The following is a 56,802-nucleotide window of genomic DNA, read 5'->3' on the forward strand; positions in this document are numbered from 1 at the left end:
AATCTGACGGACTTCATTTTATCAGCGATTCCTTTAATTCAAACCTATTTACCCCCCTGCATCATTGCCCATGCTCCTCCATCCAGTCGGCAAGCGCATCCATCGCCATCTCTTTTGAGATGATGCCGTGCGCGTTCCAGATCATCGCATCCACCACATCCATACGCCCCGTGCGCACTGCCGGCACGCTCTGCCAGAGCGGATCGCGCTGCATCGTCTCGAACCGCTTGCGTGCGATGGCACTGTTCTGCCGGCTGCTCGGTCCAAACCCCGCATTGATGAGCAGATAGTCCGTGTCGAGTTTGGGCAGCAGTTCAAGCGAGATCGCGTTGTTCGCATCGTTCCCGTCGATGTCCACCACCATCTGCGGCGGACGTAGGTTCAGCAGCTCGTACATGAATCGGTTGATGTCGTTCGTCGCGTAGGGATAGAGGCGCACCTCCTTATTCATGATGCGCAGGAGGGCAACCGTCGCATCCCCTATTTTTCCCTTGATCCGCATGCGGTCGCGCTTTGCCGTATCATAGAACTGCTGCAGACGCGCCTCCCCATCCGCAGGACGCCGGAGAACCATTGAGAGCGCGAGGAGCGACCGCTCGTAGTCGCGGAGGTCAAAGGCAGCGACGGGTGCGATCTTCGCGAGATCCTGATAAACGCCCTTGCCGAAGCTGTCGCGCATGACGATGAGGTCGGGCTTTGCCGCCTGCACCTGCTCCAGGTTGATCGTCTTGTTCTCGTCGTTGATGCTGATGCGCATGATGCCGCGTGCCGCAAGCCGATCATGCAGGTAGTACTGCGGAAAATCGTACGCTGCAACCATCGGTGCATCGAGTGCGAGCATGGGATCCTCCATGCGAATACAGACAATACGCACGGGCGCATCGGGCAATTCCGTCTCGCCGAACTTATGCTTCAGAATGCGCTTTCCATCTTCCTCGCGATAGAGCTTCTCCGCCGCCTTGCGCTTGTCCGCAAGACGCGCGGCAAACTCCGCATCGATTGCCTCGGGCGTATCGGCACGCAATACGGCAGGGTCGAATCGCCGTGCCTTTGCCACTGCCTCCTGTGCTTTTTCGGACTTCGGCGCACGAATGTCCGTTTGTTGTCCGCAGCCGACAGCACCGACAAGCACAGACAGAGCAAGCAGGACGGCGATCCCCTTCCCGCCCCTCATGCCGAGTGCTCCGATTCGTTCACGCAGTACGGAATACACATGGGCTTTCCTGTGCGTGGATCGCTCATCAGCTCCGCATCGATGTGGAACACGCGGTGCAGCATCTCCTTATGAAAGACCTCCTCGGGCGTGCCGCAGTAGAGCAGCTGTCCGCGGCACATTCCTACAAGACAGTGCGAGAATCGCGCTGCCTGATTCAGCTCGTGGAGCACCATGATGATCGTCTTGCCGTACGCCTCGTTGAGATGCTGTACGAGACGCAGTACCTCCATTTGATGTGCCACATCAAGAAAGCTCGTGGGCTCATCGAGAAAGAGGATTTCGGTATCCTGCGCAATCGCCATCGCAATCCACGCACGCTGGCGCTGTCCGCCGGACATCGCACCGATCGGACGGTGCTGGAACTCCATCATGTTCGTCTCCGTGAGTGCCCAGTCGATCATCTCGCGATCCTTCGCCGTCGTGCGCGAGAAAAACGAGGTCTTGTATGGTGCGCGTCCGTACGATACGAGTTCGCGCACGGTCAGCCCCTCGGGTGCCGTCGGGTTCTGCGGCAGAATGGCAATCGACTTCGCAAGCGCGCGCGGGTCTGCCTCGTGCACATCCGCGCCATCGAGGAGCACGCGCCCGCCGAGGCGCGGCTGGATGCGACATATGGTCTTGAGCAGGGTGGACTTGCCGCAGCCGTTCGCACCGATGAGGGCCGTGATCTTCCCCTCGGGGATCGCAAGGCTCAGGTCGTCGATGATGACGACACTATCGTAGCCTGCCTTCAGATGTTCTATCGTTAATTTCATAGCTGTTTCACCTCCGAGGATCACGCCTTTGCACGCGCGAGTACAAACAGGAAATACGGCGCACCGATGAGCGCGATGACGATGCCGAGCAGCATCTCATCGGGTGCGATGATAACGCGCCCCACCCAGTCCGCCGACACAACGAGCAGCGCACCAATGAGCACAGTCAGAGGGATGCTGCGAGCATGCTGCACACCGACGAGGCGCCGCGCGATGTGCGGACAGAGCAGCCCCACGAATCCGATGCTCCCACCAATGGCAACGCAGGATGCCGCAAGTGCGACCGCCGCCATCAGATAGAGGAAGCGCGCGCGGTTCAGCGGCACGCCGAGCCCGATTGCCGTCTCATCCGAGAGCGCGAGCACGTCCAGATCCGTCTGCCGCAGATAGAAGAACGCGGCGAGGAGAAGGATGATCGGAAGCAGCAGAGCGACGTGCTCCCACGTTCCGCCGAAGATGCTGCCGATAATCCACGTATTGACCTGACTGAACTTCTCTTGACTGAGCCGCACAATCAGCATCATCTCGATTGCATGGATGCCCGCGGTGAGCGAGATGCCCATCAGGACGAGCGTATAGGTCGAGAGGTTCTTCCCCTTCTCGTAGCTCATGCGGTAGATGAAGACCGCCGCCAGAGCCGCTCCGGTTGTCGCGACGAGCGGCTGCAGCCAGAGCGATGTGTTTGCCGTATCCGAGAAGTAGATGAGCAGCAGAACGCCAAAGCCCGCCCCCGCATTTACGCCGAGAAGGCCGGGACTCGCAAGCTCATTGCGTGAGATCGTTTGAAAGATAAGACCCGCCAGAGCCAGTCCCGCACCGATGAGCAGGGCAAGCACGGAGCGCACCATGCGGAAGTCAAACACGGTCATGTTTTCCTCTGCCGTTCCGCCGCCAAGCAGGATGCGCGCAAGATCCACATAGGAAAGATCTGCAAAGCCCGTCCCGAGATGCAGGACGAACATGACGGCAATCAATACGATAAATACCGCGCTGTATAGGTAGAAACGCTTTTGCAGAACATTCATCGCACACCTCTCTTTCGGCGGATCAGCCAGAGGAAGAACGGCACGCCGACGAGCGCCGTCACTGCGCCAAGCGGTGTTTCATACGGCGGATGAATCGTGCGCGAGACGATGTCCGCGACGACCACGAGGAGTGCTCCGAGAATCGCCGAGAGCGGGATGACCTTGCGGTAGTCGATGCCGACGATCCTGCGTGCGATATGCGGTGTCACAAGACCGACAAAGCCGACAGGACCCGCGACCGCAACCGCCGAGCCGCCAAGGATCAGCACCGTGATCCCCGCGAGGATGCGGATGCGCTGAATCTTGCTCCCAAGCCCAATGGCGACCTCCTCGCCGAACGCGAGCAGCGTCACAGAGCGCGCAATCCCCATCGCCATGAGAAGCCCCAGAATCGTCCACGGCAGGATAAAGAGCGACTGTTCCATGCGTACGCCGCTGATGCCGCCCGCCGTCCAGTAGGACATATCCTGCGCCACCTCGAAATAGACGGTCATCGCCTGTGTCACAGCACCGAACACCGCTCCGATCGCCGTACCCGCGAGCGCGAGGAACACCGCGCCGCGTCCCGCACCCTTCGTCTGCGCGAGCAGAAAGATGGCAAGCGTCGCAATCGCCGCACCTGCGAATGAAAAGACAAGCGACAGTCCGAGACTGCCCTGCGGGAATAAAATCATTGCAACGGCAAGCCCGAACCCCGCTCCGGCGTTGATGCCCAGAATTGAAGGGCTTGCCATCGGGTTGTTCGTCACCCCCTGCATGATCGCCCCCGCAACGGCAAAGCTCGCCCCGCAGGTGAGCGCTGCCAGAAGGCGCGGAAAGCGCAGCGTCTGCACAATCATCTCCTGCACGTTCGCCGCATTGTAGGACGTGAACGACTGCATAATCGTCGCGATGCTGATGTCCTGCGCCCCGACCCAGAGGGAGAGCAGACACGCCCCCGCGAGCGTGATGCAGAGGACAAGAGAGAGTGCTGCCTGCGGCAGGACAGAGCGCGGCTCCGCCGCAGCAGCAGTATTTCCTTCCATAGTACCCCCCTTACGAAAAAACGGCTCACGCCGCCAAAGCGCGAGCCGGTAGAAACAAACAATATCTTAGAAATCTGCGGTTACGGAGAGCATAAAGGTGCGCTCCTTACCAAGGAATACGCCGTTATTGATGAGCGCACGCCAGTAGTTGCGGTTCGTCACATTGTAGACATCCATACGCACCGTCATTGAAGTGCTGCCCGCATTAAATTTATAGCGTGCCCCGAGATCCCATGTTGTCCACGGCTTGACACTGAAATCATTTGCCTCGTTGATATAGGCACTGCTATTGTAGGTCAAACGCGTGGTAAAGGTCAGCCCCGGCACGGACTTCAGATCATGCTCCAGACCGAGCACTCCACTCCAGCGCGAGGTGGCAGGGACACGATTGCCGTCATAAGCTCCGCCCTCGGATTTCGTATACTTCGCATCGAGGAGCATCAGACCGCCAAGGAGGCGCGTCCCTTTCACGGGTTCGCCGAAGAAGTTCCACTCAAGTCCGCGGTGACGCACTTCACCACTCGGAGAGTAGATTTTCGTCGCCGCATCTTCGATCAGAGTTGGCGATTCGATATTAAAGAACGAAAGAGTCGTTGCCCAACGCCCGAAATCATACTTCACGCCAAATTCATACTGCTTCGTCTTGAACGGAGCAAATGCCGTCCCATAGTTCGCTGCATCCGTATCCGTAACGACAGCATCGCCCGCATCAAGTCCCTGCATATAGTTCGCGTAAACCGACATATTCGTCTTCGGTTTGTAGACAAGTGCAAAGGCGGGAGTAAAGACGGATTCGTCATAACTCTGCTTCACACGTCCTGTCGCAATGTTGTAGTTGTCGATCTTTACCTGCTGCTGACGACCGCCTACGACGAACTGCCAGCGCTCATCCTGCGTGGAGATGATGTCCGCCACAGAGAAGCCCGTCAGTGTGTTCTCATCACTCTTCGGCTGTGACCAGCTGTATGGATTATTCGGTATTTGCAGATTGATATTCCAGAAGTTTGTCGTTCCGGTACCAAGCTTGCGGTTGTGCATATAGCGCGTATAGTGGATGCGGTTTGCCGCAAATGTCAGCTCATGCTTGAGTGATCCCGTCTGTACTTTGCCGCGCACGCCAAACTCGACAGAGTCCGCCTTATTCAGCTGATTTTTATAGTTATATGTTACACCCGTTCTTCCGTCTGCTCGGTTCACTAGAAAGTTGTTGTCAATCGACTCCATCTTCGTCGTACGCATACCGAACTTCAAAAAGCCCATCCAGTTCTTTGAAAAGTCATATTCACCCGAAACCATACCGTAATGCTCATGGAGCGTGCGATAGCCACCGTACGCACCGAACTTGGTATCATGCGAAACGCGCGGCATGGAGCCCCATGCCGTGCGCAGTGCCGCTCCTGCTGGTTTATTATTGCCAACCGTCACCTGATACTGTTGATCCTCAACCTTGTTGTAGACTAGACCGTAGTCAAAGCCGATACGATAGCGATCTCCCTGATAGTCCGCGCCGATGGCAAGCGAATTCGTGCGGTTGTGCTCATCAAAGGACGAATCGCCGTTGCGGTTGAGTACAGTGACGCGCACCCCCGCCTTGCCATCCGTCGTACGACGCCCGATGTCAATCTGCTGCGTGAAGATACCGCCGTCACCATAGGACAATGCGAGGCGATTCAACGGCTCTTTGCCCGCACGCTTCGTCGTATAGTTCACCACACCGCCGAGCGATCCGTTCGGCGCAATGCCCGAAAGCAGGACAGCGGGTCCCTTGAGCACATCAACGCGCTCAAGCGACTCCGTACCGCCGTAAAACCGCGGTGCAATGCCGTAGAGGCCATTGAGCTGGACATCCTGATGCTGTGCCTTGAAACCGCGCACATTCCACGCACTCGACACGCCCGAGAGAGTCTGATTGCTGACCGACGGATCATTTGCAAGAAGGTCAGCAAGCAAAGATACCTGTGTATTCTTGATCTGCTCCTCGGTATAACCAACGATGTTGAACGGCACATCGAGAGCCTTCTTCTCTCCGAGTGCACCGAGCGTCACCGTATTGGACACCTGACCGCCCGCATAGACGTTCGGCGTTTCCTCCGCAGGTTCTTCCACCGTCTCCACGGGCTGCGAGACGGGACGCTGCCCTACGACCTCGACGGTGTCGAGATCGTAGGAGTCCATCGCCGCATCCTCCGCCGCAAATGCCGTCATCGGCAGTGCTGTGACAGCCGCAGCTGTGAGAGCGATCCCGATACGGCTCTTCAACTTCTTCGATTCGTACTTCACTTAAAAACCTCCATGTAGTTCCACATCCAAAATCCTTTGTGTTCTCTTATGAGAACGAGAACGAACGGTTTACGCGGCACGCGACCGGCTCATCGTAGATGTTGCGTGCCGGTTCAAAGCTGTAGGTATACGCCGCCGTAATCGCCGCCTGATCGAGCTCTGCGTGCCCCGAGGAGCTTGTAACATCAACGCTCTGTACACCGCCGTTTGCCCCGACCACGATGGCAAGCCCGACCGTCCCCGTGATACCCTTGCGCTCGAGCTCCTTCGGATAGGCGGGCGCAGCGCCCGAGAGGAGCTTCGGCGGGACGCTCGGTCGCTGCGCTGCCGTTGCGTCACGTCCCGTTCCCTCACCGGAGCCGGCACCGGTATTCTCCGAGGGTGCAGCACCCTGTTTCTCACTCTTTCCCTCAGAGGTACTCGGTGCAGTGCTCGAATTCGTCGCTGCAGTCTTCGGCGTATCCTTCGGCTGCTCCTGCTGCTCTTGCGGCTGCTCCTTCTTCGGCGGCTCAAGCGGGATATCGTCGATGCTCGGCATCGGCGCAGCTGCCTCTGCCGCAGGCTCGGGTGCACTCTCCGGCGCAGACGCATCGTAGATCTCAACGTCAATCGGGCGCTTCTCCGGCTCCGTCGCCATCGAGAAAAGCCCCATTGCTGCTGCCACCGCGATGATACAGAAATGAATCCCGAACGACGCCCCCCACGACAGGTACTTTTCCCTCATTGTTACATCCAATTTTTCACCCCCATAAGCATAGGCTCCCCATAATGATAACACATATCATTTTATAACTTGCACATAATACCATAAAGACGGCGTTTTTACCAGAGGGAAAAAGAAAAATGGTGGGCTGCTGCACGAGATTCAAAATTGAAACCGTGCAGCAACTCCACCATTGCTTTTTGTTTCAGCGTATAATTGTCAGTTCAGTACGATCTTGCTGTAGTCTGCCGTCTCAAGCAGGTAGTTGTCAATCGCCTTAAGGAGACGCAGACGGTTCAACTTGATGCGCTCATCCTTGTCCATGACCATGACCGCATCGAAGAACGCATCGATTGCCTTTGCAAGCGACTGCTCGGCCGCCATCGTATCCGTACCATCGTCGCGCGCTGCGACTGCGTTCTCATATGCCGAGAGAAGCGCTCCCTCCTCGTCTGCTGCAAAGAGTGCCGCATCGACCACGCCCGTCTCTGTCATGCGCGCGATATTGCCGACGCGGACAAAGGACTGCACGAGCGCGTCCGCACCGTCCGATGCAAGCAGACGCTCCACATAGGCTGCGCGCACGGGCACGTCCGCGACAAAGTCCACGTCTGCAAGCACCGCCTCCTGCACATCGTAGCGTACGCCGCGCTCTGTGAGCACATTCTTGAGGCGGAGACGGATAAAGTCTGCGACATAGACCTGCATTTTCTGACACAGAGATGCATCGAGATCGTAGAGATCAGATGCCTCATCGACGAGATCGGAGAGCAAGAGGCTGCTCTCGTGCTCAATGAGCATGAGCACAAGCCCAAGCGCCTGACGGCGCAGGGCAAAGGGATCCTGCGAGCCCGTCGGAATCTTGCCGCGGCTGAACGTACCGACAATGTTGTCGATCTTGTCGGCTACACTGAGCGCAAAGCCGAGTGCCGACTGCGGGAGTTCGTCGCCCGCAAAGCGCGGCATATACTGCTCGTCGATGGCACGCGCAACCTCCGGCTTCTCGCCGTCAAGTAGTGCGTACTCACGCCCCATAATGCCCTGCAGCTCCGTGAACTCCGTCACCATGCCCGTCACGAGATCTGCCTTCGACAGCTCTGCCGCACGGCGTGCGTCTTCCGCCATCGTCTCGTATGCCGCATCATCCGGTGCAAGATCCTCGACAATCGCCGTGACCAACCCCATCAGACGCTCCGTCTTTTCGTACATCGAGCCGAGCCCCTGCTGGAACACCACGGTTTTGAGCTTCTCACGGTGCTCTGCAAGCGGCTTCTTGCGATCCTCGTCAAAGAAGAACTGTGCATCCGCAAGGCGTGCCCGCAGGACGCGCTCGGTTCCGTGCGCGACGACATCCAGATGCTCTCTGCCACCATTCCGCACCGTGATGAATACAGGCAGGAGGCTGCCGTCCGCCGCCTTGACAGGGAAATAGCGCTGATGGTCACGCATGGGCGTGATGACGGTCTCTGCAGGCAGTGCGAGGTATTTCTCCTCGAACGCGCCGCTGAGCGCTGTCGGGTACTCGACGAGGTAGAGTACCTCCTCGAGGAGATCGGGTGTGATCTCTGCCGTACCGCCGCACGCCTTTGCCGTCTCCGCAATCTGCTCACAGATCATCGCGCGGCGACGCTCGGGATCAACGATGATGTACGCCTTCTCACATGCCGCCTCATAGTCGGCGGGCGAAGCGATCACAAAGTCCGCAGGTGCAAGCGTGCGGTGTCCGCGCGACTTGTTCCCGCTCGTCACATTTGCGAGTGTAAAGGGCACGACCTCTGTCCCGTAGAGCGCGACAATCCAACGAATCGGGCGGATAAAGCGGAAGTCCAGATCGCCCCAACGCATACTGTTCGGCAGAGGGATCGCACGGATGAGCTCAGGCAGAAGTTCCGCGAGCAGCTGCGCCGTCTCCGCCCCCTTTTCGTACACAGAGGCATAGACATAGCCATCCCGCTGAATGAGTGCCGACGGCTCGATCCCCTGCCCGCGCGCAAAGCCCGCGCCCGCCTTCGTCGGATTCCCCTCCGCATCAAAGGCAATGGCGACCGAGGGGCCGCGCGTCTCCGTACTGACATCCTCCTGACGCTCTGCAAGCCCCGTCACGAGGAGCGCGCTGCGACGCGGCGTGCCGATCGTCCGCAGGCTCTCATAGGCAAGACGATGCTCTGCGAGAAGGTCGCCCGCGAGCCGTTTCAGATCGGTGAGAAGGTTGGGCATGACATGTGCCGGGACTTCCTCCGTCCCGATCTCGAGCAGCAGATCCTTACTCATACCGTCCCCTCCTTCTTCAGCATCGGATAGCCGAGCGCCTCACGCTGGGCGAGATACGCCTCCGCACAGAGCCGCGCGAGCTTGCGGACGCGCCCGATGAACGCCGTCCGCTGCGAGACGCTGATCGCTCCGCGCGCATCGAGCAGATTGAACGTATGCGAGCATTTCAGCACATAGTCGTGCGCGGGATGCACGTGCCCCGCACCGATGACGCGCACCGCCTCCGCCTCGTATTTGTCAAAGAGATCAAAGAGCAGCGCCTCATCCGAGAGGTCAAACGCATAGGTGGACTGCTCAAACTCATTCTGATGGAAGACATCGCCATAGGTCACATCGTCCGTCCACGCAATGTCATAGACGTTCTCCACGCCCTGAATATACATGGCAAGACGCTCGAGGCCATAGGTGATCTCAACGGAGACGGGCTTCACGTCGTGACTGCCGACCTGCTGGAAGTACGTGAACTGCGTGATCTCCATGCCGTCGAGCCAGACCTCCCAGCCGAGTCCCCACGCACCGAGCGTCGGCGACTCCCAGTTGTCCTCGACGAAGCGGATATCGTGCTCCTCCGCGCGGATGCCGAGGCGCGCAAGGCTCTCGAGATAGAGCTCCTGAATGTTGTCCGGCGAGGGCTTCATGATGACCTGAAACTGATGGTGCTGATAGAGACGGTTCGGATTGTCGCCATAGCGACCGTCTGCAGGTCTGCGCGACGGCTCCACATAGGCGACGTTCCACGGCTCGGGACCGAGGACGCGCAGGAACGTCCACGGGCTCATCGTACCCGCGCCCTTCTCCACGTCGTAAGGCTGTGCGAGGATGCAGCCCTGTCCCGACCAGAACTCCTGCAATGCGAGGATGACCTCCTGGAATTTCATGCAAACAACTCCTCCAATAAAAAACCGCGTTCCTACTATAGAATACGCGGTTTTTAGAAAATAGCAAGCACCTACTTAAAATTATCCTGCAAACTCTGCATAATGCGCAACTGGCGCGAGTTCACATCCTTGTTCCACTTACCGTCATAGTTTGCCGCATCATCACTGGGCATAAGCGCACACAGAATGATGAGAATGATGAAGAAAACAAGCGCTGTCCCGATGATCTTACGCTGATAGGAGGCGCGCTTTTTCCGCACGCGTTCAAGCCCCCGTTCCATCTCCCTTTTTTTACGTTCCCGTATCGATTCTGCCGGACTCGGGTTCGTATTTCCATAGGAACTCTTTGGCATAATAGCGTCTCCTCCTCTCCTTGTTCTGTGTTAAAACAAACTCTGTTCCTCATATACCGGCTCTTTCATCTTCCGGTAGCAATAGAGTGTCGCAAGCGTATCGGCAAGCGCACCATGCGCCTCTGTTGTCCCCCAGTCATAGCGGTAGTAGTCCGCACACTCCGTCAGCTTCCACCAGCGGTAGCCGCCGCGCCGTGCATCCGGCACCTTGCGGAACTCCGAAAACGCAAGCATGACATCGTGTCGGTTCGGATTTGTAATGCGAATCCCTGACTGCGCCAAAAGTCGGATGTCGAACTCGATGTTGTATCCGACAAGCAGCGTCTCAGGATCGTTGAACATCTGCTCAAGCACTGCCTGCTGCGAAAGGATTGGCGTGCAGTCCGCCACCATTGCGGGTGAGATCCGATTGATCTTCTCTGCGTCCGGCCATGCACTCTTGCGTGCGGGCGCATACATCCCGTCCACCACAGTCATCCCATTGCCGTTTACCACAGCAAGCGTCAATACTTCATCGGCACTGCGAAAACCTGTCGTCTCGGTGTCAAAGACCAGAATTTTTTCTAGCATGAAGGTCCTTCCTTTTCTAGTCGTTTTCTCCCAGTTTTTGTGCGGCTTTCGTCATAAATATTATACCGTATGCAAAATCATCTGTCAAGAAAGCCCCCATATTCCGCCCGCTTTGCGCGGAAAAATACGCTGAAATTCCTGTTGCAAAAGATTTGGAATTAGGCTAGAATACTTCTATAAATATAATTCTTATTTATAAGAAGAAACTATAAGTTGTATAAATGATTTATCACCGAAAGGAGCCATTCATGAACGCCATCAAAATCCGGGATGACATCTACTGGGTCGGAGCGATCGACTGGTCGATGCGCAGCTTTCACGGCTACGACACGCAGCGCGGCTCGACCTACAACGCCTATCTCATCATTGACGATAAGATCACGCTGATCGACACCGTCAAGCATGGCTTCGAGGAAGAGATGCTCTCACGCATTTCCTCCGTCATCGATCCCTCGCAGATCGACTACATCATCTCGAACCACGTCGAGCCGGATCACTCGTACGGCGTGCCGCTCGTCTCACGCCTCGCACCGAATGCGAAGGTCGTCACGAGTGCACCGAACGGACTGAAGGGGCTGCGCGCCTACTACGGGGAGATGCCCTATGAGACCGTGAAGGCGGGCGACACGCTCTCGATCGGCAAGCGTGCACTCGCATTCGTCCCGACACCGATGCTCCACTGGCCGGACAGCATGGTGACGTACTGCCCCGAGGAAAAGATCCTCTTCTCGAATGATGCGTTCGGTCAGCATCTCGCCTCTGGCAAACGCTATGACGATGACAACGATCTCTCGATTGTCATCGAAGAGGCAAAGAAATACTACGCAAACATTCTCTTCCTGTATGCGAAGCAGGCACAGACGGCCCTCAAGGCAGTCCACGGTCTCGATATCGAGATGATTGCGACGGGTCACGGCGTCATATGGCGTTCCCACATCCCCGAGATCATCGACCTCTATAACAAGTGGTCGCTTGGCGAGACCGAGGATCGCGCCGTCATCGTCTATGACACGATGTGGCACTCCACCGAAATGATGGCGCATACCATTGCTGAGGCATTCATTGACAAGGGCTTCTCTGTCGGCTACTACGACATCCAAAAGAACACACACGCCGACATCATGACGGATGTGCTCACGAGCAAGTATCTCGCCGTCGGTTCTCCGACGCTCAACAATGAGATGCTGCCCACCATTGCCGGCTTCCTCTGCTACATGAAGGGTCTTGCTCCAAAGGGACGCAAAGCGTTTGCATTTGGCTCGTACGGCTGGGGCGGGCAGAGCATCCAGCAGATCGAGGATGAACTCAAGGCGGGCGGCTGCGAGATCGTCATGGACAAGGTGCGTATGCTCTACGTTCCCTCTGCCGAACAGCTGGCAGGACTGCGCGACCAGATTTTGGCACTCTAAACAGCATAGAAAACCCGAAGGATTCAAAAGTCCTTCGGGTTTTTCATGTAAAAAGCTCTTATTCCTCTATAAAGTACTTCATCGATGTTTTCTTCCACTCTTTCTTGGTGTAGAGCATACGGCGGTCGTCGATGCCCGTGGCGTCGGCAAGCTCTGCGGCGATCGCCTCACATTCCTCACGGCTGTAGCCGTGGATCATCGTGTAGAGGTTATACTGCCAGTCTGCTTCGCGGTTGCGGTCATAGCAATGCGAGACACGCGGATGCTCCGCCATGCGCCGCGCAACCTCATCCACGCGTTCATCGGGCACATTCCAGACGCAGAGGCAGTTCGCGGTAAAGCCCACCTCGCGATGGCGCAGGACAGCCCCTATCTTGCGGATCTTCTTCTCCTCGCGCATGGCGGCAATGCGGGCAAGAAGCTGTTCCTCGGTAATGCCGATCTCTGCAGCGAGCACCTTGTACGGCTCTGCAACAAGCGGGAACTCCCCTTGCAGGAGACGGACGATCTTGCGATCGAGTTCGCTGAGCTCTATTTCTTCTATCATAGATTGACCTTCCCTATCCGCTCAGTTCAGCTTGAACTGTACGTTGATCTTATAGCGTTTATTCGACTTGAGACTCATCAGACGCTCCACACCCGGCAGGGCGGTGACATCGGCGAGTATCTTCTCCTCCGCATGACGCGACGGTGTCAGGAGGGTAAACCAGAGGTTGTATTTCCCCTCACGCTCATAGTTGTGCGTCGCCCCCACATAGCGATTGATCGCTGCCGCGACATCGGCGATGTGCTCCTCCGCAACGCGCAGGGCAATCAGCGTGCCGTGATAGCCAAGCTGCTCGGAGTTGAAAAACGTGCCAATGCGGCGCAGATACCCCTCGCGTTTCAGATCATCCAGACGGCTGAGCACATGCTCCTCCGTCGTCTCAAGCATTTCACCCAAACGCGCAAACGGCCGCGAACACACGGGCAGGTTTCCCTGCACGAGGTTCAGCAGCCGTTTGTCAAAATCCGTAAGCGCAGTCATCACAAACAACCCCCATAATACACAGCGCGGAACACTTCTGCACCCGCAGATTTCCGCCTTGCTCAGGGGCTTGGCACGCACGCAGCAAGCGTCCGTGCTTGGGGCACAAAATATGAACCGAATTCATTTCTTTCTGTGCCTATTCTACCAGATATTCCGCCATCACGTCAAGTAAATCTGAACGCCCTTCATTTTTTGGCGAGGCATAGGGGAGAATGGTCAGCTCGGGCACGCCGAGTTTTTTTTGAATCGCTGCAATCTGTGCATTGCGTGCATTCTTCCCAATCTTGTCCGCCTTTGTTGCAATGACGAGCACGGGGATGTCATGCTCCACAAGCCACGAAAACATACGGCAGTCGGACTCCATCGGCGTGTGCCGGATGTCGAGCAGGAGGCAGACAAAGCGCAGCTCCTCGGCATGAAGGAAATACTCCTCGATGAACTTCGCCCATGTCTTGCGGCTCTCGCGCCCAACCTTTGCATAGCCATAGCCCGGTAGATCGACGAGGTGAACGGGGTGCCGCTCCTCTCCCCCATCGATCCGCAAAAGCAGCTCATAGAAGTTGATGGTCTGCGTCTTACCCGGCTTCGAGGAAACGCGCGCGAGCTGACGGATGCGTGTCAGCGAGTTGATGAGGGAGGATTTCCCGACGTTAGAGCGTCCAATAAAAGCAACGGCGGGACGGCGCTCCTCAGGGTACTGATCGCACCGCACGGCGGAGGCGAGGTAGGTCGCCTTCGTAATCACAACATGTTCGGTCAAAACACACCTCCACGTTAATTATAGAGGGCGACCCGCAGCACCTCGTCCATATGCGCCACGGGAACGAACTCGAGGGAGGAGCGTACGGCATCGGGGATGTCCTCGATGTCGCACTCGTTCTCCTGCGGCAGGACGATGGTCTTGACTCCCTCGCGATACGCAGCGAGGGTCTTTTCCTTCAGTCCGCCGATGGGCAGGACGTTCCCGCGCAGTGTGATCTCCCCCGTCATGGCGACATCAGAGCGCACCTTGCGCCCCGTGAGTGCCGAGATCATCGCCGTCGCCATCGTGATGCCGGCGGACGGACCGTCCTTCGGGATCGCGCCCTCGGGCAGGTGGATGTGGATGTCGTCCTTCTCATAGAAGTCCTCGGCGAGATGGAGCGCATCCGCACGGCTGCGCACATAGGAGAGTGCTGCCTGCGCCGATTCCTGCATGACATCGCCGAGCTGTCCCGTGAGGATGAGCTTGCCCTTGCCGCGCAGGATGTTGACCTCCGTGCGCAGGACATCGCCGCCGACCTCCGTCCATGCAAGTCCCGTCACAACGCCGACCAGCGGCTTCTTCTCCTGCTTTGCGGCATGGTACTTCGGACGCTCGAGGAAGTCCGTGAGATTCGCCTTCGTCACGGCGATCGGCGGCTTCTCATCGGCGACAATCCTGCGCGCCGCCTTGCGGCAGATCTGCCCGATGACGCGCTCGAGCTCACGCACGCCCGCCTCCCGTGTATAGGAGCGGATGATCTCCGCCCAGATACCCGCGCTGATGCGGATATCCTTCGCCTTGAGTCCGTTCTGTGTACGCTGACGCGGCAGGAGGTGACGCCGCGCAATCTCGATCTTTTCGAGTTCAGTATAGCTCGAGAGATTGAGAATCTCCATGCGGTCGCGCAGGGGCGCGGGAATCTTGGAGGGATTGTTCGCCGTCACAATCCAGAAGACGCGCGAGAGGTCAAACGGCAGCTCGACAAAGTGGTCGCTGAATGTGCAGTTTTGTGCGGGATCGAGCACCTCGAGGAGCGCCGCCGAGGGATCACCGTGGAAGTCCATCGCAATCTTGTCAACCTCATCCAGAAGAAAGACGGGGTTGCGCGTACCCGCGCGGCGAATGCCATCAAGGATGCGCCCCGGCATTGCACCGACGTAGGTGCGCCTGTGTCCGCGAATCTCCGCCTCGTCGCGAATGCCGCCGAGCGAGATGCGGATGAATTTGCGCCCCATCGCGCGCGCAATCGACGCACCAAGCGAGGTCTTGCCGACGCCGGGCGCACCGACGAGGCAGAGGATCGGTGCATTCTGCTCGGGCGCAAGCCGCCGAACGGCGAGGTAGTCGAGGATGCGCTCCTTGATCTTTTCGAGTCCGTAGTGATCGTGCTCCAAGATCTCCGCAGCCTCCGTCATGTCGACGTGCTCCTCGGTCATCTCCGACCACGGCAACTCTACAAGCACATCCAGATAGTTGCGGATAACGCCCACCTCGGCGCTCATCGACGGGCTCATGTCGAGGCGGTGAATCTCGCGCTCGATTGCCTCACGCACAGCATCGGGAAACTCCTTCGACGCAAGTGCCTCGCGATAGCGATCCACCTCAGCCGCTTTGTCCTCATCGTCGCCAAGCTCCTTGCGGATCGCCTTGATCTGCTCACGCAGGTAGAAGTCGCGCTGCACCTTGTCCATCTGCTTGCGCACGCGGCGGTTGATCTCGCTCTCGATGCCCATGATGTCAAGCTCGTGCATGAGTGCCTGATAGAGGCGTTCAAGGCGCGCACGTACGTCAATCGCGGCAAGGATTTCCTGCCGCACATCGTGCTTTAGGCTCAGATGACTTGCAATGATGTCCGCAAGCCGCCCCATATCCTCCATGATGGAAATCGAGACGAGTGCCTCGGGCGGAATCTTGTGCGAGAGCTTCACCCACTCCTCGAACTTGCTCGTGACACCGTGGACGAGAGCCTCCATATCCTTCGTCTGCTCCCCATCCTCCGGCTCGTCGATCACGCGCACGTCTGCCTCTGCATAGGTCTCGCCCTCGCGGATGGCAAGAATCTCGGCGCGCTTCTGCCCATCGACGAGGATGCGCAGGATGCCCTCGGGCATGCGCAGGAACTGTCGGATCTCGGCAACAGCCCCGACCTCATAGAGGTCAGATGCGGTCGGATCATCGCACTCCGGATCGCGCTGCGAGACGACAAGGATGCGGCTGTCGCCCGCAATCGCCGATTCAATCGCTGCGACCGAGCGATCGCGCCCGACATCGAGGTTGACCATCATATGCGGATAGAGGACAAGACCGCGCAGCGGGAGCAGCGGAAGTGTTTCTTTCTCGGACATCGTATTTCCTTCCATCTATATAATGAAAAAAGGAGCGCCGCAGTGCAGGCTCCTTTCGTGTAAAGTCGTGTTAATTGGCGGCTGCCATCTTCGCCGTCCCGGCACCGTCGATCGTCAGGATGGGATCACTGTGGTTGGCAATGACCTCCTTCGTGACCTGACATGCCGTCACGCCCTGGATCGAAGGCACCTCGTACATGACATTGCGCATGATGCCCTCAATGATTGAGCGCAGCCCGCGCGCGCCCGTCTTGTGCGTGAGCGCTTCCTTTGCAATGAGATGCAGCGCATCGTCCTCGAATGTGAGACGCACGCCGTCGAGCTCCAAGAGCTTCTGGAACTGCTTGACGAGCGCATTCTTTGGCTCAGTCAGGATGCGTACAAGCGCGTCTTCGTCGAGCGAGTTCAGCGTCACAACAACGGGCAGACGACCAATGAACTCGGGGATCAGACCGTTCTTCATCAGATCCTCGGGAATGACCTTGCTGAGGGATTCGCCGACGGAGATGCGCTTCTTCGAGCGCACCTCCGCGCCAAAGCCCATCTGCTTCTTGCCGAGACGCGATTCAATGATCTCCTCGATCCCGTCGAATGCGCCCCCGCAGATGAAGAGAATATTCGTCGTATCAATCTGCAGCAGCTCCTGCTGCGGATGCTTGCGCCCGCCCTGCGGCGGCACGGATGCCGTCGTTCCCTCAAGGATCTTGAGCAGCGCCTGCTGGACGCCTTCGCCCGAGACATCACGCGTGATGGAGGGGTTCTCCGACTTGCGCGCAATCTTGTCGATCTCGTCGATGTAGATGATGCCGCGCTGCGCCTTTTCGATGTCGTAGTCTGCCGCCTGAATCAGTTTCAGCAGGATGTTCTCGACATCTTCGCCGACGTAGCCCGCCTCTGTGAGCGAGGTTGCGTCCGCAATTGCGAACGGGACGTTCAGGATGCGCGCGAGTGTCTGGGCGAGCAGGGTCTTGCCGCTGCCCGTGGGGCCGAGCATGAGGATGTTGGACTTGCGCAGTTCGACATCCTCGCTTTTCCCCTGCCCGACATTGATGCGTTTGTAGTGGTTGTAGACCGCAACGGACAGGGACTTCTTCGCCTCGTCCTGCCCGATGACGTATTGATCGAGAATGTGGCGGATTTCCTTCGGTTTCGGAACATCCTTGAGTCCGACCTCAGCGTCTTCGCTGAACTCTTCTGCAATGATCTCATTGCAGAGCTCGATACATTCATCGCAGATATAGACACCGGGACCTGCTACGAGCTTGCGCACCTGCTCCTGCGTCTTGCCACAGAACGAGCATTTGAGCTGCCCCTTGTCTTCCTCTCCAAATTTCATCGCGTCACACCCCCTCAGCCTTTATTCTCTGCGGGTGCCGCCTTCGGACGTGTAACTACCTCGTCAATCAGGCCGTATGCCTTGGCTTCCTCCGCCGACATGAAGTTGTCACGCTCCGTATCGACATTAATCTTCTCCGGATCCTGCCCCGTGTGCCGTGCAAGGATGTTGTTGCCAACCTCACGCAGGCGCAGAATCTCCTTTGCCTGAATCTGAATATCGGTCGACTGTCCCTGCGCTCCGCCGAGCGGCTGATGGATCATGATGCGCGCGTGCGGCAGCGCGTAGCGTTTCCCCGCAGCGCCCGCCGTCAGCAGGATGGAGCCCATGCTCGCCGCCTGTCCAATGCAGATTGTAGAGACATCGGGCTTGATGTACTGCATCGTGTCGTAGATAGCAAGACCTGCCGTCACAACGCCGCCCGGGCTGTTGATGTAGAGGTGGATGTCCTTGTCGGGATCCTCGGACTCGAGGAAGAGCAGCTGCGCCACAACGACGTTTGCCACACTGTCGTCAATCGGTCCACCAAGAAAGATGATGCGTTCCTTGAGTAGCCGGGAGTAAATATCATAGGCTCGCTCTCCGCGGCTCGAGTTCTCCACCACCATTGGTACATAATAACTCATACGTTCCTCCCCACGGGGGATCCCTTATGCCGTGATATTGTCCACGATGAACTGCGCCGTCTTCTTGCGCAGCACGGTCGCAGCAAGGTCACTGACACGCCCCTGCTCCTTGATGATCTTCTGAACCTGCTTGGGCGTTGCACCGTAGGACAGCGCCATCGCATAGACCTCCTGATCGAGATCCCTTCCCTCGACCTGGATCCCCTCAGCCTTTGCGACCTCCTCCAACATGAGGTCCGTGCGGACGTTCTTCTCCGCCGTCTCGCGATACTCGTCGCGGATGCGCGCCATATCGAGGCCCGCGTACTGGAGATACTGCTCGAGGCTCATTCCCTGCTGCTCGAGACGCATCGCCATCTCCTGAATCATCGCTGTGATGCGGTTCTCGACCATGACGGGTGGGATCTCCATCGTGCAGTTGTCCGTCGCCATGTCGATTGCCTTTGTGCGGCGCTCTGTCTCTGCCTGACGCTCTGCGCCCGCCTGGAGGTTCTTGCGGATGTCCTCACGCAGTTCTGCAAGCGTCTCAAACTTGCTCGCCTTCTTCGCGAACTCATCGTTCAGCTCCGGCAGCTCACGCGACTTGATGCTGCGGATTGTGCACTTGAACATCGCAGGCTTGCCCTTGAGGTTCTCTGCGTGATACTCCTCGGGGAATGTGACGTTCACCTCACGCTCCTCGCCAATCTTCGCGCCGATGAGCTGATCCTCAAAGCCCGGGATGAAGCTGCCCGAGCCGATTTGCAACGGGTAGTCCTCGCCCTTGCCGCCCTCGAACGCCTCGCCGTCGACGAAGCCCTCGAAGTCGAGCGTCACAAAGTCATCCTTCTTGACCTCGGCGTCTGCCGGTGCATCCACGAGTGTGCCCTGATGCTGGCGCATGCCCTCGATCTGACGGTCGATGTCCTCGTCGGACACGGTGACTTCCGGCTTCTCCACCGTCAGCCCCTTGTAGTCACCGAGCGTGACCTCGGGACGCTGCGTGAACTTCGCCGTAAAGACGACATTCTTGCCCTCCTCGAGGGTCACGATGTCGATCTCGGGACGCGTCACAGGCTCCATGTCCTGCTCCGTCAGTGCATCCTCAAACGCCTGCTGTGCAACGCCCTCGAATGCCTCCTGCAGGATTGCATCCTTGCCGACAAAATTCTCGACGATCTTGCGCGGTGCCTTGCCCTTGCGGAATCCGGGGATGTTAATGCGCCCCGAGATGCGCTTTGCCGCGCCGTCCGTCGCCTTCTCCAGCTTCGCTTGCTCAACTTCAATCGTCAGAGTGACCTCGCGGTTCTCACCATGCTCTGCCGTAACCTTCATTGTATGAAACAACCTCCTGCTTTTTTCCTATGGAAACGCCGCATTTCTCGGTGCTTCCCGATATGCGGACACGCAAAGAGCGCAACGTCCGCGATTCTATCTGTATGGTATCACAAAAACGCCAAAATGACAAGATAACTTATTTCAATAGCTCCGTCATGCGCGGGAGAGGCTCAGAGAGATCCATATGCCCCGAGAGCGTCTCCACGGGCGCCCCGTCGATGAGGATCTGAACCTTCTGCACCTCGGGGAAATCCGTGAGCGTGTTCACAATCGAGCCGATGAGCATCTCTTCTCCTGTCGAGCCACCGCTGAAGTTCGCCTGCATCTCCTTGGAGAAGTCCACCGCAGCAACGCCGTCCTTCACCGTGACGCTGCGCAGCTTTGCCTTCTTCGGGATGACGTTGGTCTGCCCCTTCTCCTTTGTGCCCGTGAGGAGTGACTTCAGCGCCGCTGTGTACTTGTCATCCTTCTCCGTGTTCACCGTACGGCTGACAGCAACCAGACCCGTCCCGTCACTGCGCGCATAGTAGACGTTCACCTTGACTTCCTTTGGCACCGCTGCCGCAGGTGTCTCCTTATCTTTCGTCTGCTCCGTCTGCGCAGGGCTGTCGTTCTGCGCCTTCTGCTCATCCGCGCATCCCGCCCCGAGGGCGATCAAGGCTGCACAGGCAAGCGAAGCGAGTGTGTATGTCATCGTTTTGCATCGCATCAACATCACTTTTCTTCTCCTCTCTCATTAAAATATCGTGCAATGGCATGAAAGAGCGCCTGCGCCATCTTCTCCTGATAGTTCCCATCCGCGAGCTGTTCCTCCTCATCCGGGTTGGAGAGAAAGCCGAGCTCTACGAGAGATGCTGGAATCTCGGTATGCCGCAGCACGTAGAATTTCGCGTATTTAACGCCGCGGTTGTAGAGTCCGCCCGCCGCCGCAAGCTCCTCGTTGAGCAGCCCCGCGAGACGTTCATCTGCATCCGTCTTCGGATAGTAGTAGGTCTCCATGCCGTGTGCATCGGGATTTGTAAACGAGTTGCAATGCACGGAGAGAAAGAGTTCTGCGGACGGATGCGCGAGACTCACATCTACGCGTGCCTGCAGTTCCCGTGATGCCGAGCTGCCTGCATGGGCAACGTCCACATCCTCCGTGCGCGTCATGATGACCTCGGCTCCTGCACCGCGCAGAAGCTGCTCCGTGCGCAGTGAAACGGCAAGTGTCACATCCTTTTCACGCAGCCCCGAGTAACCGATCGCCCCCGAGTCACTGCCTCCGTGTCCCGGGTCGAGGACGAGGGTATGCCCGTGCAGATCAATTTGCTCCTGCACAATCCCGCCATCGGAAAAGATGTCGATGACGAGATATTCCTTCGTCTTTCCGTGCGCGTCGCCCGGCAGGGTATAGATGCGGTAGGCATCCTCATGGAGGAGGGATACGCCCGCCTTGATGCGAAGGGCGGCATGGCGCTTGCCCTCCGGCGTGACCGAAATCTGCTCCGCAATCGCGCCTGTAGGCGCGTATTCCTGCGGGAATTTCTTATCGAGCTTCACATCCTCAAGCTCGAGGACGAGTTCGTGATCATTATGAGGGCTCGACGAGAGTGCATAGGAGAGATCTGTGCGGTTCACGCCGATCTGAACGCGCATAGCTGCGCGCCCGTCGATCTCCATCTCCTGCGTCTCCATGCTCATGAGACGGTGCATCTTGCCCTTTGCCTCGCCCGTCCCCGTGAAAATGCTGCAAAAACAGACAAAAAGCGCTGCCACTATGAGCAGCGTCCTTACAGGTACATTCCACCGTATCAATGCCAATAACACCTCCAATTCACTCTTTCATCAGTTCCAGCGCCTCAGCCTCAGCCGCCTCCGTGGCGGCCGCATCGCGCTCCATCGCAATCGTCAGATAATCTCCCTCGGAGATGTCCGCAGGAAGAAAATTTTTGGGGAAATTCACTTTTTCCATCGGATCGCCGAGCAGCAGCACGGCGTACTTCCCCTCAAAGCGATCAAGATAGGCGGAAATCATTGTTTCTCCCCCTTTTCCACGGAAATATCATAGGTCTTTCCGTCGCTGCGCACCGTGATCGTCCCATTCTCAGCTGTCACATAGATGGGAATGTCCAGCGCGTGATATTTTTTCATCGTCTCCTTGTGCGGATGCCCGTAGTCGTTGTTCACGCCGCAGGAGATGAGCGCGGCCTCGGGCTTGACGGCGCGCAGAAAGTCCGCCGAGGAGGAGGTCTTGCTGCCGTGATGCCCCGATTTCAGGATCGTGCTCTGCACGGGGCTGCCTGCGGAAAGGATCGCCTGCTCCTCCTTCTTCTCCGCATCGCCCGTCAGCATCATGGAAAAATTGGCGTAGACGAGCCGTCCGACCACGGACTCATTGTTCGGATCGTGCTTGTAGCCCTTGACACTCCCTTCCTTCACGAGCTCCGCTGAGGGTCCTAGCACCTCGAATACGGCACCGCCCCCGAGATCGACGCGGTCACCCGCGACCAGCCCCTTGCGCTCAATATTCTTTTCCTTGAGCTTTTTGACATAGCCGAGGAAGAGCTTCGATGTCGAAGGCATACCGTTGTCATAGACCATGCCGACGGGGTACTCATCAAGCAGGACATCCATGCCGCCGATATGGTCGGCGTGCGGATGCGTCAGGATGATCGTGTCGATCTTCTTCACATCCGCCTTTTTCAGCTCGGCGCGCAGCTTGTCGCGCTCGTCCACATCGCTCGTATCCACGAGGACAGTCTTTTCAGATGTCTGTATGAGGATGGAGTCCCCCTGACCGATGTTCAGCACCTTGACCGTGATCATGCCATCGGAGGCGTGATGCGCAGCCGTGTCGGAGTCGAACGATACCGTGCAGCCGCCAAGAAGCGGCGCACAGAAGAATACGAGTACGGCAAGGGCGGATGTCGCCCACTGTCTGATATTCACGGCAGCTTCTTCCTCCCGAAATTACGAGCGCAGCGCAAGATTGATGAGGAACGCGATGGAGACCAGATACATGATCCAGCTGACCTTCTTATACTGCCCTGCGAAGAGCTTCATGATTGTGTAGCTGATGAAACCGAATGCAAAGCCGTTTGCAATACTCGAGGTGAGTGGCATCATGATGATTGTGAGGAATGCCGGCAGGGCATTCGTAAAGTCGCTGAAATCGATCTTGCCAACCTCGGACATGAGCAGCGCACCGACAAGGATGAGCGCGGGTGCCGTTGCAAAGGCGGGCACGAGTCCGATCAGTGGCGTGAAAAGCAGCGCCGCGAGGAAGAGCACGCCCGCAGCGAGCGCCGTGAGTCCCGTGCGTCCGCCGGCGGCAATACCCGCCGCACTCTCGATGTAGGACGTGACCGTCGAGGTACCAAAGACCGCAGATACCATCGTGCCGACCGCATCCGTCGTCAGCGCCTTGTCGATGTTCTCGATATGACCGTCAGATTTGACCATCTTCGCCTTCGTCGTGAGTCCGATGAGTGTCCCCATATTATCGAAGAGTTCCACAACCGTAAATGTGAAGATAATGGAGACAAGACCGTAGTTCCACGCGCCCGCAAGATCGAGCTGACCGAAGGTCTCCCCCATGTGCGGGAGCGAGGTGCTGATGATATCGCCGATCCCCTGTGGCGCGGGCGTCATGCCGAGCACCATCGCGAGGATCGTGGTGACGAAAATGCCGATCAGGATCGAGCCGTGTACGTCCCGCGCCATCAACGCCGCCGTAAAGAGCAGCCCGAAGAGTGAGAGCAAGGTCGTCGGGGATGTCACATGACCGAGCGAAACGTAGGTCGCCGAGTTCTCGACGATGAGCCCCGTGCCCTTAAGTCCGATGAATGCAATAAATAGTCCGATGCCCACGCTGATTGCAAGTTTCAGATCACGCGGTACGGCGTTGATGATCGCCTGTCGGATACCGCCGACCGTCAGGATGAGGAAGAGCACGCCCGAAAAGAAGACCGCGCCGAGCGCGACCGTCCAGTGCAGCCCGAGAACGCCACAGACATAATAGGCAAAGAACGCGTTGAGTCCCATGCCGGGGGCGAGCGCGACGGGATAGTTCGCGAATACGCCCATCGCTATCGAGGCGAGCGCCGCAATCCAGATCGTCGAAGCGATCGCCGCATCCTTTGGAATCCCCGCATCCGCAAGGATGTTAGGATTGACGAAGAGGATGTACGCCATCGCAATAAAGGTCGTCATGCCCGCGAGCAGCTCCGTGCGTACGGTCGAGCCCTTTTCACGTATCTTAAAGTACCGCTCGATAAAGCACGGCGGCGTCCCTTGCATCTCCATTTGAACATCTCCTTAAAACAAAAAAAGCCCGATAAAGGCTTAGAATAAAAATGGCGGAGTGGGAGAGATTCGAACTCTCGCAGCGGTTACCCACTCTAACGATTTAGCAAACCGTCCTCTTCAGCCTCTTGAGTACCACTCCATATTCACTTCTCGCTTCATCTGCGACATGAGATATATTAACAGAACATATAATTCTTGTCAAGATAAAAATTGTATATCAAAACCTATCAGAGCCTTTGGCTTGAGATATGTATAAAAGTAATAGAAAATATGAAAAATCTATATGATTTTTTCCTTTTTCTTCATTGAATATGCGCATCTCCAAAGATATAATAGATATACAAGAAAGGAATAACTGAATGGAACTAGCACAATTAAAATATTTTCAGGTGATGGCAAACATCCGCCACTTTACACGCGCCGCGCGCATGCTCGATGTGACGCAGCCCGCGCTCAGCAGATCGATGGCAAAGCTCGAAAAGGATCTCGAGGTTCCCCTGTTCAAGCGCAATGAGGGCGAGATCGAACTGACGGCAGAGGGAGAGCGTCTCCTGCGCCGCGTCGATCGTATCCTGCGCGAGGTGGACAGTGCACGCGAGGAAGCTGGCAGTGCAAATGCTGAGGTCTCAAAGGAGTTCCGCCTCTCGTTCATCCACTCGCTCGGCAGCTATGTCCTGCCGCATATCCTGCAGGACTTTCGCGCGCTCTATCCCGACATCCGCATCCAGCTGAACCAGCAGGACTCGGCAACGCTCGCTCAGCAGGTCGCCGCCGGAGAGACGGATCTCTGCCTCTGCTCCACCATCCCGACGACAGAGTACAGCGCATGGGTCTACCTCTGGTCGGAGGAGCTTTTTGTCACCGTTCCGCTCGGGCACCCGTTTGCCGAGCGAAAGAAAATCAATCTGAATGAACTGGTGGACGAGCCTCTGATCGCAATGAAGAGCAGCTACAGCCTACGCATCCTCGTCGACCAATTCTTTGACCTGGCGGGCATTCACCCCGAAATCACGTTCGAGGGGGACGATGTGTCAACGATGTCAGGACTGGTCGCAGCGGGACTTGGCGTAAGCCTCCTGCCAAAACTCGCGGGTGTCGAGCATCCGGAGCTGCGCTACATCCCCGTATCGTTCCCGATCTGCAAGCGTGCCGTCGGTGTCGCATGGAACACGCAGCGACAACTGCCCCCTGCGGCGATCTGCTTCCAACAATTCCTGATCCGTCGGTTTAACGACGAATCAAAGGGCATTTCGGACGAGTAAAGCACATAAAGATAGGGCATCGAATCGCTCCGTTAGAGAATTCGATGCCCTATTTTTATGCATTACGCTGCGATGTCTACGTTCTTTCCGAGATTCTGCACCGGATGGCTGGTTGCATAGGCCTGCTTGACCTGCTGCATAAGCTCGTGCGTCACCTGCCCACCAATCTGCTGTGCCTCGCGGTTCGTCCGCTGGAACTTGCTCGACCCAAGACGCCTCGGATCCATATTCTCCATGGACTGCTGTGCGGCACGGGATGCGCTCTGCGTTCCGTTCTGAACAACTCGATCCTGCGTCTGATGGAACTCTCCCTTGCCCAGCTTCGTGCCCGAGCCGAAGTTGGAGCCACCGATAACGGATGCGACCTCCTGCATCTTCGCATGTGTCACCTGTCCGCCGATGCGTTGCGCCTCACGGTTTGCCCGCTGGAAAAGGCTTGATCCAAAACCACCGCTTCTAATTGCCGGTATTGCCATAATGGGTCCCTCCATTTCATCTCCATCCCATTTTCCCTTGGGATGTTATGACCACATTATAATAGATGAAGATACTTTATGCAAGCGTAAAATACCGCCGAAATCATTCTTCGGCGGTATCTCATTATGATTTGTTTCCTTAGGATCCTGCCTTGAGACGACCGACGCGCACAATCTCGGATACCTGGACCTGATGTGTCTTGCCGTTCACATCGGCAATGACGCTCGGCTGACCGTCGGTGATGCTGACACCGATGATCTTGCCCTCGTAGCTCTGCGTCTTCACCGTTCCATCGCTGTTCTTGAGCGGTTTTTTATCATCGCCCATGACCACGCTGTTCCACTGAACAGGCTGTCCGATCATGGAACTGAGCTGTCCGATGAGAACGGAGGAGTTGATGTTGTCGACGATCTTCGACACATTCTCAAGGCCCTTGGAGACGTTCGTCATCTGCTCGAGCGCGGAGAACTGCGCCAGCTGTGAGAGATACTCACTGTTGTCCTGCGGGTCAAGCGGATCCTGATACTTCATCTGCGTAACGAGCAGTTGCAGGAAAGCATCCTTTCCAAGAGCGTCGTTCTTCTTGTCCTTCGCTTTCGCCTGATTCTGTGCTGCCTCGTAGTCCGACAGCTTCTGCACAACGCCGCCGACGTTGATTGTATTCAGTGGGTTTGAACTTGCCACGATATTTCCTCCTCAACGTTATACGCGATAGTCTACACCATCGGTTCCAACCGAGCCGTCAATGTTTGCCTGTGCCGCGGCGGGCGAAAGCCCCTCGGCCTCATCCAGATAGTCGTCGGCATCGCCGCGCGTGTAAATCTGCGTCTCACCGCGATGACTGCTGCTCTGCTGCCATGCCTCCTGCCCCTGCGGCATCTGACCATCTGCAAGACCGGCATAGACACCGACGCGGTCAACCTTGAGCCCCTGGTTGTTCAGTTCCTGTCGGAGCTGGACGAGGGAGTTCTCAATCACATTGCGCACATGTGCGTTGTCGCTGTGGAACGATGCCTGTACGGCACCATCCGCACCAACCGCCACACGAAGCGTAAGCTCGCCGAGATGTTCGGGGCGCAGACGGATGACCATCTGCGTATCCGTGAGTGTGCGCATAAGTCGCGCCTGCTCCACAATCTGACGTGGAATCTCATAGTCTGGCTGCGGACGCTGTGCCTCTTGTGCGGGTGCAGGAGAGGCAACCTCCTGTATCGGCGTTGTGCCTGTATTCGCCTGCACTGCAATGGGCTGTGCGGGCTGCGGTGCCGTCTCCGTGGTGCGCGTCTGAACCTCAAAGGGCATCGTGGTCGTCATACGGGCAGACTGCTGCTCACCCTGTGCTGACTGCTGCTGTGTACCCTGTTCCGATGCATCACCCTGCGAGGCATCGTGACGCATCGTACGCTGCGCGAGTATGGTGAGCGGATTGACAGTGCCATCCTCTGTCGCGAGATTTTCCCCGACAAGTTCTGTCACCGCGCGGCTCGCAGGCTGTGTCTGCTCAGACTGTGCTCTGAGCATCGGAGCAACAATCGTCTCCGTTGCCGGCTGCAAATTCTCTGCCTGCCCCTCAACAAGGGTGGCGATATTTGCAGCATTGCGCGAAGCATTCGCCTCTGCTGCAAACGTCACTGCTGTCGGGACGGTCTCAGCCGTAAGTACAGGTGCATTCTCGACCGTCGGTGCGGGCTCTGTATTGAGCACGGCTCGCAACTGCGCGGGCAGTACGGTCTCAAGCGCCGCCAGACGCAGAACCTGCTCCGCGTTGGCGTTCTTCCCCGCCTCGCCCCCCTCAACTGCCGCGCCGAGTTCTGCCAGTGCATTCTCCTGCACGAGCGGCTGTCCCTCGAGTGCGCGGAGGAGGTTGCGGCTCTGTGCGGCCTCCGGCATCTGCTGCAGGAGATTCTGTACGGCTGTCTGCAGCTTCGTATCACCGAGCTGCTCCGCCGTCAGTTCATAGCGCTCCAAGATCTCTGTGAGCGCGGCATCAAGCCCCTCGTTCACATCGCTGTCCGCAAGTGGCATATCCGTGTTCACGAGAGCCGCAAGTACCGCTACGGCAGCGGTTGGGATTGCTGCCTCATCTACCGACGCTGTTTTTTCTGTGCCGGGCTCCGCTTGTTTCTGACCGGCGGCTTTCGGCATTTGTGCCGTCACATCCTGTGTGTCCTGCGACGGCGCAACACTTTCCGTCTGCGGCGTTTTCGTCTGTGCCACATCGACGGAAGTCACACGCGTCTCTGATTTCGCCGCCTCTGCATCCATTCCCTTTTGCAGTGCGCCAAACGTATCGCTGAACGAATTCTTCCCTGAGGTTGCCTGCGCACGATTCCCCGCAGATCCGCTGCGCCCCTTTGGCGCACCTGCCCCCGCGGAGATCCCATCAGCCGGTGTTACAGCCATGAGATTGCTTGCATTCATCTACACATCACCTCTTCTATTTTTTTATCGGAAGAAATTCATATTCCCTTAAATATTTTTTGGCATGGCACATTTCAGCGCGTCACCGATGTTCTCCGCACCAAAGAGCTGCATATCCTCGAACTTCCCTTGCAGCTGCCGATAGTTCTTCATCGGCAGGAGTGCCGCGTGAAACCCCAGCCGCCGCGCCTCAGCAACGCGGAGCTCCGCCTGTGAGACGGCGCGCACCTCGCCCGAGAGGCCGACCTCACCGCAGACGACCATATGCGGACGCGGCAGACGGTTCGCAAAGCTCGATGCCATTGCAACGCAGAGTGCGAGATCGGCGGCGGGCTCATCGAGGCGGATGCCGCCCGCGACCTTGACGTAGACATCCGCCGCGCCGATGGGAAGTTTGACGCGCTTTTCGAGCACGGCAAGGAGCAGTTGGATGCGCTTCACGTCGACAGAGTCCGCCGTTCTGCGCGGCGGCTGGTACGGCGTCGGCGCAACAAGTGCCTGCACCTCGACGAGAAGCGGGCGCGTCCCCTCCACCGTTGGCACGATGATCGAGCCGCTCTCCATTGCGCGCTCGGAGAGAAAGAGCTTCGATGCGTCCGGCACATCGACAAGCCCGACGTCGCGCATCTCGAACAGACCAAGCTCGTTCGTGCTGCCGAAGCGATTTTTCACGGCGCGCAGCACGCGATACTCGGCGTTGCGCTCCCCCTCGAAGTAGAGCACGGTGTCCACGATGTGCTCGAGGACGCGCGGCCCTGCGAGGCTGCCCTCCTTCGTCACATGACCAATGACGAAGACCGCAATGCCAGCCGTCTTTGCAACGCGCATGAGCTCCATCGCGCACTCGCGCACCTGAGAGACGCTGCCGGGCGCGCTCTCAATGTCGGGACGGTACATGGTCTGGATGGAATCGATGATAAAGAGTGCGGGCTGCTCGCGCTCCACATGTGCGCAGATCGCATCGAGATTCGTCTCGCTGACGACGAGGAGATCGTCAGCAATCGCCTGCAGACGATCCGCACGCATGCGAATCTGCCGCGCGCTCTCCTCCCCCGTCACATAAAGGACGCGCTGTCCTGCGCGTGCAATGTCTGCCGAAACGCGCAGCGTGAGACTCGACTTGCCGACGCCGGGATCGCCGACGATGAGCACCATCGAGCCGGGGATGACACCACCGCCGAGCACACGGTCAAGTTCCCCCGATCCGGTCGAGAAGCGCGGCAGATCCTCAACGGCAATCTCGCCGATTGCCTGCGGACGCTCCGCATTCCCCGTACCGACGCCCCTGCGCTCCTCTGCGGGCGGCGTGACAATCTCCTCCACAAGAGAGTTCCACGCACCGCAGCCGGGGCATTTCCCCATCCACTTGAGCGTATCATAGCCGCAGTTCTGACAGACATATGCAGTCTTTTTCTTCTTTGCCATAAAACCCGATTCTTTCCAAAGAAAAGGGACTGTTTCATTACAGTCCCTTCCATTTACTTATCAGAGCCCGCAGCACCGCACGGGCGAGCCAGTAGAGCGACCAGCCCAGATTGAGGAGGAAATCCCCCGCGCGCCCTGTGCATGTCGGCGATGCCAAGAAATTGACAGTCCGCTCATACTTCATGATAGGATGCCTGCTTATCGCCCTTGACGCGCTTGTTGCGGCTTGTATCCTTCTTTACGAAGTCAAGCCCGTCACCGGACTTGCGCACGGAGATGATATCCCCCGCCGTGAAGTCACGTGCGAGAATACGCTCGGCAAGCTCGTCCTCGATGTTCTTCTGAATCGCACGGCGCAGCGGACGCGCACCGAATTTGACATCCGTCCCCTTCGAGATGAGCACACGCTTTGCCGACGCGCTGACCTCGATGTTGATCTCCTGCTCGGCAAGGCGTGCCTTGACATCTCGCAGGAGGATGTCCACAATCTTCGTCAGCTCGGGCTCTCCCAGTGCATTGAAGACAATCATATCGTCTATGCGGTTGAGGAATTCCGGACGGAAGATCTTCTTGACCTCCTCCATGACGCGCTTCTTCGCGCGCTCCTCGTCCGTGTCCTTCGCCTGTGCTCCGATGGAGAAGCCAATTGTGCCCGTCGTCGAACGCAGGTGGTTGGCACCTGCATTTGAGGTCATAATGATGATTGTATTGCGAAAATCCGTGACCGTGCCCTGCCCATCCGTGAGACGTCCGTCCTCAAGCACCTGCAGGAGCATGTGGAAGACATCGGGGTGCGCCTTCTCCACCTCGTCAAAGAGGATGATGGAAAACGGCTTCTTGCGCACGGCTTCCGTGAGCTGCCCCCCCTCCTCGTAGCCGACGTAGCCCGGAGGCGCACCGACGAGACGCGCCGTCGTATGCTTCTCCATGTACTCGGACATATCGAAGCGGATAATCGCATCCTCAGAGCCGAATACAGACTCCGCAAGTGCCCGTGCAAGCTCCGTCTTTCCTACGCCCGTCGAGCCGAGGAAAAGGAAGGAGCCGATCGGGCGGCGCGGATCCTTGACACCCGCACGAGCGCGCCGCACCGCCTTCGAGACGGCGCGTACCGCCTCGTCCTGACCGATGACGCGACGCCCGATGTGCTTCTCGAGCGCGAGGAGACGATCGGACTCCTTCGCCGCGATTCGCTGGACGGGAATGCCCGTCCATTGCGCCACAACAGCAGCAATATCGTCCTCTGTTACCACGATCTCCGCCCGCTGATCCTCGCCGCGACGCGACGCCTCAAGCTGGGCGCGCAGTTCCTGCTCGCGGTCGCGCAGTTCGGCTGCCGCCTCATAGTCCTGCCCGCTGATCGCAGCATCCTTCTGCCGGACGATCTCCGTGATCTCCGCGCGCAGACCCGCAAGCTGATCCGTTCCACCCGTGTTCTTCATGCGCACGCGCGACGCCGCCTCGTCGACGAGGTCGATTGCCTTGTCCGGCAGCCAGCGATCCGTGATGTATCGCTTCGAGAGGCGCACAGCCGCGCGCACGGCGTTATCCTCGATGCGCGCACGGTGGAACTCCTCGTATTTGCTGCGCAGACCAAAGAGAATCTGCTCCGCATCCTCCTCGCCCGGCTCCTCCACCATAACGGTCTGGAAGCGGCGTGCGAGAGCGGAGTCCTTCGCAAAATGCTTCTTGTACTCGCTGAGCGTCGTTGCGCCGATGATCTGCATCTCGCCGCGCGCAAGGGCGGGCTTCAGAATATTTGCCGCATCAAGAGAGCCCTCCGCGCCGCCGGCGCGGATGAGCATGTGAATCTCGTCGATGAAGAGGATAATGTTCTTCGCCTTAATGACATCATCCACGACATTCTTGAGCCGCTCCTCGAACTCGCCACGATACTTCGTCCCCGCCACGAGCGCCGTCATCGACAATGTGACGACACGCTTGTCCTCGAGGAGGAATGGCACCTCGCCGTCTGCAATGCGCTGGGCAAGCCCCTCTGCAATCGCGGTCTTTCCGACCCCCGCCTCCCCGAGGAGGATGGGGTTGTTCTTCGTACGGCGTGCGAGGATCTGGATCACGCGGTCGATCTCCGCCGCGCGCCCAATGACGGGATCAATCCCGCCCGTCCGCGCAACGCCGATCAGATCACGCCCGAATTTCTTGAGCGATGCGGGCAGACCTTTCGCGCCTCCTTTGTTCGGTTTTCTGCGCGAAGACTTCTCCTTCGACTCCTCCGCCTCGCTCATGCGTTCAAGCACCTCGCTCTGCAGCTCCTCGATGTCGACGTCCAGCTCCTCGAGCGTATGGACGGCAGTGCCCTCCGCCTCCGTGAGCAAGCTGAGCAGAATGTGCTCCGTCGTCACAAAGGAACGCTCCTCGCGGGCGGTGTCGATTGCGCCCTGCATGACGCGCTGGGCACGGCGCGTGTAGTACGGTACATCCTCGGCCGGGTGCAGGACATCCTGAAACCCGTCCGAATTGCGAATCACCTGCTCCGCACTGTCATAATCCGCGCCGAACTTATCCAGCACCTCCGCTGCAATGGTGTCACGCATGTGCATGATCCCCAGCAGAAGCTGGCCTGTTCCGATGTATCCCTTGCCGCGCCGCTGCGCAATATACTGTGAAAACTCTACGGCTTTAATCGCCGCCTGTGTAAAAAATTGACGGTAGTTCAAGCTGTCCCCCTCCTCATCCCTGCGTTCGATATTTTTGTAAGATCGCGCGCACACGCGAAGCGCGTATGGCGCTGATTTCCCCCGTTGATAGATTTTCGTTTTCTGCCGCATACTTGAGATAACCGTCGCGTGCCGCAACGATGATCTCCGCATAGCAGTCCGGTGTCACCTCTTTGATGATCCCCCGGTCAATGCCGTAGCGCACGCGCGAAACGAGAGCGAAGAGCTCCTGCTCCGTCAGCGAGCGCGCATAGGACAGGATGCCAAAGGCACGCCATATGCCGTCCTCGATCCCGTCCTTACCAAAGTAGGAAAGCGCCTTGCGTGCACGCCGCTCATGTGCGGCGATCTCTCCCGCAGCCGTCTGCAAATTCTCGATCATCTCCGCCTCTGAGTAACCGAGGGTGAGCTGATTGGAAATCTTGTAGAAATGTGCCCCCTCGCCAATCCCCTCGAGCGGGTGCACAGCAAGTCCAAGCTGCGGCGATGTATTGACAATATTCTCGATGTTGCGCGTGTATACCAGCCCCGGCAGATGAAGGATGACCGAGGCGCGCAGCCCCGTCCCAAGGTTCGTCGGATATGCCGTCAGGTAACCCATCGTCTCATCAAAGGCGAGGTCGAGATGCGCCTCGATATAGTCATCTACGCGCGACGCCGTCTCGAATGCCTGCGTAAGCGAAAGCCCCGGCGACATCGACTGAATCCTGAGATGATCGTCCTCATTGACGAGAATGCTGATGCGCGTATCGGCGCTGATATATGCGAGCCGATGCGGCTGCACCTCGGCAAATTTCTCACTGATAAGCCGCTTCTCGATTAGAACCTCACGCTGCAGAGCCGTCAGCTCATCGAGTGCAATGCGGTCAAACGGCTGCCCAAGCTCTGCCCCGAGTCCCGCAAGGACAGGATCAAGTGTCTCTTGAATCTGCGCCAGCTGCGCGAGATTGGCACGCCCCGGGAACGGGAGCGATACGAGATTGCGTGCCAGCCGCACGCGACTCGAGATCACGACATCGCTGTCCGCGCCCTCCGTGCCGAACCACGAGAGCCGACTGCTCCGAAGGAGCTCATCAACTGCCATAGGGCTGCTCCTCCATGCGGCTCTCGAGACTGCGAATCCGATCGCGGTACTCCGCAGCCTTCTCGTACTCCTCGCGCGCCACCGCCTCCTTCAAGCGGGCGCGCAGCTGCTCCGCCTCCTGACGAAGCATGATCGAACTCCCCGAGCGGCGCGGAATCTTGCCGCGGTGGACACTCGCACCGTGAATCCGCCGCAGGAGCGGCGTGAGCTCGTGATGAAACGTCTCGTAACAGATCGAGCAGCCAATCTGCCCCGTCTGCGGAAAATCCTGAAACTGCACGCCGCAGTTCGGACATGTGATATGCGGTGCGTCCTCCTCTGCCGCGGTATCCTGCTGATTGCTGCCGAAGATTCCCTTAAGGAAATCCTCTGCCGAGACATTTTCCTGCTGTGCGCGGAAGATCGACGCTCCATAGCGTGCCGCGCAGCTCATACATATATTTTTTTCACTCCGACCGCCCGGCCCGATCTGCACAATGTGCACAATCGCGTCATTGCGGCCGCATTCCTCACAGATCATAACGATTGCCTTTCCATCCGGCGCCTCTGATGCAGCGTCCTTTTTATCTATATCGAACAGCTATCGGAAATTCTCCAGTGTCAATATCATTGTTTTCAGCATTTGGACACGCTCCTTAGCGGCGAGGGTCTCCGAGTGGAACAGCCCCGTCACCACCTGCATGAGAAGCGCAGCCTCGCGCGTCTCCACCATCCCGTGTTGGGCGAGGTAACGCACCATCGACTGCACCGTCTCCATGTCGGTCTCTTCGTTGATCTTCGACAGCATGTCCTGATAGACGAGATCACGCAGCGGCACTTGAACAATGCGGATGAACCCGCCCAGCCCGCGCCGCGACTCTACTACGAATCCTTTATCCTGCGTAAAACGCGTGGAGAGCACATAGCTGATCTGTGACGGCGCGCATGAAATCTCATCTGCAATCTCCGTCCGCCGTAGCTCCACCTGCCCATCCTGCCGTGTGGCGAGCTGACGGAGAATGTAGGACTCAATCATATCGGCAATGTTGCTCATCATATCACCTTCTCTGTTTCCTTAATTGTGCTTTTCTATATTATATTTGTTTTTTTGACTTTTTGCAAGTAGCAATTATATCAAGGAGAAAATAATTTTTTACGATCTGATGTTTCCCTATATGATGAGCGCGTTTTCGTAGAAATTTTTAGCTGAATGATATGCGCTATACTTGCAGCTTGATAACTTTTAGGGCATAATCATATATCATATAGAAAGAAGGAGAATATGTATGCTTAGGAAAATTGCACTTGCGACGCTTGCCGCCGTTACACTCTCTGCAGCGACACCCGCGCTCGCAACGGACTATCTCGCCAACACGAAGTCGGGCAAGTTCCACTACGCAACCTGCCGAACGATCAAACATCCCGACGCGCCACACTTCGTTCCCTACAGCTCACGCGAGGCGGCTATTGCCGACGGATACGAACCGTGTGGAGTGTGCCACCCGTAAAATGACGCAAACAGCACGATACATTATGGAAAAAAGCCACTGCTATGATTATCGACAAAATGTTTTCCTATCAGTCATTTTTACTGCACCCCAAGAAAAAAGTTACCGACTTAGAAAATATTCCTCCCGGAACTTTCATCAGTATGGACGACGAAGAAGGTATCCGTAAAATTGCAAAATACATCGGTGATGATGAAATCGAGGGGGCAATTATACTGAATTACTACGGCCAGTCCATATTGACGCTAAGGAACTGGGACTATGTGGATATTCTCTGGAACAATCTGGTAAAATCCGTGGATGAAGTTCTCCATGCAGGAAAAGCAACCTGCAGATTCTGGGGATGTCCATGTGAAATATCCATCAAAGAATGTGGTCATAATTTCGTCATCGTACGCACTAATTGGAGTGACAAACGATATACATTGCCGGAAAAAGAGTTTTTCATGACAATCCTCTATGGTGCCACAGACTTTTTCAATCGTCTGAGCTCCCCGCCATGGGAACATAGAACCTACGCCGAAAGAATTGCCTGTTATTACGACATAATGGGGCGCATGAATGAGAAGTTCGGCTTGGCGGAATATCCGTGGGATTCCCTGGATCGTATTTGATGCGACATTTGCTCAAAAAAAGCGCCGTTATGAACGGCGCAGTGAACAAAATATCAGTACCGCCGCAAAAATTCGCGGCCAAAGACGGTAACGGTGTAGTAGAATCCGATGAGGAACGGGAGGTATTCAGCGATGAGGCGCCAGCATACGGCGACGATGCCGACCGTGCCCGCCGGAACGGTGGCGGCAAAGAGGAGGACGAAGCCGCCCTCTGCAATGCCGGAGCCGCCCGGCGTTGGGCTGAAGTAGAGGAGCATATTGAGGAAGATCATGCGCCCCATAACAGTGTACCAGTCGGCATCCGTAACGCCGAGTCCGAGCAGGAGGCACGGCACGACGGCGTAGATACAGAGGAGATTCAGCCCCGACTCTGCAAAGACGACAAGCATCTGACGCGGTGCACCGAGGAGGAGCGAGATTGCGCTCTTGGTGTCGCGGTAGAGTCCGAAGAGCTGATGCCGCTTCTTGTCGCGTAGGCGACGCGCGATCCAGACGACGAGATAGTCGAGGTAGCCACGCCGCGCACCGACGACGATAAGGACGATGCCGACGAATGCGGCAAGCGTGACCGCCATGAGGATATCGTTCGATATCCCCGGCACAATCCCCTCATCGTGCAGGAAGATGAACGGCATACAGAGCGCAAGAAAGAAGATCGAGAGCAGCGTCCGCACAATGACGAGAACAGCAGCCTTACCCGTGGGGACGCCCGCATGGCGCAGGAACATGACCTGTGCGACAGCGCCGCCCGTCGCCCCTGGAGTGAGGAGCGCGAGGAAATAATTGCCGAAGATCACCTGTACCGCTTGGTACAGTGTGATTTTTTCGTTGGAAATCTTCACGAGATGCATGAGGCGGCTGCCGTCGAAGAACATCCCAAGCCCGACGGCGAGGAGCGCCAGCAGCAGCGACCACGGATGAAAACGCGTCAGATTGTGGAGAGTATTGATGTCCACGGTCGTGTAGATGACCGCAGCAGAGATACCAACAACAAGCACCAAAAGAAAGAGGAAGCGCCGCGCAAATTTGCTCATGCTCTACGCTCTCCCCTTTCTCCTACTCGTTCAAATATTCTTCATGCGCCGCAAAGGCATTGTGGCTGTGGATGGACTCCTCATTCTCGCATTCCAGTGAGAAATATGCAAGCCCGGGCAGCTCGCGCAGTGCGAGCACTGTATCGCGCAGGATGTCCTCAACGAATTTCGGATTCTCGTACGCCGCCTCGGTGACATACTTCTCATCCACACGCTTGAGTAGCGGATAGATCGGTGCAGATCCCTGTCGTTCGAGAAGTTCTGCCAGATCCTCGATGTAGATACACGGCACCCTCTCGCGATACCTGAGCCGCACGCGCGCCGTGGATCGCTGATTGTGCGCCCCGTAGGCGGAGATCTCCTTGCTGCACGGGCAGAGCGAGGTGAACGGCATTGCTAGTCCGAGTTCAAACTGCATCGGCTCGCCGCACCGTTTGCGCCCCGTAAAGGAAGCGTCCACATCGAGCAGCGACGGGCGCCCACTGACGGGCGCCTTTTTTTCAAGAAAATAGGTAAAGGCAAGCGATACCTCAGCCGCCTCTGCATGAAGACGATCCAATGCCTCCGTGAGCATGGCGTCCATCTCCTCCTCGGCGAGCGGTTTCTCGCTCCACGGCAGGAGGATCTCGAGGAAGCGGCTCATATGCGTCCCCTTGAATTCCATCGGCAGGGAGACGGTGAACGCGATGCGCGCAAGTACCTGTTGATAGCCGCCCGCCTGCTTCTTGATGAGGAAGGGCAGACGCACTTCCTTGACGCCGACGCGTTGAATCGCAATGCCGCGTTCATCCTCGCGGTTCTGTACATCCAGCATCATCGTACTCCTGCCGCATACGGGATCGGGTCGCGCCGTCCCGCCTCGGCAAAGCCGCGCAGACGCAGGACACAGCTGTCACAGACGCCGCACGCCTCCACACCGCCGCGATAGCAGCTCGTCGTCAGTTCGTACGGTGCGCCGAGCTCAGTACCGAGACGCACGATCTCTCCCTTCGAGAGATGCTGCAGCGGCGTCTCGACGACAATGCGCCGTCCACGCTCGGTGGCGGCTGCCGTCGCCGCATCCGCCGCCGCCTGAAATGCGGCGATGAATTCGGGGCGACAGTCGGGATAGCCTGAGTAGTCCACAGAGTTTACGCCGATGTAGAGATGAGTCGCCCCTACGCGCTCCGCAAAAGCAAGTGCATAGCTCAGAAAGATGAGATTGCGCGCAGGAACATAGGTGACGGGAATCTCCGTGCGGTCTGCATCCCCCGTGGGCACTGCGATGCTGTCGTCCGTCAGCGCAGAGCCGCCGATTGCATTCATATTTGTCTCAATAATGAGATGTTCCGCGACATGATAGTGTGCAGCAATCCGCTTTGCACAGTCCAGTTCGCGGTCATGCCGCTGATGATAGTCGAAGCTGATCGGATAGAGTTCATAGCCCGCTGCGCGCGCAACCGCCATGCAGGTACAGCTGTCGAGCCCGCCCGAGAGCAGGATTACTGCTTTTCCCCCCATATCGTGCCCTCTCATCCGCGCAGCGAGCGAACTGCTACAGCAATGTCCTTTGCACCATAGATATAGGAACCTGCGACGAGCACATTTGCCCCCGCTGAGCGCACAGACTCTGCCGTCTCTGCATTGATGCCGCCGTCCACCTCGATGTCGACATCCAGCTCGTTATCCATGACCGTATGATAGAGCGCGTGAATCTTGCCGAGCGTATTCTCGATGAATTTCTGCCCGCCAAAGCCGGGGTTGACCGTCATGAGGAGCACCATGTCCACATCGTCGATCAGCTCCTCAAGGGTGTAGATCGACGTGCCGGGGTTAAGGGCTATGCCCGCCTTGCAGCCCGCCGCCTTGATCTGCTGAATCACGCGGTGTGCGTGGCGCGTCGCCTCGACGTGGAATGTGATGATGTCTGCGCCCGCCTTTGCAAACGGCTCGATATGGGTCTCGGGATGCTCAACCATGAGATGCACGTCAAAGACCGCCTTGGATACCTTTCGCAGACTCTCAACGACGCAGGAACCGAGGGTGATGTTCGGCACGAACGTCCCGTCCATCACGTCAATGTGGATGTACTCCGCACCTGCCTCCTCCACGCGGCGGACATCCGCCCCGAGATTTGCAAAGTCCGCCGAAAGGATGGACGGTGCGACGATCGTGGGACGCTCGATGTGGATGTGCTCCTCTTCGAGCATTTCTTCTTCGTGATCATGTTCGTGTGCCATTGGATTCTCCTATTTTCTTTTCAATTTTAGTTCATCGAGCAGTGCGATGTAGGCATCATACCGCTCGGGTGAAAGTTCTCCTGTCTCTGCAGCCGCCTTGACGGCGCAGGACGGCTCGTGGCTGTGACTGCACGGTGCGAAGCGGCAGCCCGCATGACGGGCAAACTCGGGAAAGCACGCCACAAGCTCCTCGGGCGCGATCTCCGTCAGCTCCTGCTGTGTAAAGCCCGGCGTATCGACCACATAGCCCCCTGCAAACGGGAGCAGTTCAGCGCGGCGCGTCGTGTGGCGGCCGCGCCCGATCTTCTCGCTGACCACTCCCGTCAGAAGGGCAAGCGATGGGTCGAGCGCATTCAGCAGGGAGGACTTCCCCGCCCCCGAGGGTCCCGCAAACACGGTGATCTCGCCCGCAAGGCGCTCGTGCAGCTCACGCAGTCCCGTCCCCTGCTCAGCCGAGACGCGCAGAACGGGATAGCCCGCTGCCTCGTATGCCGCAAGAACGTCCTCCGGTGTTCCCTGACAGAGATCCATCTTGTTCACACAAAGAGCGATTTTCTTGATGCCCGAGCGTTCTGCGAGCACGAGGAATCGGCTCACAACGAGTGGGTGCGGATCCGGCAATGCCGCCGCGACGGTGACAACGATCTGCGTAAGGTTCGCCACGCGTGGTCTCTGCAAGAGGTTCGTGCGCGCCTCAATACGCTCGATCACGCCCTCATCGGATGATATGCGTTCAAGTGAAACGATGTCACCGGGGACAGGCGTCAGCTCGCTGCGCCCCTTCTTCACCCTGCCGCGCAGCTTGCAGAGGATCATATGATCCTCTGTCGCGACATGGAGTACATTGTTATAGACCTTTAGGATACGTCCCTGCTCCGCCACCATGCACTCCCTACTCCGTTTTTTCCGTCTGGATGCGGCGTCCGGCGGGATCCTTGTCGTTTTTCTTGCTGTCGCCGCCCTTCGCATCTTCCTTGGAACCGGAGGTTTTCTTGCCGCTCGAGACCACGAGACGTACGGTACTGCCGCTGTCCGCCTCACTGCCTGCAGAGGGCGACTGGCTGACGACAGTGCCCGCCGCCTGTGTGCTCGCCTCCTCCGAGATGCTACCAACCTTCAGGCCGCTGCCCTCAATCATCGTGCGCGCACGATCCGAGGGAACGCCCTTCACATCGGGAACGCTGATCTTCTTGACCTTCTGCCCCTTACTGACGGTGATGTCCACGGATTGCCCCTTGCTGATCCGCGTCCCGCTGCGTGGATCCTGCGAGATGACCGTGCCGCTGTCCTCATCGGAGAACGTCTCGTAGGCAGAACCGAGGCGCAGCCCCATCTGCTGGAGTTTGTCGATCGCATCCGACTGTTTCAGTCCGCGCAGGTTCGGCATCTCGAGTTCCTCGCCGCCCTTACTGACATAGATGGTGATCGTACGCTCCTCCTTGACCGTTGCACCTGCCTCGGGGCTCTGCGACACGACGACGCCCACGGGCACGGAGGCATCATAGGTCTCGGCGACCGTGACGCGCAGATGCTGATCCTCGAGAATCTGCCGTGCGAGCGTAAGCTGCTTGCCCGTCACATCGGGCACTGTGATTTCCACAGAGCTCCAGAACTTTCCAAAGCTCAGGAAAAATCCTGTGAAGAAGCCGAGCAGTAGAATGAGGACGAGACCAAATTTGAATTTCTTCGTGCGGAAGAAGGACTTCTCCTCTGTCTCCTCCATTGCCGTCTCTTCCTCCGCCTCCACAACGGCGCTGATCTCCTGTGCCTCCACAGGCGTGAGAACGCGCGTCGCATCGGGATCGAATGCCGGCATTGCCGCCGTGTCGCCGCGCATCATCTGCTCTGTGCGCATGATGTCCTGCACGAGCATACGGCTGTCCGGGCGCAGAGCCGGGTCCTTTGCCATCATACGCGTGACGAGAGCCTCAACCACGGGCGGAATGTTCGGCACGAGGGAGCGCACGGGCTGCGGCTCCTCCTCGAGATGTTTGCGGGCAATGCTTACTGCCGTATTTCCATCGAAAGGAATTCGTCCCGTCAGCATCTCGTAGAGGACGACGCCGAGGGAATAGACATCCGACTTCGGCGTGATGATCGTTCCGCGCGCCTGCTCGGGCGAGAAGTAATGCACCGAGCCCATGATGTTGTCATTGTAGGTCATCGTGGACTCTGTAACCGCGCGCGCGATGCCGAAATCCGCGACCTTGACGTTGCCGTCGGGCATGACAAGGATGTTGTGCGGCTTGATGTCACAGTGCACGAGGTTGTTTGCATGCGCCTGTGCGAGCGCCCCTGCGATCTGACGCGTGATATGCAGCGCCTCGGCGGCGGGCACGGGTCCCTCCTCCTTGATGCGCTCCTTCAGCGTACGCCCCGGAACGTATTCCATGACGATGTAGTGCCGCCCCTCGGCGACACCGACATCGAATACGTTGACGATGTTTGGATGCGTAATGCGCGCTGCCGCCTTTGCCTCGCGCTGAAAACGCGCGATGAACTCCGTGTCATTCTCGTACTGCTGGTGGAGAATCTTGACGGCGACGGTGCGCTCCAAGAGCTGATCCTTTGCCCGATAGACATCTGCCATTCCGCCGCTGCCTACCAGCATTTCCAGCGCGTAGCGTCCATCCAAGACACGCTCGACCATGTTCGTTCCTCCTAACGCCTCTGCCATCACTATCTCAGAAAGGGTGCGTTGAGCGTATTCATCGCTGCCCTTCAAAATACGTTCGTATCACCTGATGTGCAATCCCTGCCGCTGCGCGCCCGCCGAAGCCGCCCTCCTCCACGAGGACGGCAACGACGATCTTTTGACCGCCGCGCTCTGCCGAGCCGATGAACCATGCGTGATCTGTTCCGCTCGCATTCTCTGCCGTGCCGGTCTTGCCCGTGACGCGCACACCGGCGACATCCGCCGCCGTGCCTGTACCTGCGGCAACGACATCCGCCATATAGCCGTCGATGACAGCCGCTCGTTCCGCCGCCGTCGCTGTCCGCCATACCTGTGGACGCGCCTCATAGAGAGGTGTCCCGTCCGCTGTCAGAACCTGCCCGACCAGATACGGCTGCATCATGCGCCCGCCATTTGCAAAGGCATCCGCAACGAGCGCCATCTGCAAGGGCGTGACGAGCAGCGCCCCCTGCCCGATGCCGAGCTGCGCGATCTCCCCGTCACCGAGTGATTTTAGATCAGGGACATGCGCCTTTGCCATCGGAATCTCGGTATCCGTCAGCTCCGCACCGATTCCGAAGCGATCAAACGCCGATGAAAGACCGCTGCTACCAAGGCGCAGGGCGAGCGTCGCAAAGGTGACGTTGCAGGATTCGCGCAGCGCATCTGCAAGTCGGAGCTTTCCGTGCACCTCGCCATGCGGCTCATGAAGTACGTAATCCGAACCGATCGCAAGTTCCCCCGTACAGGTGAACACCTCGTCGGAATTCGTCACACCCGCCGTGAGCGCAGCGTCGGCAATGAGCGTCTTGAATGTCGAGCCGGGGGGGTAGAGCCCCTGCGCCGCGCGGTTCAGCAGAGGGCTGTCCGCGCGTGCCGTGAGTTCATCCCAGTTCGCCGCCGCAGAGGCGGGATCATAGGAAGGAGAGCTCACCATGGCACGGATTGCCCCCGTCTCTGCATCCATGACGACGACCGCACCGCGTCGCCCGTCAAGAGCGTTCCATGCGGTCTCCGAGAGCTGCGCATCGACGGTCAGGCGGACATCATAGCCCGCATCTGCACGCAGAAGCGTACGCAAAGGTCCCATATGCGCGACATCCAAGGTCACGCCGCTGAGTTCCTGCCCTGCCGTCTGCTCCACGCCCGTTGCGCCGTAGCGCTCCGTCTGATAGCCTGTCACAGGCGCGAGGATTCTGCCGTAGGGATAGGAGCGCATACCGTCCGCCGCACTCTCCGCGAGCACGTTCCCCGCACGATCCACAATGCGCCCGCGCCGAATGCCCTGCTCCATCAGCGCAGAGCGCGTATTGAGCGGATGGACGGCGAGCATATCCCCATCCCAAACACTCAGCTTTGCGAGATAGAGAATTTGAACACCGAGCAGGGCGAGCAGGAATGCCGCCGCGACTGCCATATGCTTTCGGAGTTTCCGATCAGCCATCCGCCGCCCCCCTCCTCTCGCCCGAGAGCGCCGTCAATATGCCGACAAGAATGAAGCTCGCCGACATTGAGCTGCCGCCATAGCTGACAAACGGCAGCGTGATACCCGTGAGCGGCAGGAGTTTCGTCACACCTGCCGTGATGATGAACGCCTGTAGCAGGAGACTTGCGGCACAGCCCGCCGCGAGCAGCGACTCCTCCGCACGCGGCACGCCCATCGCGATGCGGCTGCCCCGCCAGAAGAGAAGAGCGTAGCACATGAGAACGAAGACGGCTCCGATCAGCCCGAACTCCTCGGCAATCGCCCCAAAGATAAAGTCCGTGTGCACCTCGGGGATGAGCATCGGATGCCCCTCTGCAAAGCCCGTCCCCCAGATGCCGCCCGTACCGATGGCAAAGAGCGACTGCACGACCTGATAGGACATACCGTTCGGATCTGCCCACGGATGCAGCCAGATGTCGAAGCGCACGCGGACGTGCCCGAAGAGCGCGTAGCTGAGTGCCGCCGCCACGAGGATGAACAGCCCCGCGAGGAACACGTAGGACTTACGCCCCGTCCCCATATAGGTCATAAGCACCGCCATCCCGAAGAAGAGCAGTGCCGCGCCGAGATCGCGCGCGATGACGAACATGAGGACGGCAAGCCCCCAGAGTACGACGAGCGGCGCGATGAATCGCACGGGCGGCAGATGGAGAAAAAGGAAGCGCCGCGCGGGCAGGGTCAGCACTGCGCGATGGTCGGCGAGATACGCTGCAAGAAAGAAGATGAGCAGGATCTTACCGAACTCCGAGGGCTGCACGGAAAAGCCGCCAAACGCGAGCCAATTCGTATTGCCGCCGATGCTCACGCCGAACAGCAGCGGGAGGAGCAGGATGATCGTCGTCGCAATCCCCAATACATAGGGATAGGCGAGGAAATTCCTCAGACGCTCCCACAGAACAACCGTCAGCGCCCAGAAGGCGATGCCGACGCACGCCCATCGAAGCTGTGCCGTGAACAGTTCGGGCTTCAGCCGTGCAATCTCCGCAAGGCCGACGGCGAGAAGCAGATAGGCGAGCGAAAGAGGAACGCTGTCCAATCTGCGCTGCGCCGCAAGTACATAGCTTGCGACGCCCGCGCAGATGAGGAGTGCGAGCCACGGCAGATATGCGAGCTGCGTGTGCCAGTCAAATACCCATCCCGCCTGCCCTGCCCCCTGTTTCAGAAACAGAACGCCGAGCGCGCAGAGGAGCAGCCCCACAGGCGCGAATTTCAGACCCGCTGTCATGGCATTTCGTAGGCAAGGGCAATCGCCGTGATATTGTCGCTGCCGCCCCCTGCGAGCGCCTGCTCCACCATGCGCTCCGCTACATTTGCAAAATCTCCACCGAGCAAGGCGGCAAGCACGGCATCGTCCACCATATTTGTCAGACCGTCCGTCGCGAGGAGCAGACGGTCGCCCGCCTCAAGCGGGAAGGAATCCCCGTCCACGTGCAGCCGCTCCTCGATGCCGACGGCACGCAGGAGAACATTCTTGCGCGGATGGTGCTGCGCCTCCGCCTCGCTGAGTTCACCGCGCGCGACGAGTTCCTCCACATAGGAGTGGTCGCGCGAGACCTGACGGAATACGCCGCGCCGCAGGAGATAGAGACGGCTGTCTCCGACGTGCGCGTAGTACGCCATCCCTGCAGCTTCATCCACATGGAGGACGGTCGCCGTCGACCCCATCCCCTCGTAGGAGGCGTTCCCCGCCGAGGCATCCAGCACCTGCTGATTGGCGCGCAGGACGGCGCTTTTCAACGTCGCCGTATCCATCGCCGCCCCCTCGTTTGCCATATCGTGGACGGCGGCGACCACCATGCGGCTCGCGACCTCGCCCGCCGCATGACCACCCAGCCCGTCGGCAACGACATAGACCGCAGGAGCAAATACGCCGTAGCTGTCCTCATTCGATGTCCGCACGCGTCCGATGTCCGACGCACTCGAAACCTCTATCATGTGCTTACCTCTCAAAACGCAGGGCAACGGCGCCGATGCGAAGGACATCGCCCGCGCGCAGATACGCCCGCCCCGTCAGCAGCCCATCGTTCAGATAGGTGTGATTGCGGCTGCCCAAATCCTCTGCGATATACGAATTCTCTCTCTGATAGACACATACATGATGATGGGATACAAAATTATCCGCAAGTACAATATCGTTGTCGGGGCTGCGCCCGATTGTGAGCTCATGTCCCACGGGAAAGCGCCGCCCCGCGAGCCCCTCGCCCGCGATGACGAGGAAGGACGCTGCGCCCTGCTGCGCCTCGGGCAGACGCGCCGTCTCTTTGATATCTCTGTGCAGCGTACGGAACATACTGCGCCCGAGGCGCAGTACGGCGTACGCAAGCCAGAGGAGCGCGCCGTATTCGAGCAGAACGCGCAGCGCCTTCAATGCGAGCGCCGGCATCACAGTACACCGTAGCGCAGTGCCGTCGTGCCGAGGCGGATCTCATCGCCGTCGCGCAGCCGCTGCGCCGTGATGCGCGTGCCGTTGACGAAAGTGCCGTTGCGGCTCTCGGCATCATACAGCACATGACGGTGCTGCTCATACGCAATCCACGCGTGTACGCGCGAGACATTCGAATCCGTCAGGATGAACTCATTGCGCGCCATACGCCCCATATAGATCTTGCGCTCTCCCAGACGCACGGATATGCCCTCGTCCGCGCCGCCAAGCACCGTAAGCGTCGCAATCTCATGTTCGGGCGGAAGGTTCAGACAACGCGCCTCTATGATGGAGGGGCGCTCGAGCACGATGGTCTGCGCCATCGTATCGTGAGAAACTGTACCCTCCTCTACGGGCACACAGTCGTGCTGCACACGCGCCGCGAGATGATAGGAGCCTGCGCGCAGCTCCTCATCGAGCGCAAAGCAGATGCCGAGTTTCCCATCCATCACAAGATCCGCGCGAATGATATATTTCTTGAGTGCCACAGCAAGTTCATCCGCCACGCGGTGTGAGCAGAGGCGCTGATAGTCCTCCGTGCCGAGCGAAATGACGTAAGCGTTGGCGAGACGTCCGCCCGCGCCCTGCTTCTTTGCTTCCTTTTCGAGCCCCTTGATAAGCTCGACAGGCTCGAGGTGACTGCTGAACTTGCGATTGAAAAAGCCCTCGATATGCTCTCCCAGAAAAGATTCCACGCGATCAATCATCGTGCAATACTCTCCTTTGGTAACGAAATAAATACAGAATAAACTGCTTAACTGTTATATCATACCACAAAAATATGGAAATTTATAGTCCAGCTTCCATCAGGCGGTTGCGCAGCTGTCCGCACGCCGCCTGAATATCAATTCCCATCTCACGCCGCAGGGTCACGGCAATGCGCCGATCCTCGAGCGTCTTTTGAAAACGGCGGATGGCAGCCTTGTCCGGGCGGAAGAGATTCCGCTCGGCGACGGGGTTGATGGGGATGAGGTTCACACTCGCAAGCTGTCCGCGCAGGAGCTTTGCGAGCTGCTCCGCTTCGCGTGCGGAGTCGTTCAGATCGCGGATGAGAATATACTCGTAGGTGACGCGCCGCTTCGTCCGCTCCGCATAGGCACGCGCCGCGCGCAGCACATCCGAGAGCGGGTAAATGCGGTTGACGGGCATGATCTTCGAACGCAGTTCCTCTGTCGGCGCGTGCAGCGAGATCGAGAGTGAGATTGGAATCCCCTCCTTCGCCAACCGCTCAATGCCGGGTACAATGCCCGAAGTCGAGAGCGTCACGCCGCGATAGCCGAGGCCGATTGTGTACTCCTCGTGCAGCAGGCGCAGCGCCGCAATCACATTGTCATAGTTCTCGAGCGGCTCGCCCGAGCCCATGACGACGATCGTATCGACGCGAGCCCCCTCCTGTCGCAGGAAATCCGCCATGCCGATCACCTGCGCCGCAATCTCCCCCGCTGTCAGATTGCGCTGCAGGCCATGCAGTGTCGAGGCGCAGAACGCACAGCCCATGCGGCAGCCCGCCTGTGTCGAGACACAGACGCTGTTGCCGTACGGATGACACATCAGCACCGTCTCTGCCGTCTGCCCGTCCGTGAATTCATAGAGCAGCTTGATCGTCGCCCCGTCCGCAGAATGCAGACGCGAGACGACCTTCGGACGCTCGATAGAGAAATGCGCGGCAAGCTGCGTACGCAGCGCCTTCGACAGATTGTCCATCGCATCAAAAGAAGCCGCACCGCGCTGATACATCCATCGGACGATCTGATCCGCGCGGAAGCGGGGAATATCATATTCTTTGAGCGCATCAGCAAGCGCCTCTTTTGTCAGACCGAAGATGTTTTTCATGTCCGCCTCATGCGCGCGATAAAGAAGCCGTCCGGTCCATCCGTCTCCGGCATGATCTGAACCATCGGCTCCGCAGTCTTTTGCTCAGGCAGGAATGCGCCCGTCTGCTCGAGAGTAAAATGGGGATGCGCGCGCAGGAAGTCCTGCACAACGGCGGCATTCTCGCATTCCTCCATTGTGCACGTGCTGTAGACCAGCACGCCGCCCGACTTCACCGCCCGTGCCGCACTTGCAAGAATGGCACGCTGGATGGGCGGCAGGGTCTTTCTGTCCGACGCGCTCTTCTTCCAGCGTGCATCGGACTTTCGCCTGAGCACGCCGAGCCCCGAGCATGGTGCGTCGACGAGCACGCGATCCGCCATGGCCTCGTATGCTGCGCCAATTTCCCGCGCATCGCGCATCTCAGCCTCGATGATGGAGATGCCGAGCCGCCGTGCGTTCTGCTCAATGCGTCGAATCTTCTCCTCGTAGATGTCAAACGCCAGAATGCGCCCGCGATTCTCCATGCGCTGAGCGATATGCGTCGTCTTCCCGCCCGGCGCGGCACAGGTATCGATCACCGTCATGCCCGGCTCTGCCCCAAGTACATGTGCGACAAGCATCGAACTCTCATCCTGCACCTGTGCGAGTCCCGCGCGCAGCGGCGGCAGATCATCGAGCGCCCCATGCGCATGCAGGACAATGCCGTCCGGCACCCAGCGAGAGGCGCGTGCCTCTGCCCCAGCAACTGCAAATTGCTCCATCAGCGCGGAGCGGTTCGTACGCAGCGTATTCACGCGCACGGAGAGCGGCGCGCTCGTATTATTGCAGAGACAGAGCGCCTCCGTACGTTCGTAGCCGTAGGCGCGCATCCAACGCTCGACCATCCACGCAGGATGCCAAGACCTGAGCGCAAGTGCGCGCGCATCCCGTCCCGTAGGCAGAACCGCACGCTCTGGCGCGCGCAGTGCCGCGCGCAGAACACCGTTGACGAACGAATCCGCACCCCTGCGCCCATGTTTTTTTGCCAATTCCACCGCAGTATTGCACGCGGCAGACGGCGGCACGCGATCCATGACGAAGATCTGATAGAAGCCAAGCCGCAGGAGTTCGCGGATGGCGGGCTGAACCTTGCGGATGTCGGCGACGTACTGCCCGATCATATAGTCGAGCGATTCCCCCGCCTTCGTGACACCGTAGACAAGCTCCGTCAGAAAACGGCGGTCGCGCTCCGCGAGCACTGTATCGCGCAGCGTCTGTGCGAGCGCAACATTGGCATATGCGCCCTCCGTATGCACTCTTTGCAGCACCTGCATCGCCAGCTCACGCACGCGGTCGATTTTGTCCTCACGATACCTCTGCATTATGCGCCTTTCTCTGTGACCTGATCCACGGGTTCGATGATCTCCTCAAGCTGGCGGCGCACCTCAGCCATATCCACACTCGTGTTGTAGCACGGACCGTTCGGACGGATGTTCAGCACGCCGACAGCCGGCAGGGGAAATACATCCTGAATGCCGCTCATCAAATCGCGCTCACACGCGATTGCAAGCACCGCCTTCGGACGCATATTGTAGATGATCTGACGCGCGAGTGTTCCGCCCGTCGCAACGAAGAAATGGAAGCCCATCTCCTCCGCGAGTGCCACGAGGTCGCCGATGTTGCAGCCACCGCATCGCTTGCAGTTGTTCGGGTCACGCGTCACCTTATGCGGGCAGCTCGCAAGCTGCAGACAGTGCGGCGTTACGACGAGCAGACGGTTTGCGGGCACGCGGATGTGCATGCGGTGAAAGAGCAGATTGCTGACCGCGATGAACGACCCCTCGAGCCTGCGCCGCTTGACGCCAAATACCGCGCCGAGGCGCACTGCCGCAGGAAAGAGCAGATTGATCAGCTCGTACGTCTGCCGCTTCATCCACGGCAGATACGGCAGCCCCGCGATGGCAAGCACCATATTGAAAATCCCGAAGAAGGACAGCAGGACGGCAAGCGTCAGCGCCCCCCCGATAATCCACGGCAGTGCCGGCTGAATGCGCTCAAGCCCCGGTACACCGATGTACCATATACCAAAAAGAAGCGCCGCTGCGAGCACGGTCACGAGAAGCAGCATCCCGATAAAGAGGCGTTTTTTCGGGCGCGACGGGAGAGCGATGGTCTTTTTCTCACCAGCCTTCTTGCCATTCACCGTCAGCGTCTCGCCGCTCATGGCGAAAACCTCGCGCCGACGGTCAGCGCACAGCCATTCAAAAAGGCGTTTGCCGCCATCATCTTCTTCCCGGGCGCTTGAATCTCCGTGATTTCCACGTCCTCATCACCCGCCGCAACGACGAGTCCCGCCTTGGCATCGGCAGCGATGATCGTGCCTACCTCTGCGCTTGCCACGCGCCCTGTGGAGCGCAATGCCCCAACCTTGTAGGTATCTCCTGCAAGCGCAGTCTGCGCGTAGGGTGTCGGATTCAGCCCGCGCACGAGGGCGTCCAGAGCCCGCGCAGATTTCGACCAGTCGATGACAGCTGTCTCGCGCGTGATGCGCGCCGCATACGAGGATTCCCCCGTCTGCGGCGTGCGCACAAGCGTCCCTGCCGCGAGCTGCTCCAACGTCTCGACGAGGAGACTTGCCCCCGTCTCCATCAGCGCATCATGAAGCGAGCCATACGTCGTATCCGCATGGATGGGCACCTCACGGCGGAGGAGCATATCGCCCGTATCGAGACCCGCGTCCATCTGCATCGTCGTGATGCCCGTCACCCGCTCACCTGCCATGATGGCGTGCTGAATCGGCGCCGCCCCGCGCAGCTTCGGCAGGAGGGAAGCATGCACGTTGATGCAGCCGTGTACGGGTACATCGAGCACCTCCTGAGAGAGGATCTGACCGAACGCCACGACGACAGCAAGGTCGGGCGCAAACGCGCGCAGCTGCGCGACAAAGTCCGCATCGCGCGCACGCACGGGCTGCATGACGGGGATATCATGCGCGAGCGCCCACGCCTTGACGGGCGACGGGCTGAGCTTCTTTCCACGCCCGCGCGGACGGTCGGGCTGCGTAACAACCGCGACCACCTCGGCGAGATCGCTGCGCGCGGCAATCGACGCAAGCGTCGGCACGGCGAAGTCCGGCGTCCCCATAAAGACGACACGCATTCTCGTCACTCCTTTTTCTCCTCCTTGCGCAGACTCACGGCAATGTCGATGAAGAGTCTGCCGTCGAGATGGTCGCACTCGTGCTGAATGCAGCGCGCGAGTAGCCCCTCCGCCGTCAGGCTGCGCCTGCGGCTGCGCCGATCCGTATACTCCACCGTCACGCGCTCCGCACGCTCCACATCGCCGTAGACCTCCGGCACGGAGAGGCAGCCCTCGGAGTCCGTGACAGAGCCTTCGCGCATCGTGATGACAGGATTGATGAGTTCGAGCAGCCCATTCTCATCCTGCACGTCGATCACCACGATCCGCAGCGACTTCCCGATCTGCGGTGCAGCAAGCCCCACACCGTCTGCGGAGTACATCGTCTCCGCCATATCGTCGAGCAGCTTGCGATGCCACTTTGTGAGGCGGTCGACCGGCGCTGCCACTTGTTTCAGAACGGGATCACCCGCTTTTTTGATGTCCAGTATCGCCATAGTTTTTCCCTTACTTTACATTATATGTGCAGATTGTAGATCCGCACGGCATTATCATAGAACACCGCGTCCCAATGCTCCTCGGGTATGAGCAGCTTCGTGAACGCAATGTAGTCGTCCAGATTTGCAAGCGGCCAATCCGTCCCGAACATCAGGCGGTCATAGGCATTCAAATATGCAAGCCAGCCATGCAGCTGCTCGATGTAGAACTTCTTGTGCTCACAGAATAGCGCAAAATCCTGAATTTTTCCCGCAAGCATCCCCGAGAGGTCGGCGCTCACATTCGGATTCTTCTCCATCACGGCAACTGCGTCCGTGAAATACGGCTCGCCGAAATGACACATGACGAAATGCACATCGCGGAACTTCGTCGCCGCCTCGTCCATCACATTCGGATGCGCATATTTCAGCAGCGCCTTCTCCGTCGCCGTCAGTCCCGTGTGCACCGCAACAGGCTTTTGATACCGCGCGGCAAGTTCATAGACGGGCGCAAGCATATCGTCGTAGATATAGAAATAATGATAGCCCGGATAGAGCTTGATGCCGACGCATCGCTCATTTTTTAGATGCTGTTCGAGCGCGGGCAGAAGCGTTTCGATGCGCCCCTCCACGATCTCCGTTACACCGTCGCCCCCGATTCCAACGCAGTAATGAAAGATATCGGGATAGTTCGGACTCGTCTCCTCCACAGGCAGATTGCCCATCACGATGCCGTGGACAATGTTCGACGCACGAAAGTCGCGGCGCAAAGCCTCCTCCGTATTCTCGTGCCCCGCCGCCCGCGCAACGGTATCAAAATACTCCCCTCTGCCAAAGTGCAGATGAGCATCAATGATCTTCATATATATTCTCTTTCTAAAAATAACTAAGTATCACTATCCGTTTAGTTTACCATATCCGTCAATAGTTTTTCTGTAACCGAAGAAACAAATAAATGCAGATTCTAAGCTTCCTTTTTCACGATTCGAGCCAAAATGTACAAAAGAATGCACATCGACTGTGCTATACTGATGATCAAGGAGGTGCAGAAGGATGTATGCAAGCGGGAGCAAAAAGATGCTCAACATGATGATTCTGGAGATTCTTCGAACGCATACAGATGAGGAACATCGTCTGACACAGCAGGAAATCATCCGTCTGATGAAGCTGATGTACGGCGTCACCTGTGACCGCCGCTCGGTGCGCAGCAACATTGAGGCATTGCAGGAAATGGGCTATGAGATTGAGGTACGCCCAGGATACGCACTCATTGATCGGACATTCGACAATGCAGAGCTGCGGATGCTGATCGACAGCGTACTCTTTTCACACGAACTGTCTGCAGTGCAGGCAAATCGCCTGATCGAAAAGCTGAAATCGCTTGGCAGTCGTTATTTTCAGCCAAAGGTATCCCATGTGGCTCATCTCTCAAAGCTCCACCACGCGGAGAATGCACAGGTAATGCACACTCTGGACGTGCTGAACGATGCCATAGAGGCGAAGCACAAGGTGCAGTTCACCTACAATAGCTGTGGTACAGATTTTCGACTGCATCCGCGGCGGACTGCGCCATACGTGGTAAATCCCTATCAGATGGCTGCACAGAACGGTCGCTATTACCTCATCGGCAACTATGATGCATATGACAACGTCTCGCATTACCGCATTGACCGCATTACAGACATCAAGATGCTGGATGAACCTGCAAAGCCAAAGAGCGCAATCCGCGATTTCGCACAGAGATTCAGTCTGCCGCGCCACATGGCGGAACACATCTATATGTTCAGTGGAGAGAGTGTCACCGTTCAGCTTCGAACATACACCTATATGATGGATGCGCTTACGGGCTGGTTCGGCAGGAATTTCCGCCTCAAATTGGAAGACGAGGAGCGCATGCTCGTAACCCTCCGCTGCAACGAAGAGGCGATGAAGTATTGGGCGCTGCAGTTCGGCATATATGTCGAGATCATCTCACCCGAGCGTCTGCGCACAGCAGTAAAGGATGCGCTGCGGCGCATGTGTGAGATCTATGGGCTGGAAGCCCCTCCTTGTTCCCTGAAAACTAAATCAAATTGATCTCTGCATGCATATGAAAATAATTGAGATAATGGAATGATAGATCAAAGGAGTGAGAACAATGCTGTTTTACGAATTTCAGATCAGCTGCAGCCCTGCGGAGGAGCTTCCGTCCGGATACGGTGAAGAGCGCAGAAAGCGCGAGGAACGACTCTCCGAACTGAACGAACTGCTCTATGCACAGCACACCGACGGAAAGAATTTTTTTGTCATTGACCGTCCCCTTTCGGACGGCTTCCACATGTGTGGGGCTGTGAAACAGACGAAACCTATGACTGCAGGACTGCTTGGAAAGCTGCTTGCACCGATGCTGTCCGAAGCATGCGGCATAAAAAAAGTTTCCGTAAATTCTCTGCGTGAGATCACACGCGAACAATTCGCCCATTACATCGAAATTTGTGATAAAAAAAGTTACCTGAATTGCTGTAACCCCCTGTATGATCTACAGCTGAATTATGCAGATAATCGCTACTTTCGGCTTGCGGAGGAGATGGGCACTATGCGCCCGCAGCTCTCACGCGCAAAGGCATACCGCGAGGCAGACGGGCTGATGGCAGACAGCAGCTTCCTGGATGAGCTGGCGCGAATTTACTCTGACAAGAATGAGCGGAAGATTTTTTACGGGCATCCTGTACATTATCACATCACAGCAGGAAATTCAGACGCTGCAATGACAATGACGCGCCTGCTAGTACGTGCTCTCTACGCCAACAAGCGCCTTGCAGGGCAGCGCATCAACAGGGTTTACAACATACAGGAAGAATGCTATGACGAATCTGACCTGGATCATCTCCTGCGTCATGCGGAGGGCGGAACCGTTGTCCTCGAGATGTGCAGCTGCGCCGAGGAGGAAAGATATGCGGGCAGCTACGAACGGGTAAATGAGTACTTGGCTGCCATGATTCGTAAGTATCAGCGCAATACGCTCTTTATTCTGGTCGACTTCCACATGCAGAGGGGTGGGCTGAAAAATCTGTTGACCACACTGCGTGAGGATATTTCCTTTGTGCACATCGAGGAGGGTGCAGGCAGCCGTGCACAGGCAGCTGCATATCTGCAGAGCCTTGATGCACAGTCATCAATGCCCCACTACACCGAGCACGAACTGGAGCAGGCTCTCGGTGATCGGCGTACCTTCCGCGCATCGGACATTCACCAAATTCACGAAAAGCTCTACCGGGACGCACTGAAGAACAAGTCCTACCGTGCATATCAGGACGTGGACTTCCATCCCGAAACAACAGTGCAGAAGCCGACTGAAGATGCCGCTGCAGTACTGCGGGACATGGTCGGGCTGAAGCAGCAGAAGGAAATCCTGGAACAGATTGTCGCTGCATTCGCCATTCGGAAGATGCGGGCGGAGATGGGCACAGAAACGAAACGCCCGTCCATGCACATGTGCTTCACAGGCAATCCGGGCACTGCAAAGACAACGGTTGCACGCCTGCTCGCCGACATCCTGAGCAAGGAGAACATCCTTCCCACAGGACGGTTCATCGAGTGCGGGCGCTCTGACCTCGTCGCCAAATACGTCGGGTGGACAGCGGTGTGCGTCAAAGAAAAATTCCGTGCAGCACGCGGCGGAATCCTCTTCATTGACGAGGCATATGCTCTCCTCGATGACCGCTCCGGCAGCTACGGAGATGAGGCAATCAGCACCATTGTGCAGGAAATGGAAAATCATCGGGAGGACGTGATCGTCATCTTCGCGGGATATCCGAAAAAAATGCAGGACTTTTTAGACGCCAACGAGGGGCTGCGAAGCCGCATCGCATTCCACGTGAGTTTCCCTGACTACACAGCGGACGAGCTTGCAGAGATCCTGAGCCTGATCGCACGCCAGCAGGGATACACGCTCACAGAGGAGATCGTAACTCATTGCCGCACGCAATTTTCTTCCATGTGCAGGCAGGAGGACTTCGGCAACGGACGTTTCGTACGAAATGTCTTTGAGCAGGCGCTCATGAAGCAGTCGCAAAGGCTCTGGATGCTTCGTGAACAGACCCCCCTGACGGAAGACAGCCTGCGGCAGCTCACCGCCGCCGACTTCAATGTCGCTGCCCTGCAGCCTGCCGAACGCAGACAGACCTCGATGGGATTTTCTGTTTCACACGGATGAAAGTATGGCACTCAATAATTCGGAGGTAAAAAAATGACAGCAAGTAAAAGCAATTTGACGCCGGGAAGTGCCGAAAAAGGGAGTCGTCTGTGGATGCAGAGGTTAGTCGATGCACCGCGTTTCCCATTGTTAGCACAGGAATGTACCGCGCAGATCGGGGAGGAGGTGGAGTGGATTGCCCCCCTCCCCAAAAATAATTTCAAGGAATATAAGTTGAATCAAAATGAAGCGATGTCGAGCCTCTTTCCCGGTGCGGACAAGATGAATATCTTCGATTTTTGGCCAAAGAATCAACCGCAATGGGACGGCATAGCCATCGGCCGAAACAGCGGCACACTCTATCTGGTGGAGGCAAAATCCTATCGGCAGGAGGCCGAAGGACAGAAGTCGAAGGCAAAAGACCCAAAGAGCATAAATCAGATCAATGAAACTCTGAAGAAAAATCACGCAGTGCATTTCCCGCAAGGAAATTTTACGCTTTGGACGGAGGGGCATTATCAACTCGCGAACCGCTTGACATTTCTCTATGAAATCCAAGCACGCTGCGTACCACAGTTCTTCCCCTCCGTGCGACTCATTCTGCTGAACTTTGTCGGCGACCCAACAATGAAGAAGACCACGCGAGAGGAGTGGGAATCGTATTACAGCAATGTATTTGAGGAAATGCTCGGTACGGCGCAGACGCCTCAGGGAGTTCTGTTGCTGCATCTCGATGTGGAGCTCTGTCACAGGTATCAGGCTCTGAAGAACATGGTGAGAAACCGCAGCACGGCATTTGCCGCACTGATGCACTTCATCGAGCAGGAGACGGCCTACCTCACAGCGCCCGCCTCTACAAAGTATCACCTGTGTCGCAGGCACGGCCCGCTCGAGCACAGCGTGAACGTTGCCGAGACAATGCTGAAGATGCGCGCGTCAGTCGCTCCTGACCTATCTGAGGAGAGCTGTGTCATCGTCGCCCTCCTCCACGATCTCGGCAAAGCGGGCGTCCCCGGAACACCGCAGTATCTGAAAAATGATGAGGAGGGCGCACGATATCCCTATCGCTGGAATCGGGAGCTCACCTATCTGAGTGTCCCCGTGCGCAGCATTTACCTCATTCTGCCGCACTTTCCTCTTACAGAGGAAGAGACACAGGCAATTGTCTACCACGACGGTCAATACGTAGAGGAGAATAAATGTGTCGCCGCACGCGAGGAACCGCTCACGCTTCTTCTACAGTATGCAGATAATTGGAGCGGATTCGTGATTGAAAAGAAGTTACAAAAATAGCATCCTACAACAGATCCATCATGCGGTGGGTCTGCGGGATGATGCGGACATCGGGGAGATGGCGGAGGGCGATGCGTTGGAGTTCGAGGAGGCGTACGGGCGTTGGTGCAGTGCAGCCGCCGTATGGCGTGACGGGTTGGAGGATGAGGAGTGTCGCGGGGGCGATGTCGGCGACGAGATGCGCCGCACGCTCCACATCCTCTGCGCGCGTCTCTGCCGCGACAACGACCTTGACATAGACATCCACTGCGCGTGCAACCTTGAGAAAGCGTGCGTGCGCATCCCAAACGGGCCGAGAGAGCACGTCTGGCAGCTTGATATCCATGCTGATGTACGAAATGCAGTCGATACAGTCCGCGAGAGCCCTGTCCAATGTACCGTTCGTTTCGAGAAAGATCGGCAACGCACAATGCGCGGCGAGATCCTTGATAAACGGCACATGGAGCAGCGGTTCGCCGCCCGTAATGCTG

56 protein-coding genes and 1 tRNA gene (1 of these 57 cut by a window edge) are annotated in these 56,802 nt (G+C 57.9%); 7 read left to right on the plus strand and 50 right to left on the minus strand.

What is annotated here, in order from left to right; all coding sequences use genetic code 11:
- Positions 1–61: 61 nt before the first annotated feature.
- The 10 genes from HMPREF9163_RS10335 to HMPREF9163_RS10380 form a co-directional block, all read right to left on the minus strand.
- Positions 62–1,174 carry an ABC transporter substrate-binding protein gene (locus HMPREF9163_RS10335; protein WP_009441736.1) on the minus strand — a complete coding sequence of 371 codons (1,113 nt, stop codon included), beginning with the start codon at positions 1,172–1,174 and terminating at the stop codon, positions 62–64.
- Positions 1,171–1,971, minus strand: a complete 801-nt coding sequence (locus HMPREF9163_RS10340; protein ID WP_037347029.1) for an ABC transporter ATP-binding protein — start codon at positions 1,969–1,971, stop codon at positions 1,171–1,173. The genes HMPREF9163_RS10335 and HMPREF9163_RS10340 overlap by 4 nt, the downstream gene beginning before the upstream one ends.
- Positions 1,972–1,991: 20 nt before the next feature.
- Positions 1,992–2,996, minus strand: a complete 1,005-nt coding sequence (locus HMPREF9163_RS10345; RefSeq protein ID WP_009441738.1) for an iron ABC transporter permease — start codon at positions 2,994–2,996, stop codon at positions 1,992–1,994.
- Positions 2,993–4,021 (minus strand): iron ABC transporter permease, encoded by a 1,029-nt coding sequence (locus HMPREF9163_RS10350; protein WP_009441739.1) that lies wholly within the window; start codon positions 4,019–4,021, stop codon positions 2,993–2,995. The genes HMPREF9163_RS10345 and HMPREF9163_RS10350 overlap by 4 nt, the downstream gene beginning before the upstream one ends.
- A 66-nt stretch (positions 4,022–4,087) precedes the next feature.
- Complete coding sequence (locus HMPREF9163_RS10355) at positions 4,088–6,301, minus strand: TonB-dependent siderophore receptor (protein WP_009441740.1); 2,214 nt, start codon at positions 6,299–6,301, stop codon at positions 4,088–4,090.
- Between the two features lie 46 nt (positions 6,302–6,347).
- On the minus strand, positions 6,348–7,037 hold the full coding sequence (locus HMPREF9163_RS10360) for an energy transducer TonB (RefSeq protein WP_037347030.1): 690 nt from the start codon (positions 7,035–7,037) through the stop codon (positions 6,348–6,350).
- A gap of 186 nt (positions 7,038–7,223) precedes the next feature.
- Positions 7,224–9,275, minus strand: a complete 2,052-nt coding sequence (gene glyS / locus HMPREF9163_RS10365) for a glycine--tRNA ligase subunit beta (protein ID WP_009441742.1) — start codon at positions 9,273–9,275, stop codon at positions 7,224–7,226.
- On the minus strand, positions 9,272–10,153 hold the full coding sequence (gene glyQ, locus HMPREF9163_RS10370; protein WP_009441743.1) for a glycine--tRNA ligase subunit alpha: 882 nt from the start codon (positions 10,151–10,153) through the stop codon (positions 9,272–9,274). Before glyQ ends, glyS begins: the two co-directional genes overlap by 4 nt.
- Before the next feature lie 71 nt (positions 10,154–10,224).
- The gene (locus HMPREF9163_RS10375; RefSeq protein ID WP_037347033.1) at positions 10,225–10,506 is read right to left on the minus strand and encodes a hypothetical protein; all 282 of its coding nucleotides are present in this window, start codon (positions 10,504–10,506) and stop codon (positions 10,225–10,227) included.
- A gap of 30 nt (positions 10,507–10,536) precedes the next feature.
- Positions 10,537–11,076 (minus strand): 3'-5' exonuclease, encoded by a 540-nt coding sequence (locus HMPREF9163_RS10380; RefSeq protein WP_009441745.1) that lies wholly within the window; start codon positions 11,074–11,076, stop codon positions 10,537–10,539.
- 248 nt (positions 11,077–11,324) lie between these two features.
- Here HMPREF9163_RS10380 and HMPREF9163_RS10385 point away from each other — a divergent pair, with 248 nt between their 5' ends.
- Entirely contained in the window at positions 11,325–12,485 is a 1,161-nt protein-coding gene (locus HMPREF9163_RS10385; protein WP_037347036.1) for an FprA family A-type flavoprotein, read from the plus strand.
- 58 nt (positions 12,486–12,543) lie between these two features.
- Here the strand turns inward: HMPREF9163_RS10385 and HMPREF9163_RS10390 are convergent, their stop codons facing one another.
- The 13 genes from HMPREF9163_RS10390 to HMPREF9163_RS10450 form a co-directional block, all read right to left on the minus strand.
- The gene (locus tag HMPREF9163_RS10390; protein ID WP_009441747.1) at positions 12,544–13,032 is read right to left on the minus strand and encodes an AsnC family transcriptional regulator; all 489 of its coding nucleotides are present in this window, start codon (positions 13,030–13,032) and stop codon (positions 12,544–12,546) included.
- Positions 13,033–13,053: 21 nt separating this feature from the next.
- The gene (locus HMPREF9163_RS10395) at positions 13,054–13,512 is read right to left on the minus strand and encodes an AsnC family transcriptional regulator (RefSeq protein ID WP_009441748.1); all 459 of its coding nucleotides are present in this window, start codon (positions 13,510–13,512) and stop codon (positions 13,054–13,056) included.
- Between the two features lie 139 nt (positions 13,513–13,651).
- Complete coding sequence (yihA, locus tag HMPREF9163_RS10400) at positions 13,652–14,275, minus strand: ribosome biogenesis GTP-binding protein YihA/YsxC (protein WP_037347039.1); 624 nt, start codon at positions 14,273–14,275, stop codon at positions 13,652–13,654.
- Positions 14,276–14,289: 14 nt separating this feature from the next.
- The gene (gene lon / locus HMPREF9163_RS10405) at positions 14,290–16,605 is read right to left on the minus strand and encodes an endopeptidase La (RefSeq protein ID WP_037347041.1); all 2,316 of its coding nucleotides are present in this window, start codon (positions 16,603–16,605) and stop codon (positions 14,290–14,292) included.
- A gap of 70 nt (positions 16,606–16,675) precedes the next feature.
- Complete coding sequence (clpX, locus tag HMPREF9163_RS10410) at positions 16,676–17,941, minus strand: ATP-dependent Clp protease ATP-binding subunit ClpX (RefSeq protein ID WP_009441751.1); 1,266 nt, start codon at positions 17,939–17,941, stop codon at positions 16,676–16,678.
- Between the two features lie 14 nt (positions 17,942–17,955).
- The gene (gene clpP / locus HMPREF9163_RS10415; RefSeq protein ID WP_037347045.1) at positions 17,956–18,567 is read right to left on the minus strand and encodes an ATP-dependent Clp endopeptidase proteolytic subunit ClpP; all 612 of its coding nucleotides are present in this window, start codon (positions 18,565–18,567) and stop codon (positions 17,956–17,958) included.
- 24 nt (positions 18,568–18,591) lie between these two features.
- The gene (gene tig / locus HMPREF9163_RS10420) at positions 18,592–19,881 is read right to left on the minus strand and encodes a trigger factor (protein ID WP_009441753.1); all 1,290 of its coding nucleotides are present in this window, start codon (positions 19,879–19,881) and stop codon (positions 18,592–18,594) included.
- Positions 19,882–20,020: 139 nt separating this feature from the next.
- Entirely contained in the window at positions 20,021–20,599 is a 579-nt protein-coding gene (locus HMPREF9163_RS10425) for a GerMN domain-containing protein (RefSeq protein WP_009441755.1), read from the minus strand.
- Complete coding sequence (locus tag HMPREF9163_RS10430) at positions 20,599–21,687, minus strand: N-acetylmuramoyl-L-alanine amidase (RefSeq protein ID WP_037347047.1); 1,089 nt, start codon at positions 21,685–21,687, stop codon at positions 20,599–20,601. Before HMPREF9163_RS10430 ends, HMPREF9163_RS10425 begins: the two co-directional genes overlap by 1 nt.
- A 13-nt stretch (positions 21,688–21,700) precedes the next feature.
- Entirely contained in the window at positions 21,701–21,901 is a 201-nt protein-coding gene (locus HMPREF9163_RS10435) for a DUF3006 domain-containing protein (RefSeq protein ID WP_009441757.1), read from the minus strand.
- Complete coding sequence (locus HMPREF9163_RS10440) at positions 21,898–22,815, minus strand: ComEC/Rec2 family competence protein (RefSeq protein WP_009441759.1); 918 nt, start codon at positions 22,813–22,815, stop codon at positions 21,898–21,900. The genes HMPREF9163_RS10435 and HMPREF9163_RS10440 overlap by 4 nt, the downstream gene beginning before the upstream one ends.
- A 21-nt stretch (positions 22,816–22,836) precedes the next feature.
- Positions 22,837–24,171 (minus strand): NCS2 family permease, encoded by a 1,335-nt coding sequence (locus HMPREF9163_RS10445; protein WP_009441760.1) that lies wholly within the window; start codon positions 24,169–24,171, stop codon positions 22,837–22,839.
- A 51-nt stretch (positions 24,172–24,222) separates the two neighbouring features.
- A tRNA-Ser gene (locus HMPREF9163_RS10450) sits at positions 24,223–24,313 on the minus strand.
- A gap of 220 nt (positions 24,314–24,533) precedes the next feature.
- Here HMPREF9163_RS10450 and HMPREF9163_RS10455 point away from each other — a divergent pair.
- Entirely contained in the window at positions 24,534–25,436 is a 903-nt protein-coding gene (locus HMPREF9163_RS10455; RefSeq protein WP_009441761.1) for a LysR family transcriptional regulator, read from the plus strand.
- A 62-nt stretch (positions 25,437–25,498) separates the two neighbouring features.
- On the opposite strand, the gene HMPREF9163_RS10460 is transcribed toward HMPREF9163_RS10455, so the two are convergent.
- The 9 genes from HMPREF9163_RS10460 to HMPREF9163_RS10495 form a co-directional block, all read right to left on the minus strand.
- Positions 25,499–25,912: a hypothetical protein gene (locus HMPREF9163_RS10460; protein WP_226372104.1), complete on the minus strand. Its 414-nt coding sequence runs from the start codon at positions 25,910–25,912 to the stop codon at positions 25,499–25,501.
- Between the two features lie 139 nt (positions 25,913–26,051).
- Entirely contained in the window at positions 26,052–26,597 is a 546-nt protein-coding gene (locus tag HMPREF9163_RS10465; protein WP_037347050.1) for a flagellar hook assembly protein FlgD, read from the minus strand.
- A gap of 18 nt (positions 26,598–26,615) precedes the next feature.
- A complete protein-coding gene (locus HMPREF9163_RS10470; protein WP_009441764.1) occupies positions 26,616–28,334 on the minus strand; it encodes a flagellar hook-length control protein FliK in 1,719 nt (572 codons plus the stop codon).
- 48 nt (positions 28,335–28,382) lie between these two features.
- The gene (gene radA, locus HMPREF9163_RS10475; protein ID WP_009441765.1) at positions 28,383–29,759 is read right to left on the minus strand and encodes a DNA repair protein RadA; all 1,377 of its coding nucleotides are present in this window, start codon (positions 29,757–29,759) and stop codon (positions 28,383–28,385) included.
- 37 nt (positions 29,760–29,796) lie between these two features.
- Positions 29,797–29,943: a hypothetical protein gene (locus HMPREF9163_RS12230; protein WP_009441766.1), complete on the minus strand. Its 147-nt coding sequence runs from the start codon at positions 29,941–29,943 to the stop codon at positions 29,797–29,799.
- A complete protein-coding gene (locus tag HMPREF9163_RS10480; protein WP_037347052.1) occupies positions 29,933–32,437 on the minus strand; it encodes an ATP-dependent Clp protease ATP-binding subunit in 2,505 nt (834 codons plus the stop codon). Before HMPREF9163_RS10480 ends, HMPREF9163_RS12230 begins: the two co-directional genes overlap by 11 nt.
- 13 nt (positions 32,438–32,450) lie before the next feature.
- On the minus strand, positions 32,451–33,521 hold the full coding sequence (locus HMPREF9163_RS10485; protein ID WP_009441768.1) for an ATP--guanido phosphotransferase: 1,071 nt from the start codon (positions 33,519–33,521) through the stop codon (positions 32,451–32,453).
- Positions 33,511–34,041, minus strand: coding sequence for a UvrB/UvrC motif-containing protein (locus tag HMPREF9163_RS10490; RefSeq protein WP_009441769.1), 531 nt, complete (start codon positions 34,039–34,041; stop codon positions 33,511–33,513). Before HMPREF9163_RS10490 ends, HMPREF9163_RS10485 begins: the two co-directional genes overlap by 11 nt.
- A gap of 60 nt (positions 34,042–34,101) precedes the next feature.
- Positions 34,102–34,554, minus strand: coding sequence for a CtsR family transcriptional regulator (locus HMPREF9163_RS10495; RefSeq protein ID WP_037347054.1), 453 nt, complete (start codon positions 34,552–34,554; stop codon positions 34,102–34,104).
- A 232-nt stretch (positions 34,555–34,786) separates the two neighbouring features.
- Here HMPREF9163_RS10495 and HMPREF9163_RS10500 point away from each other — a divergent pair, with 232 nt between their 5' ends.
- Together HMPREF9163_RS10500 and HMPREF9163_RS10505 are read left to right on the plus strand one after the other, a co-directional pair.
- Positions 34,787–35,008: a hypothetical protein gene (locus HMPREF9163_RS10500; protein ID WP_009441771.1), complete on the plus strand. Its 222-nt coding sequence runs from the start codon at positions 34,787–34,789 to the stop codon at positions 35,006–35,008.
- A 44-nt stretch (positions 35,009–35,052) separates the two neighbouring features.
- Positions 35,053–35,622 (plus strand): hypothetical protein, encoded by a 570-nt coding sequence (locus tag HMPREF9163_RS10505; protein ID WP_009441772.1) that lies wholly within the window; start codon positions 35,053–35,055, stop codon positions 35,620–35,622.
- Between the two features lie 53 nt (positions 35,623–35,675).
- On the opposite strand, the gene HMPREF9163_RS10510 is transcribed toward HMPREF9163_RS10505, so the two are convergent.
- The 17 genes from HMPREF9163_RS10510 to HMPREF9163_RS10590 all read right to left on the minus strand — a co-directional run bounded on the left by HMPREF9163_RS10510 (position 35,676) and on the right by HMPREF9163_RS10590 (position 51,728).
- Positions 35,676–36,656: a lysylphosphatidylglycerol synthase transmembrane domain-containing protein gene (locus tag HMPREF9163_RS10510; RefSeq protein ID WP_009441773.1), complete on the minus strand. Its 981-nt coding sequence runs from the start codon at positions 36,654–36,656 to the stop codon at positions 35,676–35,678.
- Between the two features lie 22 nt (positions 36,657–36,678).
- Positions 36,679–37,470, minus strand: coding sequence for a GTP cyclohydrolase FolE2 (folE2, locus tag HMPREF9163_RS10515; RefSeq protein ID WP_037347057.1), 792 nt, complete (start codon positions 37,468–37,470; stop codon positions 36,679–36,681).
- On the minus strand, positions 37,470–38,156 hold the full coding sequence (queC, locus tag HMPREF9163_RS10520) for a 7-cyano-7-deazaguanine synthase QueC (RefSeq protein WP_037347058.1): 687 nt from the start codon (positions 38,154–38,156) through the stop codon (positions 37,470–37,472). The genes folE2 and queC overlap by 1 nt, the downstream gene beginning before the upstream one ends.
- Before the next feature lie 11 nt (positions 38,157–38,167).
- Positions 38,168–38,875: a ribulose-phosphate 3-epimerase gene (rpe, locus tag HMPREF9163_RS10525; protein ID WP_009441776.1), complete on the minus strand. Its 708-nt coding sequence runs from the start codon at positions 38,873–38,875 to the stop codon at positions 38,168–38,170.
- Between the two features lie 9 nt (positions 38,876–38,884).
- Positions 38,885–39,760: a ribosome small subunit-dependent GTPase A gene (gene rsgA / locus HMPREF9163_RS10530; protein WP_009441777.1), complete on the minus strand. Its 876-nt coding sequence runs from the start codon at positions 39,758–39,760 to the stop codon at positions 38,885–38,887.
- A gap of 7 nt (positions 39,761–39,767) precedes the next feature.
- Positions 39,768–41,525 carry a Stk1 family PASTA domain-containing Ser/Thr kinase gene (pknB, locus tag HMPREF9163_RS10535; protein WP_037347059.1) on the minus strand — a complete coding sequence of 586 codons (1,758 nt, stop codon included), beginning with the start codon at positions 41,523–41,525 and terminating at the stop codon, positions 39,768–39,770.
- Positions 41,526–41,583: 58 nt separating this feature from the next.
- A complete protein-coding gene (locus tag HMPREF9163_RS10540) occupies positions 41,584–42,993 on the minus strand; it encodes a penicillin-binding protein 2 (protein WP_009441779.1) in 1,410 nt (469 codons plus the stop codon).
- On the minus strand, positions 42,986–44,260 hold the full coding sequence (locus HMPREF9163_RS10545; protein WP_009441780.1) for an FtsW/RodA/SpoVE family cell cycle protein: 1,275 nt from the start codon (positions 44,258–44,260) through the stop codon (positions 42,986–42,988). The genes HMPREF9163_RS10540 and HMPREF9163_RS10545 overlap by 8 nt, the downstream gene beginning before the upstream one ends.
- A complete protein-coding gene (locus HMPREF9163_RS10550; RefSeq protein ID WP_009441781.1) occupies positions 44,257–44,970 on the minus strand; it encodes a Stp1/IreP family PP2C-type Ser/Thr phosphatase in 714 nt (237 codons plus the stop codon). Before HMPREF9163_RS10550 ends, HMPREF9163_RS10545 begins: the two co-directional genes overlap by 4 nt.
- Before the next feature lie 4 nt (positions 44,971–44,974).
- The gene (locus HMPREF9163_RS10555; protein ID WP_009441782.1) at positions 44,975–45,418 is read right to left on the minus strand and encodes an FHA domain-containing protein; all 444 of its coding nucleotides are present in this window, start codon (positions 45,416–45,418) and stop codon (positions 44,975–44,977) included.
- The gene (locus tag HMPREF9163_RS10560; RefSeq protein ID WP_009441783.1) at positions 45,418–46,164 is read right to left on the minus strand and encodes a DUF3662 and FHA domain-containing protein; all 747 of its coding nucleotides are present in this window, start codon (positions 46,162–46,164) and stop codon (positions 45,418–45,420) included. Before HMPREF9163_RS10560 ends, HMPREF9163_RS10555 begins: the two co-directional genes overlap by 1 nt.
- Positions 46,165–46,246: 82 nt before the next feature.
- Positions 46,247–47,290 carry a 23S rRNA (adenine(2503)-C(2))-methyltransferase RlmN gene (rlmN, locus tag HMPREF9163_RS10565; RefSeq protein WP_009441784.1) on the minus strand — a complete coding sequence of 348 codons (1,044 nt, stop codon included), beginning with the start codon at positions 47,288–47,290 and terminating at the stop codon, positions 46,247–46,249.
- Positions 47,287–48,633 carry a 16S rRNA (cytosine(967)-C(5))-methyltransferase RsmB gene (gene rsmB, locus HMPREF9163_RS10570; protein ID WP_009441785.1) on the minus strand — a complete coding sequence of 449 codons (1,347 nt, stop codon included), beginning with the start codon at positions 48,631–48,633 and terminating at the stop codon, positions 47,287–47,289. The genes rlmN and rsmB overlap by 4 nt, the downstream gene beginning before the upstream one ends.
- Positions 48,633–49,475: a DUF116 domain-containing protein gene (locus HMPREF9163_RS10575; protein ID WP_009441786.1), complete on the minus strand. Its 843-nt coding sequence runs from the start codon at positions 49,473–49,475 to the stop codon at positions 48,633–48,635. The genes rsmB and HMPREF9163_RS10575 overlap by 1 nt, the downstream gene beginning before the upstream one ends.
- Positions 49,472–50,410 carry a methionyl-tRNA formyltransferase gene (gene fmt / locus HMPREF9163_RS10580; protein WP_009441787.1) on the minus strand — a complete coding sequence of 313 codons (939 nt, stop codon included), beginning with the start codon at positions 50,408–50,410 and terminating at the stop codon, positions 49,472–49,474. Before fmt ends, HMPREF9163_RS10575 begins: the two co-directional genes overlap by 4 nt.
- A 5-nt stretch (positions 50,411–50,415) precedes the next feature.
- Complete coding sequence (gene def / locus HMPREF9163_RS10585; protein WP_009441788.1) at positions 50,416–50,886, minus strand: peptide deformylase; 471 nt, start codon at positions 50,884–50,886, stop codon at positions 50,416–50,418.
- Positions 50,887–50,906: 20 nt separating this feature from the next.
- On the minus strand, positions 50,907–51,728 hold the full coding sequence (locus tag HMPREF9163_RS10590; protein ID WP_009441789.1) for an amidohydrolase family protein: 822 nt from the start codon (positions 51,726–51,728) through the stop codon (positions 50,907–50,909).
- A 190-nt stretch (positions 51,729–51,918) separates the two neighbouring features.
- Here HMPREF9163_RS10590 and HMPREF9163_RS10595 point away from each other — a divergent pair, with 190 nt between their 5' ends.
- The 3 genes from HMPREF9163_RS10595 (at position 51,919) to HMPREF9163_RS11560 (ending at position 56,332) form a co-directional block, all read left to right on the plus strand.
- Complete coding sequence (locus HMPREF9163_RS10595) at positions 51,919–52,941, plus strand: YafY family protein (RefSeq protein ID WP_009441791.1); 1,023 nt, start codon at positions 51,919–51,921, stop codon at positions 52,939–52,941.
- Between the two features lie 61 nt (positions 52,942–53,002).
- Positions 53,003–55,060, plus strand: a complete 2,058-nt coding sequence (locus tag HMPREF9163_RS10600; RefSeq protein ID WP_009441792.1) for an AAA family ATPase — start codon at positions 53,003–53,005, stop codon at positions 55,058–55,060.
- Positions 55,061–55,093: 33 nt separating this feature from the next.
- A complete protein-coding gene (locus HMPREF9163_RS11560; RefSeq protein ID WP_157049443.1) occupies positions 55,094–56,332 on the plus strand; it encodes an HD domain-containing protein in 1,239 nt (412 codons plus the stop codon).
- Positions 56,333–56,336: 4 nt separating this feature from the next.
- Here HMPREF9163_RS11560 and HMPREF9163_RS10610 read toward each other — a convergent pair whose 3' ends face one another.
- Positions 56,337–56,802 carry the 3' portion of a 7-carboxy-7-deazaguanine synthase QueE gene (locus HMPREF9163_RS10610; RefSeq protein WP_009441794.1) on the minus strand. 266 nt of this gene lie beyond the right edge of the window, so only the last 466 of its 732 coding nucleotides appear in the window; the start codon falls outside the window, past its right edge; its stop codon occupies positions 56,337–56,339.

Origin of the sequence: Selenomonas sp. oral taxon 138 str. F0429, from assembly GCF_000318175.2 — a bacterium.
GTDB classification, from domain to species: Bacteria; Bacillota; Negativicutes; order Selenomonadales; family Selenomonadaceae; genus Centipeda; species Centipeda timonae.

Coding starts and splice junctions, on each gene's coding strand:
- HMPREF9163_RS10335 (WP_009441736.1), bottom strand. CDS start 1,174: ATGAGGGGCGGGAAGGGGATCGCCGTCCTGCTTGCTCTGTCTGTGCTT.
- HMPREF9163_RS10340 (WP_037347029.1), bottom strand. CDS start 1,971: ATGAAATTAACGATAGAACATCTGAAGGCAGGCTACGATAGTGTCGTC.
- HMPREF9163_RS10345 (WP_009441738.1), bottom strand. CDS start 2,996: ATGAATGTTCTGCAAAAGCGTTTCTACCTATACAGCGCGGTATTTATC.
- HMPREF9163_RS10350 (WP_009441739.1), bottom strand. CDS start 4,021: ATGGAAGGAAATACTGCTGCTGCGGCGGAGCCGCGCTCTGTCCTGCCG.
- glyS (WP_009441742.1), bottom strand. CDS start 9,275: ATGAGTAAGGATCTGCTGCTCGAGATCGGGACGGAGGAAGTCCCGGCA.
- glyQ (WP_009441743.1), bottom strand. CDS start 10,153: ATGAAATTCCAGGAGGTCATCCTCGCATTGCAGGAGTTCTGGTCGGGA.
- HMPREF9163_RS10375 (WP_037347033.1), bottom strand. CDS start 10,506: ATGCCAAAGAGTTCCTATGGAAATACGAACCCGAGTCCGGCAGAATCG.
- HMPREF9163_RS10380 (WP_009441745.1), bottom strand. CDS start 11,076: ATGCTAGAAAAAATTCTGGTCTTTGACACCGAGACGACAGGTTTTCGC.
- HMPREF9163_RS10385 (WP_037347036.1), top strand. CDS start 11,325: ATGAACGCCATCAAAATCCGGGATGACATCTACTGGGTCGGAGCGATC.
- HMPREF9163_RS10390 (WP_009441747.1), bottom strand. CDS start 13,032: ATGATAGAAGAAATAGAGCTCAGCGAACTCGATCGCAAGATCGTCCGT.
- HMPREF9163_RS10395 (WP_009441748.1), bottom strand. CDS start 13,512: ATGACTGCGCTTACGGATTTTGACAAACGGCTGCTGAACCTCGTGCAG.
- lon (WP_037347041.1), bottom strand. CDS start 16,605: ATGTCCGAGAAAGAAACACTTCCGCTGCTCCCGCTGCGCGGTCTTGTC.
- clpX (WP_009441751.1), bottom strand. CDS start 17,941: ATGAAATTTGGAGAGGAAGACAAGGGGCAGCTCAAATGCTCGTTCTGT.
- clpP (WP_037347045.1), bottom strand. CDS start 18,567: ATGAGTTATTATGTACCAATGGTGGTGGAGAACTCGAGCCGCGGAGAG.
- tig (WP_009441753.1), bottom strand. CDS start 19,881: ATGAAGGTTACGGCAGAGCATGGTGAGAACCGCGAGGTCACTCTGACG.
- HMPREF9163_RS10425 (WP_009441755.1), bottom strand. CDS start 20,599: ATGTTGATGCGATGCAAAACGATGACATACACACTCGCTTCGCTTGCC.
- HMPREF9163_RS10435 (WP_009441757.1), bottom strand. CDS start 21,901: ATGATTTCCGCCTATCTTGATCGCTTTGAGGGGAAGTACGCCGTGCTG.
- HMPREF9163_RS10445 (WP_009441760.1), bottom strand. CDS start 24,171: ATGGAGATGCAAGGGACGCCGCCGTGCTTTATCGAGCGGTACTTTAAG.
- HMPREF9163_RS10455 (WP_009441761.1), top strand. CDS start 24,534: ATGGAACTAGCACAATTAAAATATTTTCAGGTGATGGCAAACATCCGC.
- HMPREF9163_RS10460 (WP_226372104.1), bottom strand. CDS start 25,912: ATGGCAATACCGGCAATTAGAAGCGGTGGTTTTGGATCAAGCCTTTTC.
- HMPREF9163_RS10470 (WP_009441764.1), bottom strand. CDS start 28,334: ATGAATGCAAGCAATCTCATGGCTGTAACACCGGCTGATGGGATCTCC.
- radA (WP_009441765.1), bottom strand. CDS start 29,759: ATGGCAAAGAAGAAAAAGACTGCATATGTCTGTCAGAACTGCGGCTAT.
- HMPREF9163_RS12230 (WP_009441766.1), bottom strand. CDS start 29,943: ATGAAGTATGAGCGGACTGTCAATTTCTTGGCATCGCCGACATGCACA.
- HMPREF9163_RS10485 (WP_009441768.1), bottom strand. CDS start 33,521: ATGGCAGTTGATGAGCTCCTTCGGAGCAGTCGGCTCTCGTGGTTCGGC.
- HMPREF9163_RS10490 (WP_009441769.1), bottom strand. CDS start 34,041: ATGATCTGTGAGGAATGCGGCCGCAATGACGCGATTGTGCACATTGTG.
- HMPREF9163_RS10495 (WP_037347054.1), bottom strand. CDS start 34,554: ATGAGCAACATTGCCGATATGATTGAGTCCTACATTCTCCGTCAGCTC.
- HMPREF9163_RS10500 (WP_009441771.1), top strand. CDS start 34,787: ATGCTTAGGAAAATTGCACTTGCGACGCTTGCCGCCGTTACACTCTCT.
- HMPREF9163_RS10505 (WP_009441772.1), top strand. CDS start 35,053: ATGATTATCGACAAAATGTTTTCCTATCAGTCATTTTTACTGCACCCC.
- HMPREF9163_RS10510 (WP_009441773.1), bottom strand. CDS start 36,656: ATGAGCAAATTTGCGCGGCGCTTCCTCTTTCTTTTGGTGCTTGTTGTT.
- folE2 (WP_037347057.1), bottom strand. CDS start 37,470: ATGCTGGATGTACAGAACCGCGAGGATGAACGCGGCATTGCGATTCAA.
- queC (WP_037347058.1), bottom strand. CDS start 38,156: ATGGGGGGAAAAGCAGTAATCCTGCTCTCGGGCGGGCTCGACAGCTGT.
- rpe (WP_009441776.1), bottom strand. CDS start 38,875: ATGGCACACGAACATGATCACGAAGAAGAAATGCTCGAAGAGGAGCAC.
- rsgA (WP_009441777.1), bottom strand. CDS start 39,760: ATGGTGGCGGAGCAGGGACGTATCCTAAAGGTCTATAACAATGTACTC.
- pknB (WP_037347059.1), bottom strand. CDS start 41,525: ATGGTCGAGCGTGTCTTGGATGGACGCTACGCGCTGGAAATGCTGGTA.
- HMPREF9163_RS10540 (WP_009441779.1), bottom strand. CDS start 42,993: ATGGCTGATCGGAAACTCCGAAAGCATATGGCAGTCGCGGCGGCATTC.
- HMPREF9163_RS10545 (WP_009441780.1), bottom strand. CDS start 44,260: ATGACAGCGGGTCTGAAATTCGCGCCTGTGGGGCTGCTCCTCTGCGCG.
- HMPREF9163_RS10550 (WP_009441781.1), bottom strand. CDS start 44,970: ATGATAGAGGTTTCGAGTGCGTCGGACATCGGACGCGTGCGGACATCG.
- HMPREF9163_RS10555 (WP_009441782.1), bottom strand. CDS start 45,418: ATGCCGGCGCTCGCATTGAAGGCGCTGCGCGTTCTGCTCGAATACGGC.
- HMPREF9163_RS10560 (WP_009441783.1), bottom strand. CDS start 46,164: ATGATTGATCGCGTGGAATCTTTTCTGGGAGAGCATATCGAGGGCTTT.
- rlmN (WP_009441784.1), bottom strand. CDS start 47,290: ATGAAAAACATCTTCGGTCTGACAAAAGAGGCGCTTGCTGATGCGCTC.
- rsmB (WP_009441785.1), bottom strand. CDS start 48,633: ATGCAGAGGTATCGTGAGGACAAAATCGACCGCGTGCGTGAGCTGGCG.
- HMPREF9163_RS10575 (WP_009441786.1), bottom strand. CDS start 49,475: ATGAGCGGCGAGACGCTGACGGTGAATGGCAAGAAGGCTGGTGAGAAA.
- fmt (WP_009441787.1), bottom strand. CDS start 50,410: ATGCGTGTCGTCTTTATGGGGACGCCGGACTTCGCCGTGCCGACGCTT.
- def (WP_009441788.1), bottom strand. CDS start 50,886: ATGGCGATACTGGACATCAAAAAAGCGGGTGATCCCGTTCTGAAACAA.
- HMPREF9163_RS10590 (WP_009441789.1), bottom strand. CDS start 51,728: ATGAAGATCATTGATGCTCATCTGCACTTTGGCAGAGGGGAGTATTTT.
- HMPREF9163_RS10595 (WP_009441791.1), top strand. CDS start 51,919: ATGTATGCAAGCGGGAGCAAAAAGATGCTCAACATGATGATTCTGGAG.
- HMPREF9163_RS10600 (WP_009441792.1), top strand. CDS start 53,003: ATGCTGTTTTACGAATTTCAGATCAGCTGCAGCCCTGCGGAGGAGCTT.
- HMPREF9163_RS11560 (WP_157049443.1), top strand. CDS start 55,094: ATGACAGCAAGTAAAAGCAATTTGACGCCGGGAAGTGCCGAAAAAGGG.